Below are 55102 nucleotides of genomic sequence, written 5' to 3'. Positions count from 1 at the left end.
GCGATCAGCTCCCGCTGCACCTCGTTGACGCCGCCGCCGAACGTCAGCACCACCGCGCCCTTGACCGCCCGGTCCGTCCGCTCGATCAGCTCGGCCGTCTCCGGATCGGCCGGGTCGCCGTGGCGGGCCAGCACGTCGCCGAGCAGCCGACCGGCCTCCTGCATGCGCTCCGAGCCGTAGACCTTGGTGGCCGACGCGTCGGGGGCGCCCAGCCAGCCCAGGTCCATGTTGGCCGCGACCTGCCAGTTCAGCAGCTCGTTGGTGCGGAACCAGGCGCGCACCCGGCCGAGCGCGCGCCGTACGTCGGGCTCGTCCGCCAGCCCCGCGCGGCGGGCCCAGGTCAGGAAGCGGTCGTAGGTCTGGCCGAGGTTCCCGGCGGGGCCGAGCGTGACGCGCTCGTGGTTGAGCTGGTTGACGATCAGGTCCCAGCCCTTGTCCACCTCGCCCACCACCAGGTCCACGGGCACCCGCACGTCCGTGTAGTAGGTGGAGTTGGTGTGGTGGCGGCCGTCCATCGTGACGATCGGCGTCCAGGAGAAGCCCGGGTCGTCCGTCGGGACGATCATCATGGTGATGCCCTTGTGCTTCCTGGCCTCCGGGTTCGTGCGGGCGGCGAGCCAGACGTACTGGGCGTGGTGCGCGCCGCTGGTGAAGATCTTCTGCCCGTTGACGACGTAGTGGTCGCCGTCGAGCACCGCGGTCGTGCGCAGCGCGGCCAGGTCGGTGCCCGCCTCCGGCTCGCTGTAGCCGATGGCGAAATGGCACTCGCCGGCCAGGATGCTCGGCAGGAACCGCTCCTTCTGCTCCTCCGTGCCGTACTGCATGAGCGTCGGGCCGACCGTCTGAAGGGTGATGATCGGGTACGGGATTCCGGCGCGGGCGATCTCGTTGGCGAAGATCTGCTGTTCGAGCGGGCCGTGGCCGCCTCCGCCGTACTCCTTCGGCCAGCCGAGACCCAGCTTGCCGTCACGGCCGAGGCGGCGGCAGTGCTCCAGGTACGCCTCGCCGAACGGGTCCTCGGCCAGCTTCGCCCGGTCCTCGGGGGTGAGGCAGCCGGCGAAGTACTCGCGCAGCTCGTCGCGGAGGCGGCGCTGCTCGGGGGTCAGGTCGATGTGCATCAGGCGAGCCCTCCGATCAGGTCGAGCTGGGCGTCGGCGCCGCCGAGCAGGTGCGCCAGGTGCTTGGCCTGGGCGAAGTAGCGGTGCAGCGGGTAGGTGACGTCCAGGCCGAGGCCGCCGTGCAGGTGCTGGCAGGTGTAGAGCGCCCGCGCCGCCTCGTCTGCGTGCAGCGCGGCCACGGCCAGGTCCTCCTCGGCGGGCAGCCCGGCGTCCAGCCGCCAGGCGCCCGACCACATGGCCACGTCCAGTGCCCGGCCGGTGATGTAGACGTCGGCGATCTGCATGGTGACGGCCTGGAACTCGGCGAGCGCGCGGCCGAACTGCTTCCTGGTCCTGATGTGGGCGGTGGTCAGCTCCAGCGCGCCGGCCAGCACGCCGCTCGCCTGCGCCGTGACCGCCGCGGTGAACAGCCGCCGCAGGTCGCCGGCCGCCTCCGGGCCGCCGACCCGCTCGGCGGGGCAGCGCTCCAGCGTGATCGTGGCGGCGGGCTCGCCGGTGGAGGTGAACTCGGGGGCGGCGGGCGGCGCGTGGACCAGGAACAGGCCCTGGTCGGCGGTGACCAGCACGTCGCCGCCGGGATGGGTGACCCCGGACTTGCGGCCCGTCAGGAACCAGCCCGCGGCCAGGTCGGCGGGCGCCCGCTCGGCGATGGTCACGGGCGGCGCGGTCAGCGGGCGGCCGGGCTCCCGGATCGCCACCGAGGCGGGGGTCTCGCCGGACAGGCGGCGCTGCTGCCCGGGGCTGCCGTGCCGGCTCGCGGCCAGCGTGCTGACCAGCGTCTCGCGTAACGGGCCCGGCGCGGCCCTGGCGCCCAGCTCGCGCAGCACGACCGCCATCTCGACCGGCCCCAGCCCGGCGCCGCCCGCGTGCTCGGGCACGCAGATCGCCGTCAGGCCCGCCTCGCGCAGCGCGTCCCACAGCCGGGCCGCGTCCTGCCCGTCCTCCCTGGCCAGCAGCTCCGCGGTGAGGGTACGCAGGTCCCGCTGGGTCTCGTCGAGGTTGAAGTCCATGCACCACCACCAAGCGCTCGGTCGGTAGAATGGCAAACTAGAACAGATTCTAATATCTGTCCAGAGGGCGCCCATTTCGACAAGTCCAGATATAGCCGTGTAACGCCAAAGACATGCATCTATACGGCTTGTTAGTGACTGGCGAGTAACAAGCCGGGTTATCGAGAAATCAGATAACGTGTTCTCATGCGCACTCCGCAGGCGGACGTCGCCACGCCCCCCGCCGACCCCGAGGGGCCGACGGAGCACCACCCCGCGCCCGGCGGCAACAGCGCCCGCTCACGCAGCCAGCACCAGCGCCGCAAGCGCATCGTCCAGGCCGCCGCGGCCCTCGCCTCGCGCGGCGGCGTCGAGGCGATGCAGATGCGCACGGTCGCCGAGCGGGCCGGCGTCGCCCTCGGCACCCTCTATCGCTACTTCCCGTCCAAGATGGACCTGGTCGTGGCCGTGGTCGGCGAGGAGATCGACCTCCTCGAAAGCAGCATCCAGCGCCGCCCGCCGAGCTCCCCCACCCCGTCCGGCCGCGCCGTCGACGTGCTGATGCGCGCCACCCGCGGCCTCATGCGCGAGCCCGAGCTGGCCGACGCCCTCATCAGGTCGCTGATCCTGGCCGAGGTCGAGACCCCGTTCGGCGACCGCATGACCGGCCTGCTGCTGCGCGTCTCGGCCGGCGGCCTCGACCCGGCGCGGGCGTCGGAGGAGCAGCTCGCCCTGGCCGGCTCCCTGTCGAGCATCTGGGTCCAGGAGCTGCTGGAGATGCTGCGCGGCCGGCGCACCTACGACCAGATCCAGCGCCGCATCGAGATCGCCTCCGACCGCCTGCTGAACGACCTCTGACCTGCCCTTTCGCGTAGAAGAGGCGATCTGTCGGTGGCGTCGTCTATACAGGGGGTATGAGCGACAAGCCGTCCAACGAGGACTTCCTCCGGCAGGCTGACCCGATGCGCCGGGAGCTGCTCGCGCACTGCTATCGCATGATGGGGTCGGTGCACGACGCGGAGGATCTCGTCCAGGAGACCTATCTGCGTGCCTGGCGGGCCTACGACGGGTTCGAGGGGCGCTCGTCCCTGCGCACGTGGCTCTATCGCATCGCCACCACCCAGTGCCTGACCGCGCTCGACAGCCGGGGCCGCCGCCCGATGCCGACGGGCCTGGGCGCGCCCGCCACCGAGCCGAGCGCGCCGCTGGTGCAGCGGGGCGAGGTGCCGTGGCTGGAGCCGGTGCCCGACGGGATGGTGGGCGCGGGCGGCGACGACCCGGCCGCGATCGTCACCTCGCGCGAGAGCATCCGGCTCGCGCTCGTCGCGGCCCTGCAGCACCTGCCGCCGCGCCAGCGCGCGGTGCTGATCCTGCGCGACGTGCTCAAGTGGCGCGCGGCCGAGGTCGCCGAGGCGCTCGAGACCACGACCACCGCCGTCAACAGCATCCTGCAGCGGGCCCGCACCCAGCTCGCACAGGTCGCGCCCAGCCTCGACGACCGCCCGCAGCCGCTGACGCCCGAGCAGAGCGAGCTGCTCGACCGCTACGTGGCCGCGTTCGAGAGCTACGACATCAAGACCATCGTCGACATGTTCACCAAGGAGGCGATCTGGGAGATGCCGCCCTTCGAGGGGTGGTATCAGGGGCCCGACGCGATCGTCGAGCTCGTCGAGACCCAGTGCCCGGCCCAGGCGCCGGGCGATCTGCGGCTGGTGCCGGTGCGGGCCAACGGCCAGCCGGCGTTCGCCCTGTACTTCCGGGAGGCCGACGGCTACCGGCGCTTCTCGCTGCTGGTGATCGACTTCGACGGCCCGCTGATCAGCCATGTGGCGATGTTCTTCGACCTGGCGCTGTTCGAGCTGTTCGAGCTGCCGGAGAGCCTGCCCGCCGGGACTTTCGCGGCCAACTAGAACCGGTTACAGTCGCCACCAGAGCATCGTTCTGGAGGTGGCTGTGGGCACACCCGTGATCGTCGAGGCCGTACGCACGCCGATCGGCAAGCGCGGCGGCTGGCTGGCCGGCCACAAACCGCAGCAGGTGCTGGCCACGGCGCTGAACGGCCTGCTTGCCCGCTCCGGCCTCGATCCCGCCGCGGTCGAGCAGGTGTTCGCCGGCTGCGTGACGCAGGCCGGTGAGCAGGGCGGTCACGTCGGGCGGCACGCCTGGCTCTACGCCGGGCTGCCCTACCAGGCGGGCGTCACGACCGTCGACGCGCAGTGCGGCTCCTCGCAGCAGGCCGTGCACCTGGCGGCGGCGATGGTGCGCGCCGGGGTGATCGACGTGGGCGTGGGCTGCGGGGTTGAGGTGATGAGCCGGGCGCCGCTCGGCAGCAACGTGTTACCGGCCCAGCCCCGGCCCGACGACTGGAGCATCGACCTGCCCGACCAGTTCACCGCGGCCGAGCGGATCGCCCGGCGGCGCGGGCTCACGCGCGAGCGGCTCGACTGGTTCGGCGCGCGGTCGCAGCGGCTCGCGGCGCGGGCCTGGGCGGGCGGCCGGTTCGCCCGGGAGATCGTGCCCGTCGGCGAGGTCAGCCGCGACCAGGGGCTGCGCGAGACCACCGTCGAGGGCCTGGCCGCGCTCAAGCCGGTCCAGGGCGAGGGCACGCTGCACACCGCCGGGACCTCCTCGCAGATCTCCGACGGGGCCGCCGCCGTGCTGGTGATGAGCGAGGAGGCCGCGGCCAGGCACGGGCTGCGCCCGAGGGCGCGGATCCTGGCCCAGGCGCTCGTCGGCGCGGAACCGTACTTCCATCTGGACGGGCCCGTGGACGCGACGGCGAAGGCGCTCGCGGCGGCCGGCATGGCGGTGGGCGACATCGACAGGTTCGAGGTGAACGAGGCGTTCGCGTCGGTGGTGCTGTCGTGGGCGAGCGTGCACCAGCCGGACTTCGACCGCGTCAACGTCAACGGCGGCGCGATCGCGCTCGGCCACCCGGTCGGCGCGACCGGCGCGCGGCTGATCACCACGGCGCTGCACGAGCTGGAGCGCTCGGACTCGGCGACGGCCCTGGTCACGATGTGCGCGGGCGGCGCGCTGGCCACGGCCACGATCCTTGAGCGGATCACGTGACGGGACGGATCCCGAAAAATCATTCCCATCCACCCGCCCCCGCACCCACACTCGACGAAGACCACGCACGCACGACGGGGGCCATTCCAATGACACGAACGCGGCGCAGGCCGTTCACCGAACAGCGCACCCAGGACCTCGGCGGCGGGGTATGGAGCGTGCCCGTGCCGATCCCCGGCAACCCGCTCGGCTACACGCTCGTGTACGCCGTCGAGTCGCCCAACGGCCCCCTGCTCGTCGACGCGGGCTGGAACCACCCCGACGCCTGGGCGGCGCTGCGTGACGGGCTGGCCGCCGCCGGCATGGCCGTGGCCGACGTCAGCGGCGTGGTCGTCACCCACTTCCACCCCGACCACGCCGGGCTCGCCGGGCAGGTCAGGCAGGAGTCGGGCGCCTGGATCGCGATGCACGAGGCCGACGCGGCGCTGGTCGCGATGATGCACGGGCTGGCCCGCGACGAGCACCGGGACTTCCAGGCCGAGATGCTGCGGCGGGCCGGCGCGGACCCGGAGGCGGTCGCGGCGGCGTCCGGCGGCAGGGGCGAGCCGCCCGCACGGCCGGACCGGGAGCTGCGCGACGGCGACCTGATCGACCTGCCCGGCCGGAAGCTGCGGGCCGTGCACACGCCGGGCCACACCCCTGGCCACGTCTGCCTGCACCTGGAGGACGCAGACCGGCTGTTCACCGGCGATCACGTCCTGCCCGGCATCACCCCGCACATCGGGATCTACCCCTTCGACCGGGACGACGTCGACCCGCTGGGCGACTTCCTGGACTCGCTGCACCGGGTGGGCGAGCTCGGCCCGCTCGACGCCCTGCCCGCCCACGAGTGGACTTTTCCGGATGTGGCGGCACGGGCGGCCCAGATCCGCGATCATCACGAGGAGAAGCTCGAACGACTCCACGCCCAGCTCCGCGACCGGTCCGAGCCGCCGACCATCTGGGAGACCGCCGCCATGATGACCTGGAACCGGCCCTGGTCCGACCTGCCGCCGATGCTGCGCGGCCTGGCCGCCGGCGAGGCCGCCGCCCACCTGCGCACGCTGGAGGCCCGCGGCGCGATCCGCCGCGTTCCCGGCGACGGCGCCGTACGGTTCCAAGCCCTAGACTCCTAGACATCCGATGTCCAGGGGGAAGATCGTGGCGGTCACCGACGCGGCCATCGACCGGATCAAGCAGATGATCCTCTCCGGCGAGCTGGCCCCCGGCGACCGGCTGCCCAAGGAGGCCGACCTGGCCGAGCGCCTCGGCCTGTCACGCAACTCGCTGCGCGAGGCCGTCCGGGCGCTGGCCCTGATCAACGTCCTGGACGTGCGGCAGGGCGACGGCACCTACGTGACCAGCCTGGAGCCCCGGCTGCTGCTCGACACCCTGTCGTTCGTGCTCGACCTGCACCGCGACGACACCGTCATCCAGTTCTTCGAGGTGCGCCGCATCCTCGAACCCGCCGCCACCGCGCTGGCCGCCGAGCTGATGACCGACGAGGAGGTCGGCGAGCTGCGCGCCGTCCTGGAGGCGCTGCCCGCAGATCCGACCATTGAGGAGCTCGTCGCCAACGACCTGGAGTTCCACCACCGCATCGCGCGCGGGTCGGGCAACAGCGTGCTGTGCTCGTTCGTCGAGAGCCTGTCCGGGCCCACCACCAGGGCCCGGATCTGGCGCGGCCTCACCCAGGAAGGCGCCCTGGACCGGACGCGCGAGCAGCACGCGGCCATCTACGAGGCCATCGCCGCCCGCCAGGCCGACGTGGCCCGGTCCTGGGCCACGGTCCACATAGCGGGCGTCGAATCCTGGCTGCGCAAGGCCCTGCCCGAGGGGCATGGCCTGGCGGCCGGGCTCCGGGCTAGTGGGCGGCCCGGCCCTTGAGGCTCAGGCCGGTCGGGAAGCTCGGCACCTTGCCGACCTCGTTCGACGCGATGACCTCCTCGACGCCCGGCATCGGGATCATCTGCCAGCGGCCCCACTCGGAGAAGCGAGTGTCGACCCTCTTCAGCCACGCGCCCTTGGGCGAGTAGTTGGTCGTCACGAAGCGCTGGATCACCCCGGAGGAGTTGGTCCAGAGCTGCCACTTGATCTTCGACTTGGCCTTGGCCTTCGACTTGACCCCGTCCACGTCCACGGCGTAGTGGTCGCGTGCCACCTTGTTCAGCTCGGCGTAGGTCACGTCACCCTGGAAGTGGTAGCCGCCCGAGACGGCCTTGCCCTTCGCGCCCTTCAGCGTGACCTGGAGGCTCGCCGGGTCGAACACGTCGATCGTCTGCTGCGTGGTCCAGAACTCGGGCGCGACCTGGCCCTTCGGGTAGCGGTAGGCGACCCAGTTCTTGTCCTTGGGCAGCGGGACGTCGGAGGTCGTGTAGAGGGCGTCGCCGCCGGCCACGGCCTCCGTCTCGTCCTCGGGGTCGGTGGCGTTCACGTCGCGCACGGTCAGGTACGCGGCCACGGGCCCGCGGGTGCCGAACTGGATGCCGCCCTGCCGCCGGGTCGGCGGATCGGCGTCACGCAGGCGCGCGACCTCGGTGAAGTCGACGCCCCGTTCGGCGCGGAACTGCTTCTTCATCGCCTGCACCGGGTCGGGCGCGGCGGCACTCTGCGCGGAGGCGGCAGTGGGGGCCAGCGTGAAACTCGCGGCGGCCACCAGAACGATCCATCGTCTCATCGGGGGGTTCATCCTTATCGGGAAGTGCGGAACGGGCCGAGATCGAAGCCGGGCTCGTCATAGGGCTGGTCCAAGAGCTCGCGCCAGGACATGACCTCGTCGGCCGGCGGCAGGGGTATGGTCATCCGCTGCCCCCACCCGGAGTAGCGGGTGTCGGCGCCGCCGCCGAGCCGGTTGCTCATCAGGCGGGTGACCAGGCCCCGCTTGTCGGTCCAGAGCCGCCAGGAGATCTTCCGCTCGGCGAGCCCGCCGGCGACGTCCCCGCCGGACTGGGCGGCGTAGTGCTCCGGGGCCGCCTTGACGAGGTCGCCGTACGTCACGGCCCCCTGATAGAGGTGACCGCCCGGCACGCTCTTGACCTTGGCGCCCTTGAGGATCGCCTTCAGGATCGCCGGATCGAGCGGGTTGATCGTCTGGCTGCTGAGGACCAGGCCGGGCACCGGGGTGACCTTGGTGCCCTTGTCGGGTTCGAACACGACCCACTTCTTGCCCGGGGGCAGATCCGGCGAGGAGAGATGGAGCTGACCAGGCGTCATGATCAGCTCTACCTCGGTCCCCGGCTCCTCGCCCTTCTTCTGAACGGCGGAGAACGTCATGTACGAGGCGACGGGCCCGCTCGCACCGAACTGGATCCCGCCCTTGGCGCGGACCCGGGTCACCGATGCGTCGCCCGTCATGCGGGACACCTCGGTGAAGGTGACGCCGTGTTCGGCGCGGAACTGCCTCTTCAGGGCCTGTACGGGGTCCGGCGGCGCGGGCTGCGCGGCGGCGGCGTCCGGTGCCAGCGCGACCAGTGCGGCGACCGCCAGGACGATCCAGCGTCTCATTGCACGTCTTCATCCTCATGGGGGGGAAATGCGGATAGATCATCCTTGCAGAGCCATAACCGGGTAGGAGCCATTTGTGGCCGACAAACTTCACAAATACCGGAGCAAACGCGACGCCAGTCGCACCCCCGAACCCGTCCCCCAGGACGCGCCACGCCCCCAGGACGGTGACGCGTTCGTCATCCAGGAGCACCACGCCCGTTCCCTGCACTGGGATCTGCGCCTGGAACGCGACGGCGTGCTCGTCTCGTGGGCCGTCCCCAAGGGCCTCCCGCCCGACCCCGGCACAAACCATCTGGCCGTCCACACCGAGGACCACCCGATGGAGTACCTCACCTTCCACGGCGAGATCCCCAAGGGCGAGTACGGCGGCGGCACGATGACGATCTGGGACCGGGGCACGTACGAGACGGAGAAGTGGTCGGAGCGGGAGGTCAAGATCGTCCTGCACGGGGAGCGGGCGGAGGGCAGGTTCGTGCTGTTCCGGACGGACGGCAAGAACTGGATGATCCACCGCATGGACCCGCCCGTGACCGACCCGTTCCCCGACGTGGCGCCGATGCTGCCGGTCCGGCGCAAGGCGCCGCCGCGCGACGCCGCCGCGTACGCCTTCGAGTTCGCCTGGGGCGGGCGGCGGCTGCTCGTCCCGATCCAGGGCGGGCGCACGGACGCGGCCAGGGAGCACCCGTGGCTGCGCCCGCTCGCGGAGTCGTTCGGCAGCCGCACGGCGGTGCTGGACGGCGAGCTGACCACGCTCGCGGGCGCGGAGGTGCTGGTCTTCTACGACCTGCTGTACGACGACGGGCACGCGCTGGTGGATCGCCCGTACCGGGAGCGGCGGGCGGCGCTGGAGGCGCTCGGCCTGTCGGGCGCCCGCTGGCAGACCGCCCCCTCCTGGCCGGGTGAGGCGGCCCCGGTCCGGCAGGCGGCCCGCGAGCAGGGGCTGCCGGGCGTCGTCGGCAAGCGCCTGGACTCCCCCTACGAGCCCGGCGAGTCGGCGGCCTGGGTCTTCGTCCCCTCCTGACGCCGGACCAGGACGGCGAAGGCGAGGGCGACCAGCAGCGCGCTCACCCACAGCGGCGAGCGGAACCCGTGGCCGGCGCCGATGGCCAGGCCGCCCAGCCAGGGGCCGAGCGCCGCGCCGACGTTGAACGCCGCCGTGGCGAACGCGCCGCCCAGCCTCGGCGCGCCCGCCGCCGCGTACAGGACCTGGGAGATCAGCGTCGAGCCGACGGCGAAGGCGAGCGTGCCCTGAGTGAGCACGAGCACCACCGCCGCCACCGGGCTCCCGGCGGCCAGCGCGAACACCACCCACCCGGCCAGCAGGCACGCGCCGCCGGCCGTCAGCAGCCGCGCGGGCCGCGTGTCGGCCAGACGACCGGCGGCGGTCACGCCCGCGAACGACCCGGCCCCGAACAGCGCCAGCGCGACCGGCACCCAGGCCGCCCCCAGCCCGGCGACCTCGGTGACCACCGGCGCCAGGTACGTGTAGGCGCAGAAGGTCGCCCCGTTGACCAGCGCGCCGAGCAGCAGCGTCACCCGCAGCCGCCCGTCACGCAGCACCCGCAGCTCCTCGCGCGCCCCCGAGGAGGCCGAGTCCGCGCGGGTCGCGGGCACGGCCCGCAAGATCGCCACGAAGGCGGGGACCGACACCAGGGCCACCGCCCAGAACGCCGAGCGCCACCCCCACACCTGGCCGAGCAGCGCCCCGGCGGGCACCCCCGCGACGCAGGCGACGGTGACGCCGCCGAGCAGGACGGCGGTGGCCCGGCCCTTGGCGTCCGGCGCGACCATGCCGGTCGCCGCCGACAGCGCCACGGCCAGGAACCCGGCGTTGGCCAGCGCCCCGGCCACCCGGGTGAGCAGCAGCACGTCGAAGCTCGTGGTGACCGCGCCGAGCACGTGCACGAGCGTGAAGATCGCGAGGAACGCCAGCAGCGCCCGCCGCCGGGGCCAGCGCAGGCTGAGGATCGCCATCAGCGGCGCGCCGACGATCATGCCGACGGCGAAGGCCGTGGTCAGCTGACCGGCGGCGGGAATGGAGACGCCCAGCTCCTGGGCGATGCCCGGCACCAGACCGGACAGCATGAACTCGGACGTGCCCATGGCGAACACGGCAAGGCCAAGCAGGTATACGACGAAAGGCATGAAGAGGCTCCGCACCCAGAGGAAGATCGGCAGGACATGCGGCAGCGGTGATCCGGAGCTCTCACTCGTGACAGGAACGGCGAAAGGCCACCGGACGACCGGTGGCTAGTGTCTTGACGCCTCTGGGCTGGACATGCCGGGCAACCTAGCAGGGCCGCCCCGGTGGGGCCAACCGGTTTTTCGGATGGGCGATACTCGCCAGATGCTGATTTCCGAGATATCGCCCGACAGAGCCCTCTTCGACGTGCAGCGTGCCGCCTATGCCGTCGAGGCGGAGCTCATCGGCGACGACCGCATCCCGCCCCTGCGCGAAAGCCTGGACGACCTGCTGGCCCAGCCGCTGCGCTGGCTCGGCGCGCTGGACGGGGAGCGGCTGCTGGGGGCGATCGCCTGGACGGAGAGCGACGAGGAGGTGGACGTGGACCGGCTCGTGGTCGATCCGGCGGCGCACCGGCGCGGCATCGGCCGAGCCCTGGTCACCGAGGTCATCGCCAGGGCGGGTGAGCGGCGGATCGTGGTGTCGACCGGGCGGGACAACGTACCGGCCCGGACTCTGTACGAGAAGCTGGGATTCGTCCTGAAGAGTGAGTTCGAGCCGATCCCCGGGCTGTGGGTCGTCGGCTACGCGCGCTGAAGGTCCGCCCACAGGGCGTCCGGCACCGGGCGCCGCCACAGGGCGGCGTTGGCGCGCACCTCCTCCGGCGAGCGCGCGCCCAGCACCACGGCGGCGACCGCAGGGTGGCGCAGCGGAAAAGCCATCGCCGCCTGCGGCAGCGTCACCCCGTGCGCCTCGCACACGCGGGCCAGCCGGGTGGCGCGGGCGACCAGCCCGGCCGGGGCGGGCCGGTAGTCGTAGGCGCCCGACGGGGTGTGGGTCGCCAGCAGGCCGCTGTTGAAGACGCCCGCCGCCAGCACCCGGGTGCCGCGCGCCGCGCACTCCTCCAGCAGCGGCAGCCCCGACCGGTCGAGCAGCGTGTAGCGGCCGGCCAGCATCACCACGTCCACGTCCGTCTCCCGGACGAACCGCAGCGGCGCCCGCCACTGGTTCATGCCGACGCCGACGGCCTTGACCACGCCCTGCGCGCGCAGCTCGGCCAGCGCCGGGTACGCCTCGTCGAGCGCCTGCTCCAGGTGGTCGTCCGGGTCGTGGATGAACGCCAGATCCACGTACGGGCGTCCGAGCCTGGACAGGGAGTCGTCCAGGGAGCGCAGCACGCCGTCACGCGAGAAGTCCCACCGCCGCTCGAAGGCGGCGGGGACGTCGAAGCCCTCGTCGTCGACGCCGCCGCGGCCGGACGGGACGAGCAGGCGGCCGACCTTGGTCGACAGCACGTAGCCGGTGCGGCCCGCCAGCGCGGCGCCGAGGCGGCGCTCCGACAGGCCGAGCCCGTAGTGCGGCGCGGTGTCGAACAGGCGCACGCCGCTGTCCCACGCGGCCTCGACCGTGGCCCGCGCCTGCTCGTCACCCACCGCCTCGTACAGGTTGCCGATGGGCGCGGCGCCGAACCCGAACCGCGGCAGCTCGATCACCTGAGCTCCTGGACCGGCCCGCCGGGCCGGAGCCGCAGCCCCTGCATGCCGCCGTCGACCGCGAGCGCCGTCCCGGTGGTGGCGCCGGCGTCCGGGCCGGCCAGGTACGCGATCGCCGCCGCGACCTCCTCCGCGCTGACCAGGCGGCCCATCGGCTGCCTGGCGCGCAGCGCCGCCCGTTCCGCCTCGGGGTCGTCGGCGGCGTCGAGCAGCCGGGCGACCCACGGCGTGTCGGCGGTGCCCGGATTGACGCAGTTGACCCGGATGCCCTCGCGGACGTGGTCGGCCGCCATGGCGAGGGTCAGCGACTGCACCGCGCCCTTGGTCGCGCTGTAGAGGGCGCGGCCGGGCAGCCCGGCGGTGGCCGCCACGGAGCACGTGTTGACGATCGAGGCGTGCGCCGACCGGCGCAGGTACGGCAGCGCCGCGCGGGCCACCCGGACCATGCCGAACACGTTGACGTCGAACACCCGCCGCCACTCGGCGTCGTCGTTGTCCTCGACCGTGCCCTGCGCGCCGATGCCCGCGTTGTTGACCAGGATGTCGATGCCGCCCAGGCGCTCGGCCGCCTCCGCGACGGCCCGGCGTACCTGCTCGTCGTCGGTCACGTCGGCCTTGACGCCGACGAACGGCTCGCCGGGCGCGTCCAGGTCGAGGCAGGCGACGCGCATGCCGCGCCCGGCTAACAGGGTGGCGGTGGCCAGGCCGATGCCTGAGCCGCCTCCGGTGACGACGGCTTTGAGCGTCATGCGTCCCTCCAGACCGCGCCGCCCGGGTAGGTGTGGGCGGCGACCGACTCGGCGTGCATCGCGGCGCTGAACCCGGGCGCCGCAGGGGCCCGGTAGCGGCCGTTCTCGATCACCACCGGGTCGGTGAAGTGCTCGTGCAGGTGGTCCACGTACTCGATCACCCGCCCGTCCAGGGTGCCGCTGACAGCCACGTAGTCGAACATGGCCAGGTGCTGCACCAGCTCGCACAGCCCGACGCCGCCCGCGTGCGGGCACACCGGCACGCCGAACCTGGCCGCGAGCAGCAGGATCGCGAGGTTCTCCGGCAGCCCGCCGACCCGGGCGGCGTCGATCTGCAGGTAGGAGATCGCGCCGGCCTGGAGGAGCTGCTTGAAGATGATCCGGTTCTGGACGTGCTCGCCGGTGGCGATCGGCACGGGGCTGACGCCCTCGGCGATCGCCGCGTGGCCAAGCACGTCGTCGGGGCTGGTCGGCTCCTCCACCCAGTGCGGGGCGTACGGCTTGAGCGCGGTCACCCAGGCAATGGCCGTCCCGACGTCCCAGCGCTGGTTGGCGTCGATCGCGATGGGGAAGTCCGGGCCGCACACCTCGCGGGCCGCCTTGAGCCGGCGCACATCGTCGGCCAGGTCGGCGCCGACCTTGAGCTTGATCTGGCCGAAGCCCTGGTCGAGGGCCTCCCGGCAGAGGCGGCGCAGCTTGTCGTCGGGGTAGCCGAGCCAGCCGGGCGAGGTGGTGTAGGCGGGGTAGCCGTCGGCCCGGAGGCGGGCGATCCGCTTGGCCTTCCCCTTTTCCGCCTTTTTCAGGATTTCGAGTGCTTGGCCGGGTGTCAGGGCGTCGCTGAGATAGCGGAAGTCGATCAGCGCGACGATCTCCTCGGGCGGCATCTCCGACAGCAGCAGCCACACCGGCTTGCCCGCCCGCCGGGCCTTCAGGTCCCACAGCGCGTTGACCACGGCGGAGATCGCCATGTGCATGACGCCCTTCTCCGGCCCCAGCCAGCGAAGCTGCGAGTCGTAGACCATCTCCCTGTAGAGCGCGCCCAGGTCCTCGGCGTCCCGGCCGATCACGTACGGCCTGAGCGCGCCGATCGCCGCCGTCTGCACGTCGTTGCCGCGCCCGATCGTGAAGGCGAACCCGTGCCCCTCGAACCCGTCGTCCGTCCGCAGCACCACGTAGGCGGCCGAGTAATCAGGGTCGGGGTTCATCGCGTCGGAGCCGTCCAGCTCCCGCGAGGTGGGGAAGCGCACGTCGTGCGTCTCCATCCCGACGATCCGGTACGAGCCTCCCGCGCCCATGCCACCCCGCACCCATCGGATGTCTGTACCGCCATGCTGATCCCGTCCTCGGGCGCTGTCAAGGACCGGACCCTGGGCTTCCGGCAGACATCGGATCACCCCCTCCCCGCGCCGCACCCGCTCCTTGACGGTCGTACAGTGCCGTAATAGAACACGTTTCAGTACGGCTTCCTGTACCAAGCGCTTGATAAGAGGGTGAACCGGGTGCACATCGACCTTGTCGACCAGGACCGCTACGCCACCGCAGGACCGCCCCACGAGCAGTTCGCCTGGCTGCGCGCCCACGACCCCGTGCACTGGCACGAGGACGAACCGGGCTTCTGGGCCGTCACCCGCCACGAGGACGTCGTGCACGTGTCGCGGCACTCCGACCTGTTCTCCTCGTCGCGGCGGCTGGCCCTGTTCAACGAGATGCCCGAGGAACAGCGGGCACTGCAACGCCTGATGATGCTCAACCAGGACCCGCCCGACCACACCCGGCGCCGCTCGCTCGTCAACCGCGGCTTCACCCCCCGGACCATCGGCGCCCTCGAACAACACATCCGCGACATCTGCGACGACCTGCTCGACAAGTGCGGCACCGAAGCCGACTTCGTCACCGAAGTCGCCGCCCCTCTCCCGCTCTACGTCATCTGCGAGCTCCTCGGCGCCCCCGTCACCGACCGCGACAAGCTCTTCAGCTGGTCCAACCGCATGATCGGCGCCCAGGACCCCGACTACGCCGACACCCCTGAGGAAGGCGCCGCCGCCGCGGCCGAGGTCTACGCCTACGCCAACCAGCTCGCCGCCCAGCGCCGCGCCAACCCCAGGGACGACATCGTCACCAAGCTCATCCAGCCGGACGACAGCGGCGAGACCCTCGACGAGAACGAGTTCGACCTGTTCGTCCTGCTCCTCGTCGTCGCCGGCAACGAGACCACCCGCAACGCGGCCTCCGGCGGCATGCTCGCCCTCTTCGACCACCCCGACCAGTGGAACCGCCTCGTCGCCGACCCCACGCTCGCCCGCACCGCCGCCGACGAGATCGTCCGCTGGGTCTCCCCCGTCAACCTCTTCCGCCGCACCTCCACCGCCGACCAGATGCTCGGCGACCGGCAGATCAAGGAAGACGACAAGGTCGTGGTCTTCTACTCCTCCGCCAACCGCGACACCGCCGTCTTCCCCGACGCCGAGACGTTCGACATCGGCCGCGACCCCAACCCGCACATCGGCTTCGGCGGCGGCGGCGCCCACTTCTGCCTCGGCAACCACCTCGCCAAGCTGGAGCTCCGCATCCTCTTCGAGCAGCTCGCCCGCCGCTACCCCCGCCTCACCCAGACCGGCGAGGCCCGCCGCCTGCGCTCGAACTTCATCAACGGCATCAAGGAACTCCCGGTCAAACTCGCCTAGCCGGCCGGAACACGGCCGCCGCCCGGAGGGGCGGGCCCGAGCCCGCTCCTCCTCAGGGCGCCCTCAACCGATCAAGGGTCCGGCCTCAGTCCCGCCTCGCGGGCAGGCTCGGCCGCTCGTCCGTCCAGCCCGACCCGGCCTCAGTCACGCCGCGCCGGCAGGCTCGGGCGCTCGTCCGTCCAGCCGATCGCCTGGAACGAGGTGGAGTAGCGCAACTCCACCTGCCGCCCGTCGGCGAGATCGGTGGTGTGCCTCCGCACCTCGGCGAGGAGCAGCCCGCTGCCCGGATCGACCACGAGCTGAACCCGGGCGAACACGCCCGGCTCGATCTCCTCCCGGTAGCCGAGCGCCTGCCCGCGCCGCCCCTGCGGGTCCGTCACCTCCCCCTCGGCCCGGATACCGGGCAGGGACGCCAGGATCCGGTACGCGGACGCGCGCACCTCGGGCGACGCCGGCAGCCGGCTGATGATCTCCACACAGTCGCGCAGGAGGATGTGCGCCCTCGCCTCCTTCACGTCCACCCCGGATCCGGCCAGGTCCAGCCGGCCGATGCCCTCTTCCAGGTAGCTCCGGAGCTTCCCGGGGTCGCTCGGCAGCGCCCGTACCTGCTTCCAGGTCAGCGGCCCCCCGATCAGGTGACCGGCCGTGCCCTTCCACTTGCCGTACAGCCGTTCGGCGGACCGCTCCCCCGCCGCCGTCCTCAGCGGCCGGGACGGGACGGAGAACAGGTTGTCCGTCCTCATGTCCTCGGGATAACGCCAGCTCGCGGGCGCCCCGGCGGCCCGCCACGCCTGCTCGTCCCGCGCGGTCGCTGGCTTGACCCCGAGATCCTGCCGGATGCGCCAGCTCTGCAGCTCCGGCCGTACCGCCAGCCACGTCTCCAGGGACCGGCTGCCCTCCAGCATGTAACCGCGCGTGGGATCGGGCAGCATCCACCGCGAGACGGTCGTGGTGCGCCAGTAGTCACCGCTCGCCGGGGCCCGCTCCGTGGCGACGGCCGCGGCCAGCAGGATCTGCTGAGCGGTCGACCCGCCGGCCGGAGCCGACAGCGACGCGCTCGGCTGCGGCACTCCCGGCTGGGACTCGCCCGGCTGGGGCACGACGGAGATCGTTCCGCCGGACAGCATCGCGGGGACCACGACCCCCGCCGCCACGGCGGCCGCGGCCACGCCGAGCAGCGCGCGACCGGGAGCGCGCAGACGCCTCCGCCGTTGTTCGGGCACGCGCTCCAGCGACACGACCTCGGCCAGCAGCGCGTCCGCCCCCGGAGTGGACACCCGGCCGGCCAGCTCCTCGTCCAGCACGCGCGCCCGGCCCTTGAAGATCTCGTCGTTGTTCACCCTGACTCCTTCTCGATGAGCGTCCGCGACACGAACCCGGCGGCCGACGGGCGGGTCTTCTCCAGGGCCTTGGCGAAGCGCTTGCGGGCCCGGTGCAGGCGGATCCGGACGGCGTTGCGGGAGCAGCCCAGCACCGTGGCGATCTCGCCGGGGTCGAGCTCCTCCCAGAGCGCCAGGGCCAGCAGCTCCCGATCACCGTCGGCCAGCATGCCCATCGCCTCGGCCACGCCGTCCTGCCCACCGGACGGGTGTACGGGCGGGGCGTAGAGGCGTTCGAGCTCGGCGGTCAACTCGGCGTGCCGGGTCAGCCTGCGCCGCTCGCTGCGGCGATGATTGGCCAGAACCCGGCGGGCCACGCCGTACAGCCACAGCCTGCCCGCCTCGCCGTCGGGCAACTCGCTCATCCGCCGCCAGGCGACCACATAGGTCTCGGCCACGACATCGGCGGCGTCCTCCGGCGAGGCGCACCGCCGCACGGCATACCCGAGGATCTGCTCATATGTTCGCCGGTACACCGCCTCGAACCGGGACCGGTCGTCTCGTTCACTCACGCGTCATCCTCGTCAGGCCTTCCGAACGCTGCTGGCTTCCACCCCCTACGTGTCCGCGCCGACCACCAGAATTTCACCCACCCCCGCCCCTCCCGCCTCACCCCACCCGACCACCCCCACAACCCAGGTGATCCCCGAGCCAAGGGCCTGCAGCCGAACCCGCCCCACCGCACCGGCCGACCAACCCCGGGGGCGTACGGAGACGGACTCTGGAACGACGGGGCCCGGGAAAGGCGGGCCCTGAGAGCGGGCCTGGAGGGTGAGACCCGGTGACTGCGGCCCCGAAGGCCGCAGCCGGGCACCGAGCCTGCCGACCGGCCCTGAGGGCGGGACCCTACCGACCCTCTGGGGCCCTGCCCACCAGCCCTGGACACGGGGCCCTGGGGAGGGCGCCCGCACCGCCCTGGAACGGGGGCCTGAGCACCGGCCCCTTGGGGGCGGCCCAGCGGGCCGCCGGGTTGGGGCGGGCTTGGAGCGCCGGCCCTAGGGGGCACCGCCCCGGGGCGCAGATCGGAGGGCGCGGACCCGAGACGCGGACCCAGGGCGCGAGCCCCGGCGAGCGGGAGCCCCGAAGTGCCAGCCCCAAGGGCGGGGCCTGAGGGCCGCACCCGCGCACTGGACCCCGGGAGTGCCGGGGCCTGAGGAGCGGCGGGCGGCGGCGCCTGCGCGACAGAGGGGCCGGAGGGGCCGGAAAGCGGGCGTTCGGGGAGGGAAAGCGGTGCGGCCATCGCGGGGAGACCTTCGGACAGCAGCGGTAGGACGAAGGAAGGAGGGGGCGATGGCCGCAGTCACATTGTGACGCCTGGGGGTGGCCCCGCGAAGCCGTTCAGCCATATTGACCTGCGAATATTCCCTGTGGCAGTGGTGAACGGGCGGCATTGGCGGGGTTTGCCCCGGCGCAACCGGCGTCACTCCCGACGGGGGGTGTAGTAGCGGCGGCGTTGGTGGGGCAGGGCGGGGCGGCGGCGGAGGGCGCGGATGCGGGACAGGATGCGGATCGTCTCGTCGGGGGTGGGCCGCCAGCCTCGTTCGATGAGGGCGTTGGCGACGTTCTCCAGCAGGTCGGCGCTGTGGGCGGGGATGACGTCGCGGCCGACGACGATGATGCGCCAGCCGTGGTGGCGGAGCTCGTCGCGCCGGGTCTCGTCGTGGCGCCGGTCGGCCGGGGTGGTGTGGTGGGCACGGCCGTCGTACTCGACGGCGAGCCGGTGCGGCTCCCAGCCGAGGTCGAGGTAGGCGTTGCGGCCTTCGGGGAGGGGGACGCGGATCTGGGTGGCGGGTCTGGGGAGGCCGCCGTCGACGAGGATGACCCGCAGCCAGCTCTCCCTGGGTGAGGCGGCGCCCCAGTCGGTGAGGGAGAGCAGGTCGTGGACGCGGTCGGACGGGGAGCGCCGCCACACGGCGTCGAGGTCGACCCCGGCGCGCAGGAACCGGTCCAGCAGGGCGACGGCGTCGAGCCTGGGCAGGTGGGCGGCGCAGTCGAGGGCGGTGCGCTCCGGGGTGGTGACGCGGACGCCGTCGTGCTCGGTGATGTCGCGGGCGGGCAGGCGGGTCACGTGGGTGACGCAGCCGGGGATGGCCACGTGGGCAGGGGCGATGACCTCGACGGGCCAGGCGGCCTCGGGGGTGGCGGTGCTCAGCGGGTGCAGGCCCCAGATGTGCGCGGCCGTCTGGCGGCACGCCACGGCCCGGGGGACGGCACGGGTGACGCGGCGGGCGCGGTCGAGCAGGGATCCGGCGTCCGTGCGAGGGACGGTGCCGTGGTCCGTAGGGAAGGGAGAGGGGCGGGGGCCGGGGGCGTTCACGGGCACCATGATGGGCCGGACCAGGACGCCCCCCGAGGCCAGAACGCGGTTCTGTGGATAACCCCGGGAGGCAACCTCCAGGCCCAGGCCGTCAGCTCACCCAGAGGGGCTGCCAGGCCGGGATCTCGTGATAGCGGCGCAGTTCGGCGAGCCCCGACAGGTTGCCCGCCCAGGCGGCGTACGGTGGCCGGTCGAAGCCGCTCTGCACCATCGTCAGCCGGGTCCGCCCCTCGCTGCCCTCCAGCTCCCAGGAGCTGATCCCCACGGGCCCCCAGTCGACGGTGAGGCGCTGCTCCGGCTCCAGCTCCAGGACCTTGGCCGGGTGCGGGTCGTTGTCGAATCCGCCCATGGCGTAGCGCCCGCCGACGTGCGGCTCGATCTCGATCGGGTAGCCGAACCAGCGCGTGACGGCCTCGCTGTCGATCAGCGACTCGAACACCGCCGACGGCGCGGCGTCGATCGTCACGGTGGCGCGCAGGTCGTCGGAGGTGAAGTCGACCTTGGGCGTGAGCTCGCGGCCCTCGAAGTGCTCGGCCAGGTTGGCCAGCGCGAGGCACCAGTAGGTCTGGAGCACGCCCCGGATGCTGCTCTCCGTCATGGCCTCGCGGTAGTCGAAGTGGGTCTGCGAGACGGTGACGATCGTGCTGTCGGGCGTCTCCTCCTCGACGGACAGCTCGGCTGTGGTCTCGACGCCGTCGAGGGTCCAGGCGACGCGTACGGTGTCGTCGTCGGCGTGGAGCAGGCGCTGGTGGGGCGCGTCGCCCTCGGGCGTGTGGCGCCCCCAGAAGGCGTAGCGCTCGGGCAGTGAGACCTCGGCGTGCTCGGCCAGCCACACACGCAGCAGCGCCGGATCGGTCAGGGCGTTGCGGACCTCCTTGACCGGGGCCTGGACTCGGGCACGGAGGATCATCGGCTCACTCATCGTCGTCTTCCTTGGGATAGCAGGCCACGGCGAGCTTGAAGGCGTCGCCTTCGGCTCCGCCGTAGCGGGTGAAAAGGTCTCGCAGGGTGTTCTGGAGGTCGTTGAGGAATTCCTGCCGGTTCTCTGGACGTACGCGGATCTCGCCCGACAGGCCGATCGACGGGAGCTCCGGCGCGGACCTGTCGAGGGCGGCGATGTCGGCCTGGACCTCCTCCATCAGGTCGAGGAGGTAGCCGAGGCTCAGCTCGTCGCGGGCCTTGGCCAGGCCGATGCGGCCGACCAGGCGCGGCGACAGCCAGTAGGAGCGGGCGCCGGCCTGGTAGATGCCTTCGTTGATGCCCCGGACCTTGCGCTCCGACACCAGGTCGACCAGCCCGGCGTCGACGAGGCGTTTGACGTGGTAGTAGACCCGCTGAGGCGTCTGGCCGAGCCGGGCGGCCACCTCGGTGCAGGTGCGCGGCTCGGCGAGTTGCCGCAGCACTTCCACGCGCTGCGGCTTGAGCAGGGCCTCGGCCTGCTCGATCGCTTCCAGGTACAGGACGTCTCTCATTGCAAAAATCACTCTTTACGTAAAAAACTTGCTTGTCAATAGGGCGCGCGGAAGCGCGGGGTGGTTCCGGGAGGGCACTACGGCCAGGAACTCTCCTGGTCCGGGTCGCCGCCGTCGGTCAGCAGCCGCAGGTCGGACTCGACCATCATGGCCACGAGCTCGTCGAACGAGACCGTCGGCTCCCAGCCGAGCTGCACCCGGGCCTTCTTCGGGTCGGCGCAGAGCAGGTCCACCTCGGCGGGGCGGTGCAGTGAGCTGTCAGTGACGACGTAGCGCTCCCAGTCGAGCCCGGCCGCCGCGAACGCCGCCTCGGCCAGCTCGCGCACCGACTTCATGTGGCCGGTGCCGATGACGTAGTCCTCGGGCGTGCCGGCCTGCAGCATCAGGTGCATGGCCCGGACGTAGTCGCCGGCGAAGCCCCAGTCGCGCCGGGCCTCCAGGTTGCCCAGGCGCAGCTCGGCGGCGAGGCCGAGCTTGATCCGCGCCACGCCGAGCGAGACCTTGCGGGTGACGAACTCGGCGCCCCGGCGCGGCGACTCGTGGTTGAACAGGATGCCGGAGACGGCGAACATGCCGTAGGACTCGCGGTAGTTCTGCGTGAGGAAGTGGCCGTACGTCTTGGCCACGCCGTAGGGCGAGCGCGGGTGGAAGGCGGTGGCCTCGTTCTGCGGCGTCTCGGCGACCTGGCCGAACATCTCGGAGGACGAAGCCTGATAAAAGCGGATCTGTCCGGAGTCCCGCGACCCTCGCGACACGCCCGAGCACACCCGGATCGCCTCCAGCATGCGCAGCACGCCCATCCCGGTGACCTCGGCGGTCAGCTCGGCCTGCTCCCAGGACATCGGCACGAACGAGATCGCGCCCAGGTTGTAGACCTCGTCGGGCTGAACGCGTTCCACCGCCGAGATGAGCGAACCCTGGTCGAGCAGGTCGCCGCGCACCACCTGGACGTCGGCCAGCAGCTTGCGGATCCGCGACAGCCGCGGGTTGGCCTGGCCGCGGGCCAGCCCCCACACCTCGTATCCCTGGCCGAGCAGGTGCTCCGCCAAGTAGGAACCGTCCTGGCCGGTGATGCCGGTGATCAGAGCGCGCCTGGCCAACGGGTCCTCCAACTGTGCCGCCGCATCCATTGGGATGGAATGTACTGCCATGCCCATGACCGCTCACCTAGAACACGTTCCACCGAACCACGCTCGGTCACGGCAACGTCGCAGTTCGCACGGCCTGTCGAAGCCGTTGTGAACAATTCCAGATGACCTACCGAATGGTAGCCTTCTCGGACTAAGGTCATCTTTCACGGTACACGCCCTTCCACGGGGCCTACCGGGCAGGAGAAAGGGGTGTCCGTGAGCGACTCGCTGCGGATCGCGCTGCTGTCCTACCGCAGCAAGCCCACCTGTGGTGGCCAAGGCGTGTACCTCCGCCACCTGACACGCGAGCTGGTCGCGCTCGGCCACCACGTCGAGGTGTTCTCCGGACCGCCCTACCCCGAGCTCGACGAGGGCGTCATCCTGCGCGAGGTGCCCAGCCTCGACCTCTACCGCGACGAGGACCCGTTCCGCACGCCCAAGCTCGCCGAGTACCGCGACTGGATCGACGTGCTGGAGGTCGGCACCATGTGGACGGCCGGCTTCCCCGAGCCGCTGACGTTCACGCTGCGCGCCCACCGCGAGCTGAAGAAGCGCGTCGGCGACTTCGACGTCGTCCAGGACAACCAGACGCTCGGCTACGGCCTGCTCGGCATCCAGAAGCTGTTCCCGGTGGTCGGCACCATCCACCACCCGATCAGCGTCGACCGGCGCATCGAGCTGGAGGCGGCCAAGGGCGCCAAGAAGCTGACCATGCGCCGTTGGTACGGGTTCGTGAAGATGCAGGCCAAGGTCGCGCCCCGGCTGAACCCGATCCTGACCGTCAGCGAGTCGTCGCTGGCCGACATCCACCGTGACTTCAACGTGCCGCAGGCCAACATGCGCCTGATCCCGCTCGGCGTCGACACCCGCTACTTCCACCCGCGCCCGGACAAGCCCCGGCGCAAGGGCTCGATCGTGGCCGTGGCCAGCGCCGACTCCCCGATGAAGGGCGTCTCGACGCTGCTGCGGGCGGTCGCCAAGCTCGCCACCGAGCGCGACGTCAACCTGACCGTCGTCAGCAAGCCGACCCCCGGCGGGCCGACCGAGCAGCTCGTGAAGGAGCTGTCGCTGGAGGACCGGGTCCGGTTCCTGCACGGCATCTCCGACGACGAGCTGGGCGAGCTGATCGCCACCTCGGAGATCTCGGTCGTGCCGTCGCTGTACGAGGGCTTCTCGCTGCCGGCCGTCGAGCACATGGCGTGCGCCACGCCGCTGGTCGCCAGCCGCACCGGGGCGCTGCCCGAGGTGGTCGGCGACGCCGCCGTGCAGGTGACGCCGGGCGACCCGGAGGAGCTGGCCGCCGTGCTGCGCCGCCTGCACGACTCGCCCGAGGAGCGCGAGCGCGTCGGCAAGGCCGGCTACGACCGGGTCATGGAGCGCTACACCTGGACCGTCGTCGCGAAGAAGACCGTCGAGGCCTACCGCGAGGCCATCGCGGCCCGTCGTACCCGCTGACCTGCAAGGGAGATTCGCCCAGTGCTCACCGTGGACTTCGACCGCCTGCCCGTCGGGCCCGGCGTGCGCGTGCTCGACCTCGGCTGCGGCGGCGGCAGGCACGCCTTCGAGGTGTTGCGCCGCGGCGCCGACGTGGTCGCGTTCGACATGGACCAGGCCGAGCTCGACAGCGTGGCGGCCATGTTCGTGGCCATGGACAAGGCGGGCGAGGTGCCGCTGGGGGCCTCCGGCGAGACCGTCCAGGGCACCGCGCTGGACATGCCGTTCGAGGACGGCGGGTTCGACCGGGTCATCGCGGCCGAGGTGCTGGAGCACATCCCCGACGACATGGCGGCCATGCGGGAGATCTTCCGGGTGCTCAAGCCGGGCGGCACCGCCGCGATCACCGTGCCGAGCTTCCTGCCCGAGCGCATCTGCTGGGCGCTGGACGAGGACTACCACACGGCCCCCGGCGGGCACGTGCGCATCTACACGCTGGCGGAGCTGTCGGCCAAGCTGAAGGCCACCGGGTTCGTCATCGGCCCGCACCACCACGCCCACGGCCTGCACGCGCCCTACTGGTGGATCAAGTGCGCGGTCGGCGTCAACAACGACGACCACCCGCTCGCCAAGGCGTACCACGAGCTGCTGGTGTGGGACATCATGAAGCGCCCGGCCGCCACCCGCATCGCCGAGGCCCTGCTCAACCCGGTCATCGGCAAGAGCGTCGTGCTCTACGTCAGGAAGCCCGAGGCGTGATCCCGCGCGAGCAGGTCGTCCGCACGGCCGAGAGCATCGCGGCGATCCAGCAGGACGACGGCGGCGTGCCGTGGCCGGAGGGGCACGTCGACGCGTGGAACCACGTCGAGTGCCTGATGGCCATGACGGTGGCCGGGCTCGCCGGGCCGGTCGCGCGCGGCTACGACTGGCTGGCGCGCCACCAGCGCGAGGACGGCTCGTGGCCGATGAAGGTCACCGGCGGCGCGGCCGTCGAGCACGGCGGCGAGTCCAACCACGCCGCGTACGTCGCGGTCGGGCTCTGGCACCACCTGCTCGTGAACGGCGACGAGGACTTCGCGCGGGAGCGCTGGCCGATGGTCAAGGCCGCGCTCGACTACGTGGCCGGGCTGCAGACCGGGCGCGGCGAGATCGTGTGGGAGCGCGACGCGCACGGCAGGGCGGCCGACTACGCGCTGCTGACCGGCTGCTCCTCGATCCACCAGGGCCTGCGCTGCGGGGTGCGGCTCGGCGACCGGCTGGGCGACCCGCAGCCGCACTGGGAGCTGGCCGCCGACCGGCTGGCGCACGTGCTGGCCGCCCATCCGGAGGCGTTCGCCGACAAGAGCCGCTTCTCGATGGACTGGTACTACCCGGTGCTCGGCGGCGCGGTGCGCGGCGCGCAGGCGATGGAGCTGCTGGAGCGGGAGTGGGGCACGTTCGTGGTGCCGGGGCTCGGCATCCGCTGCGTGTCGGACCAGCCGTGGGTGACCGGGGCGGAGACGTGCGAGCTGGTGCTGGCGCTGGACGCGGCCGGCGACCGTGACCGGGCCGCGACGCTGTTCGCCGACATGCAGCACCTGCGGCACGAGGACGGCTCGTACTGGACGGGCTGGCAGTTCGCCAACCGCAAGCACTTCCCGCACGAGCGGTCCGGCTACACGGCCGCCGCCGTCGTGCTCGCCGCCGACGCCCTGTCGGGCCTCACGGGCGGCTCGGGCCTCTTCCGCGACGTCGCCGCCACCTCGCCCGCGCCCGTGCGCGCCGACGTCTGCGGCTGCACCCCCGCCCGCGCCTGACTTTCCCGTACGAGCCGCGTTCCGAGGCCGCAAGGGGTTTTGCCGATCCTTTGCCCGGACAAGCCGAGCGGTTGCGGGCAATGGCGTATTGCGGTTACTAGGTTCGTGGGTGGCCGTACGAGGCGTCTTCGGGGGAAGCGTGGGCGACACGGGCACAACAACGTTCTTGGAGCAGGTCGGGACCGAGCCGACGCCGGCGCAGGTGCGCGGGTGGCGGAGGTATCTGATGAAGGATGCCTGCGAATCCGATCTGAGCAGGCGGAGGTTCCGGCTGACGCGGGGACCTTCCCGGACGGTCATCGAGAATGCCGAAAAGTCATATGTCTTCGGCTTCAATGCCGTTATTTCGGAGGAAATCGAGAGGATCGAGGATCTGCCGCACGACCAGCGGGCCTTCGCCTACGAAGGCGCCGGGGCCGCGTGCGCGGTGCTCGATCTGATCACACTGACCCGGGGCCGGCGCCTTCGCGAGCTACTGGCCGGCCCCGCCGCACATCACCCGTTCGCCGCCCACCTGGGCGCGGGCCGCGGCTACGCGCTGCTGCGGCTGCGCCCGGTCCGCGCCGGACGCCGGGCGCACCCGCTGCTGCGCTGGCTGGCCGTCGACGGGTTCGGGTTCGGGTGGAGCATGGCCAGGGCGGACCGGATGGTGGGCGAGCGCGCCATGCCCGACCTGCTCTCCCGGGCCCACTGCGCGCTCTTCGACCAGGGGCTCGGCAGGCTGCTGTGGTATCACGACTGCGCCTCGCCCGACGACGTGGCCGCGAGGGTGGCCTCGTACCCGGCGATCCGGCGGGCGGCGCTGTGGAGCGGCGTCGGCTTCGCGGCGGCCTACACGGGCGGCGCGGAGGCCGACGAGCTGTGGTGGCTCACCGACCACGCGGGCGCCGACGGCTTCCGCCCGCACCTGGCGCAGGGCTGCGCGTTCGCGGTGGCCGCCAGGGCGCAGGCGGGCCCGCTGCCCGACCACGTGGCGCAGGCGGTGCCGATCCTCACCGGCGGCGAGCCCGAGGAGGCCGCCGCGTGGGCCGACACCGCGCTGATGATCCTGGGCCACGACCCGCACACCCACGAGGACTACCAGGCCTGGCAGGCGCACACGCGCCGCCTCTGGGCGCGCCGCCACCAGGTCTAGATTCCGTCGGCCACCCGCTCCAGGACCCGCAGCGAGCCCTCGGCGCGCACCTCGGTGAACGCGCCGGACTCCAGCGCGCGCCGGTAGACGCGGTAGGGCGCCTGCCCGCCGTCGGCCGGGTCGGGGTAGACGTCGTGGAAGACCAGGGCGCCGCCGATCACCACGTGCGGCGCCCAGCCCTCGTAGTCGCGGGTCACCGGCTCCTCGGAATGGCCGCCGTCGATGAACAGCATGCCCAGCGGCGTGGCCCAGAGCGCGGCCACCCGCTCGGACCCGCCGACGATCGCGATCACCTCGTCCTCCAGCCCGGCGGCGGCGATCGTGGCGCGGAAGGTGGGCAGCGAGTCCATCTTGCCGAAGCGCAGGTCGACGAGCGTGGGGTCGTGGTGGGCCCAGCCGGGCTGGATCTCCTCCGAGCCCCGGTGGTGGTCGACGGTGATGACCACGGACCCGGTCTGCCGGGCCGCCGCGCCGAGGTAGATGGCCGACTTGCCGCAGTAGGTGCCGATCTCGCAGATCGGCCCGCGCGGGCCGTAGACGCAGGCCGTCTCGAACAGCGCCAGGCCCTCCTGCGACGGCATGAATCCCTTGGCGTGCTCGGCTGCGTAACGCAGCGCGGGGGGCATCGTCATAGCCCTGCACCCTAGTCGAACCGAACAACATTCCGTCGCCCTCTTGCCCGGCATAATGCAACCTGTTCTACTGGCAGCGTGAATCAGCGCGCTCGCATCGCGATGCCGGACGACGAGGTCACCGCGTTGCTGGAGGGGGCCAGGAAGCTGCAACTGGCGACCATCAACCCCGACGGCACCCCGCACCTGGTGACCATGTTCCACGGGCTCGACGGCAAGGGCCGGATCACCTTCTGGACGTACGCCAAGTCGCAGAAGGCCCGCAACCTGGCGCGCGACCGCCGGGTGAGCTGCCTGATCGAGGCCGGCGAGGACTACGCCGAGCTGCGCGGGGTCCTGATCTACGGCGAGGCCGTGCGACTGGACGACCCGATGGAGGTCGGCATGGCCGTCGCCCGCAGGACGACCCCGGGCGTGGCGGACGACCTCCTGCGCCCCTATGTCGAGCAGACCGGCCGGAAACGGTTCGCGTACGCCGTGGAGCCCGGCAAAGTGGTCTCATGGGATCACCGGAGGCTCACATGAAGATCAACGTCGACTACCTGGTCTGCGAGGCCAACGCCGTGTGCATGGGGCTCGCGCCAGAGGTGTTCGAGGTGGACGACAACGACGAACTCCACGTCCTGCTGCCCGAACCGCCCCCCGAGATGCTGGACCGCGTGCGTCACGCGGTGCGGTCCTGTCCCAAAGCCGCACTTTCCCTAGAGGAATAGCCCGACAGGAGGAATCCCCCATGCGCGCCGCGCTTCTGCACGCCGTAGGCGATGACAAGCTCGAGATCCGCGACGACGTGACCCTGGCCCCGGTGGGCCCGGCGGACGTCCGGGTGCGGATCCGGGCGACGGGCGTCTGCCATTCGGACCTGTCGGCCATGTCAGGCGTGCTGCCGCAGCCCGTGCCGCTCGTCCCCGGCCACGAGGGCGCGGGCGAGGTGGTGGAGGTCGGCGCCCACGTCACCTCGGTCGCCCCGGGCGACCACGTGGTGATCAGCTGGCGCCCCGCCTGCCAGGAGTGCGACCTGTGCCTGGGCGGCCAGCCGTTCCTCTGCCCGAAGTACATGATCGAGTCGTTCACCAAGGGCAACTTCCGGTTCGGCGGCGACACCACGGCCTTCGGCATGGCCGGCTGCGGCACCTGGGCCGAGGAGATCGTGGTGCCCTGGCAGGGCGCCATCAAGATCGACCCGGAGGTGCCGTGGGAGGCGGCGGCGCTGATCGGCTGCGGCATCACGACCGGCGTCGGGGCCGTGGTCAACACCGCCAAGGTGCGGCCCGGCTCCACGGTCGTGGTGATCGGCTGCGGCGGCGTCGGCCTGTCGGTCATCCAGGGCGCGCGGGTGTCCGGCGCCAGGACGATCCTGGCCGTCGACCCGCTGGAGTCCAAGCACGAGCTGGCCAGGAAGGTCGGCGCGACCCACGCGGTCACCCCCGAGGGCGTCCCCGGCGCGCTGGCCGAGCTCACCGGCGGCCAGGGCTTCGACTACGGCTTCGAGGTCGTCGGCAAGGCCGCCACGATCCAGAGCGCCTGGCAGCTCACCCGGCAGGGCGGCGACGTCGTCGTGGTGGGCGCGGGCGCCACGGACGACATGGTGTCGATCTCCGCCTTCAGCCTGCTGTTCGAGGGCAAGAACCTGCTGTCCAGCCTGTACGGCGAGGCCGACGTGCGGCACGACTTCCCCTACTTCGCCAAGCTCTACAAGGCCGGGCAGCTCGACCTGGAGTCGCTGATCAGCTCGCGGATCCGGCTGGCCGACCTCAACGACGCCGTGGCCGCGCTGCGGGGCGGCGAGGTGCTGCGCCAGATCGTGGTGATGGACTGACGGCTCAGCGGTGCGCCCACAGGTCGCGCAGCAGCGCGACCTCGGCGCCGTGGTGGATGACCTCCCGGTTGATGTGGAGCACCAGGGTGGCCAGCGGCCGGTCGGCGTACGGGCCCTCCGAGGGGCCGACGGGCCGCGCCAGGTCGCCCGGCCCGAGCGAGCGCACGCCGCTCGACCAGCGCTCGTACGCCTCGTCGAGCTGCTCCAGGGCGCCCGCCGCCGTCGTCGCGTACGGGAACGTGCCGTAGTCGACGGCGGGGCCGCCGAACTGGGCGGCCGTGCGGGCGCCGAGGACGCCCACGACGACGTGGGCCAGCCGCCAGGCGATCGTGGTGACCGGCGCGGGCTCCGGCGGCGGGTAGGCCCAGTCGATGACGCCGTCACGGATGCTCCAGGAGCCGGGGACCGGCTCCCAGAGATACTCCTCGTCGCTCAGGCCGTCGAGGCGGGGACGGAGCTGCCTGGTCCAGTGCCAGGAGAGCTGCTCGTGCAGCTCGGCGGTCCAGTCGAGATCCATCCCCCAGTCCTACCCGAGCTAGCGCCAGTAGACGACCGCCAGCGTGGGCGGCTTGACGCCCTGCTCCTTGTTCTCGAAGGCGGCGAACGCCCGCCAGTTCGTGGCCTCGCTCTCGTCGGCGCCGCGCAGCTGGATGCCGTGGTTGGGGGCGCCCTTGGCCCACGCCTGCGCGATGCCGGTCACGCCCCACGTCAGGAACCCGGGGCCGCCGGCGCAGGGCTCGGTCCAGGTGCGGCCGAGCCCGGCGCGCACGGTGGAGGAGCCCTCCTTGACCGTGGGGGGCTTGTTGTCCCAGTTGAGGTTGTTCTCGTCCCACGGGCCGGTGACGCGCTCGGCGGTGAGGCCGGAGCCGACGCGCAGGCCGCAGGCGTTGGTCTCGACGTTCCACATGCCGAGGCCCGCCCACAGCACCCGCTTGCCGGTGAACGCGCTGGTGTCGAACTTGACCAGGCTGCGCATCACGTCGCCGCCCTGGCCGTTCTCCCACGGCATGGTGCCCGCGATGATCATCGCGTCGCCGGGGTGCGAGGCCCAGGAGGTGGCCACGTCGGTGTCGACCTCCACGCCGGGCAGCGTGATCGTCGGGTCGACGGTCACCGGGTAGACCCGCTTCGGGTCCGACAGGAACTCCGCGTCCGGCGTCAGCACCAGGACCTTGGCGCCGTTCTCGGTCCGCACGGCGGCCTCGACCGGGGCGATGGCGTCGCCGCGCGGCTTGCCGCGCCCACTGGCGTCCCACATCACCGGCTTGGCGCCGGCCGCGACGACCTCGCCGGCGTCGCTCCTGAGCTCCAGCCGCCCGTCGGCGGCCTCGCCCAGCTCCACCCCTTCGGTCCGTACGGGGATCCGCAGCTCGATCGGCCCGGACGGCTTCGTACGGAGGACCACGTCGTGCCGGAAGCCCGTCGGCAGGACGGTCACCACCAGGTTGGCGCCCGGCCCGGCGGCGTCGGCGAACGTGGCGACGTTGCCCGCGACCTTGGGCGCGGGCAGCGCCTGCGGCCACTGGAGGGAGAACTTCCGCCCCTGCTCGTCGACCATCGTGGCCAGCGGGCCCTCGCCGCCGGCGGACACGGTGACGTCGGCCTTGGCGGCCTTCGGCTTGAGCACGCCGCCCTCGGCGACGAGCGTGGTGTCGATCGGCACCCACCGGTCGCCCTGCTTCACGTTGGACGGGCCGGAGGTGATGGTGGCGGTGAGGGTGCCGTCGGGGTTGGCGACGGTGGTGCTGTTCTCGTCGGTCAGGCTCGGCACGGGCACGGCCTGGCCGGTCTTGGCCGCCTGCGCGGAGGCGGCCTCCACGGCGGTGGGCGGCTCGGCCGCGTGGGCGGCGGGAACCCCCGAGAGAGCGGTTACGGCGGCGACCCCGAGCGCCAGTTTGCCGACAGTGCTCTTCATGACGGTGCGCAAATGGTTTCCTCACGTCAAGTGCCTGGCGACGTGCGACCGCGGAGGGGCGTAGTACGGTGTCACGCCCCTCCGTCCCCTGATCGCACGGCGTCACAGAAGTATCACGACCGCATATCAGGGTGAAATAGGAAATAGAGAATGCGACCTAGATCACAAAGCGCTGAGTTACCGATTTAAGCGCACCGTCATAAAAAGGTTGGTGTTTAAAGCACTTTTTCCGAAATATCCATAAAAAGCACGGGCCGCGCCCCCGTACTGGACGCGGCCCGTGCGGGGAGAGGTCGTCAGCCCGACGAGAACGCCGCGTCGAACGCCGTCGCCGGCGGCGTGATCGCGTTGAGGTCGCGGATGTAGGCCAGCGCCTCCCGGGCGCCGTCCAGCCGGTCCATGCCCGCGTCCTCCCACTCGATCGAGATCGGGCCCGCGTAACCGATCGAGTTGAGCGCCCGGAAACAGTCCTCCCACGGCACGTCACCCCGGCCCGTCGAGACGAAGTCCCAGCCCCGGCGCATGTCCGCCCACGGCATGTGCGACGACAGCCGGCCCCGGCGGCCGTCGCCCACGCGCATCCGCGTGTCCTTGCAGTCGACGTGATAGATCCGGTCGGCGAAGTCCAGGATGAACGCCACCGGATCGAGGTCCTGCCACACCATGTGCGACGGGTCCCAGTTGAGGCCGAAGGCGGGCCGGTGGCCGATCGCCTCCAGTGTGCGGACAGTCGTGTAGTAGTCGTAGGCGATCTCGCTCGGGTGGATCTCGTGCGCGAACCGCACCCCCACCTCGTCGAACACGTCCAGGATCGGGTTCCAGCGGTCGGCGAAGTCCTGGTAGCCCGCGTCCACCATCGACGCCGGCACCGGCGGGAACATCGCCACCGTGTGCCAGATCGACGAGCCGGTGAAGCCCACCACCGTGTCGACCCCCAGCAGCGCGGCGGCCCGCGCGGTGTTCTTCAGCTCCTCGGCCGCCGCCTGGCGCACCGACTCCGGATCGCCCGACCCCCAGATCCGGGCCGGCAGGATCGCCTTGTGCCGCTCGTCGATCGGATGGTCGCAGACGGCCTGGCCCACCAGGTGGTTGGAGATCGTCCACACCTTGAGGCCGTGCTTGTCGAGCTGGGCGCGCTTCTGCTCCACGTACGACGGGTCGGCGACCGCCTGCGCCACGTCGAAGTGGTCACCCGAGCAGGCGATCTCCAGGCCGTCGTAGCCCCACTCGGCGGCCAGCCTGCACACCTCCTCGAACGGCAGGTCGGCCCACTGACCGGTGAACAGCGTGATGGGTCTCATGAGTCCTCCACAGCGGTGAAACGGCTCCCGTCGGCCGCGCTCCGCTCGACCGCCGCGAGCACGCGCTGCACCCGCAGCCCGTCGGCGAACGACGGCGAAGGGTCGCGCCCCTCGGCGATCGCCTCCAGGAAGTCCTTGATCTCGTGCGTGAACGTGTGCTCGTAGCCGAGCCCGTGACCCGGCGGCCACCAGGCTCCGACGTACGGATGGTCGGGCTCGGTCACGAGGATGCGCTCGAAGCCCCGGCCGCCCTCGCTGAACCACAGCTCGTTCATCGACTCGAAGTCGAAGGCGAGGCTGCCGAGCGAGCCGTTGATCTCGATGCGCAACGCGTTCTTGCGGCCCGTGGCGAACCGGGTGGCCTCGTACGAGCCCACCGCCCCGCCCGACAGCCGCGCGGTGAACAGGGCGGCGTCGTCCACCGTGACCGTCCCCCGGCCGGAGCCGCCCCCGGCCGACAGCCCCGACGACGACTCCGGCAGCGGCCGTTCCTTGACGAAGGTCTCCATCAGCGCGGACACCCCGACGATGTGCTGCCCGCTGATGAACTGCGTGGCGTCGATGATGTGCGCGCCGATGTCGCCGAGCGCGCCCGAGCCCGCCTTGTCCTTGCGCAGCCGCCACACCAGCGGGAAGTCCGGGTCGACGATCCAGTCCTGCAGATACTGGGCCCGCACGTGCCGGATCTCCCCCAGCCTGCCCTGCTCCACGAGCTGCCTGGCCAGCGCCACCGCCGGGACCCGCCGGTAGTTGAAGGCCACCATGCTGCGCCCCGTCGCCGAGGCGGCGGCCTGCACCATGGCCTCCGCCTCGGCCACCGTGTTGGCCAGCGGCTTCTCGCAGATGACGTGCTTGCCCGCGCGCAGGGCGGCGATCGCGATCTCGGCATGCGTGTCGCCGGGCGTGCAGATGTCGACCACGTCGACGTCCGCACGCGCGATCACCTCACGCCAGTCGGTCACCGCCTCCGCCCAGCCCAGCTGCTCGGCGGCCGCCTCGGTCGCCTCCTTCGACCGGCCGGCGATCACCCGCATCCGCGGCACGGCCGGCACGTCGAAGAAGGCGGCGACGCTGCGCCAGGCCTGGGAGTGGACGCGGCCCATGAAGGCGTAACCGATCATGCCGACGCCGACGGTTCTTGCTGACATGCAACCCCCGATCAGGATTCGAAGCCGAGGTCCAGATACTTCTCGACGTTCTCCTTGGTAATGGTCTCGGACGCGAGCGTGATGGACTGCGGAACCTGGTTCTCCACGAGGTCACTCATGCCCTTGCCTTGGGCGATCAGGCGCGCCAGTTTGATGGCCGAGGAGGCCATCGTGGGGCTGTAGGTGACCGTGGCCTGCAGCACCGACGTGCCCGACTGGATCTCCCGCATGGCGTTGGCCGACCCCGCGCCGCCCACCATGACGAACTCGTTCCGTCCCGCTTCCTTGATCGCCGCCAGCACGCCGACCCCCTGGTCGTCGTCGTGGTTCCACATCGCGTCGATCTTCTTGTGCGCCTGGAGCAGGCCTGTCGCCACCTGGTTGCCCGTCTCCACGGTGAACTTGGCGTCCTGCTTGGCCGTCACGCTGAACCCGTACGTCTTCAGCGCGTCCTCGAAGCCCTTGCTGCGGTCCTGGGTGAGCGGGAGCGTGGCGATGCCCTGGATCTCCACGATGACCGGGTTCGACACGCCCTTGTCCTTGAGCGCCTTGCCGATGTGGTGACCGGCGGCCACGCCCATGCCGTAGTTGTCGCCGCCGATCCACGTCCGGTAGGCGAGCTTGTCCGGGAAGACGCGGTCGAGGTTGATCACGGGGATGCCGGCCTCGGTCGCGCGCAGCGCGATCTGGTTGAGCTGCTGGCCGTCGTTGGGCAGGATGACCAGCGCGTTCACCTTGGCGGCGATGAGCGACTCGACGGCGGAGATCTGCTGGTTGATGTCGTTGGTCGGCTCGACCGGCTTGAACTCGATGTCGGGATACTGCTTGGCGGTGGCTTCGGCGTTCTTGGCGATGGCGGCGATCCAGCCGTGGTCGGCGGCGGGCGCCGAGAAGCCGATGACGACCTTGTCGCCGGGCTCGTCGTTGCCGCTGGCCGCCGGGGCCGGCTGCGGCGCGGCCGTGGTGGGCGAGGCCGACGGCTCGTTGCTGGTGCAGCCCGCCGCTAAGAGCGCGGCGCCGCCGAGACCGCCGACGAGGAATCCCCTGCGCGCGACGTTGTTGCTCATGGTGCTCTCTCCTTCAGGTTTCGCCGCTGGAGAAGGACGGCGACGACGATGATCAGGCCCTTGGCGATCAGCTGGTCGCTGGTGTTGAGGCCGTTGAGGATGAACAGGTTCGTGATGAGCGTGAAGATGAGCAGGCCCAGGATGGAGCCGATGATCGTGCCGCGGCCGCCGGTGAGCAGGGTGCCGCCGATGATGACGGCGGCGATGGCGTCGAGCTCGTACAGGTCGCCGTGGGTGGACGAGCCTGTGGTCGTGCGCGCCATGATCAGGATGGCGGCGATGCCGCAGCACAGCCCGGACAGGGCGTAGAGGAGCATCGTGTGCCGCCGGACGTCGATGCCGGCGAGCCTGGCGGCCTCCGGGTTGCCGCCGACGGCGTAGGTGCGGCGGCCGAAGGTGGTGCGGTTGAGCAGGATCCAGCCGAGCACCACGACCAGCGCGAAGATGTAGACGAGCAGCGGGATGCCGAGGATGCGGGTGGTCGACAGGGCGGCGATCGCACCCTCGCCGTCGATGAGCTGGGTCTTGCGGTCCGACATGCGCTGGGCCAGGCCGCGTGCCGCCACCAGCATGGCCAGCGTGGCGATGAACGGCACGAGCCGCCCGTAGGCGATGAGCAGGCCGTTGACCAGCCCGGTGCCGGTGCCGACGAGGATGGCGCAGACGGCCATGACGACGGGCCCGAACTCCTGGGTGGCCACGGTGGTGGCCCAGACGGACGCCAGGGCCATGATCGCACCGACGGACAGGTCGATGCCGCCGCCGATGATGACGAAGGTGGCGCCGACGGTGATCACGCCGATGGTGGCGGCGAGCGAGAGGATGCTGACGAGGTTGGAGGCGGTGGCGAAGTTCTCCGGCCGGGTGACGAGGCCGACGACGACGAGCAGGCCGAGGGCCACGAGCAGGCCCAGGTGGCGGGCTCCGGTGAGGGAGTTCAGGGTGGCGCGGGCCGGTGGTGGCGCGGCTCCGCCGGTCTCGGGGACCGCCGCGGGCGGTCTTCGGGCGTCGCTCATCAGGCCGCTCTCCCATTCATGATCATGTCGAGCACGCGGTGCTCGTCGAGTTCTCCGGCGGCGGCCTCGTGGATGACCGCGCCTTCGCGCACCACCAGCACGCGGTCGGCCAGGCCGAGCACCTCGGGCACCTCGCTGGACACCAGCAGGACGCCGATGCCCTGGTCGGCCAGGTCGCGGATGACCGCGTACAGCTCCGCCCTGGCGCCCACGTCCACGCCTCTGGTCGGTTCGTCGAGCAGGAGCAGGCGGCGGCTGCCGAGCAGCCAGCGGGCGAGCACCGCCTTCTGCTGGTTGCCGCCGGACAGGGTCTTGACCGGCCGTTCGGGGTCGGGCGGCCGGATGTCGAGCGCTTTGACCAGGCGTTCGGCTTCGGCGCGCTCGCGGGCCCGGTTCATCCAGCCGAACCTGGCGAAGCCCGGCAGGCTGCCCAGCGTGATGTTGGCGGTGACGCTCTGGTCGAGGAGGAGGGCCTGGGCCTTGCGTTCCTCGGGGGCCAGGCCCATGCCCCGGCGGACGCTGGTGACGACGCCGCCGCGGCGTAACCGCTTCCCGGCGAGCACGACGCTGCCAGAGGCGGGACGCGCGCCGTACACCGCTTCGAGGATCTCCGAGCGGCCGGAGCCGACCAGGCCGGCCAGTCCGACGATCTCGCCGGCGCGGACGCTGAAGCTGACGTCGTGGAAGGCGCCGGGCGAGGTCAGGCCCTCGACCTCCAGCACCTGGTCGCCGGGAGGCCGGGCGGCGCGGGGCGGGAAGACGTACTCGACGTTCCTGCCGGTCATCAGCGAGACGATGCGGGAGGTGGGGGTGTCGCGGGCGGGCAGGCCGACGGCGACGGTGCGGCCGTCCTTCAGCACGGTCACGCGGTCGCCGATCTCGCGGATCTCCTCCAGCCGGTGGGAGATGTAGACGACGGCCACGCCCTGGCCGGTGAGCTCGCGGATGATGCGGAAGAGGTTGGCGACCTCGTCGTGGGCGAGCGCGGCCGACGGCTCGTCCATGATGATCAGGCGGGCGTCGTGGGAGAGCGCCCGCGCCATCGAGACGACCTGCTTGGCCGCGGGTGAGAGCCTGCCGACCTCGGTGGAGGGGCGGATCTCGCCGTGGCCGAGGCGTTCGAGCACCTGGCGGGCGGCGCGGTGGCCGGCGCCGGTGTTGACGAAGCCGAGGCGGGCGTGCTCGTGGCCGAGGAAGATGTTGTCGGCGACGCTGAGCCCGTCGACCAGGTCGAGCTCCTGGTAGATGGTGGCGAAGCCGAGCCGGATGGCGTCCATCGGGCCTGACGGGCGCACCTGCGCGCCGTTGAACTCCACGGTGCCCTCGTCCGGCTGGTGGACGCCGGCCAGGACCTTGATCAGTGTCGACTTGCCGGCGCCGTTCTGGCCGAGCAGGCAGTGCACCTCGCCCGCCCGCACGTCCAGGTCGACCCCGTCCAGCGCGCGCACGCCGGGGAACTGCTTGACGATCCCCCTCATGACGAGCATCGGGCTCCCTTTCACACGGTTTCAGGCGTTGACGATGCGGTTGATGTTGTCCGGTGACAGGTAGTGCTCGATCGCGAGAATCCCGGCGCCCAGTGCGGCGGCGTTGATCCCCATGCGGCTCGGCACGATCGACAGGTGGTGGGTGGCCAGCGGCAGGGAGCGGCGGTAGACGGTCTCCCTGATGCCGGCGAGCAGGTGTTCGTGGACCCGCGAGAGGGCGCCGCCGATGACGATGACCTCGGGGTTGAAGAAGTTGACCAGGCTGGCCAGCACCTCGCCGATGAGCCGGCCGGCCTCTCTGACGAGCCGCAGCGCCTGGGTGTTGCCGGCCTGGACGAGCGCGACGACGTCGGCTCCCGACTCGGCGGCGACGCCCAGCTCGGTGAGGCGGCGGGCGACGGCGGCGCCGCCGGCCACGGCTTCCAGGCAGGCGCTGTTGCCGCAGCGACAGCCCGCCTCCTCGTGGCCGTTGACGCGGATGTGGCCGATGTCGCCGGCCGAGCCCTGCGCTCCCCTGTGGAGGGTGCCCTCGGCGACGATGCCGCAGCCGATGCCGGTGCCGACCTTGACGAACAGCAGGTGGCGGATGTCGCCGAAGGCGTTGCGGTGCTCGCCCAGGGCCATGACGTTGACGTCGTTGTCGACGAGGACGGCGGTGCCGCCGAAGTATTCAGGGATCGGGTACTCGTTCCAGCCGGGCATGATCGGCGGGTTGTTCGGCCGCCCGGTGGCGAACTCGACCGGGCCCGGCACGCCCATGCCGATGGCCCGCAGCGCCGCCCTGGGCCGCCCGGCCTCGGCGAGGAGCCGGTCGAGGCGGCCGTCGACGTGCGCGAGCACGGTCTCGGGGCCCTCCTCGATCAGCAGGGAGTCCTCGCACTCGGCGAGCACGTCGCCGGACATGTCCATGAGGGCGATGCGGCAGTGGGTGGCGCCGAGGTCGACGCCGGCGAAGGCGTGCTCCTCGGTGTGCAGGCGGAGCTGGCGGGGCGGGCGTCCGCCGGTCGACTCGCCGCTCTCGGTCTCCTCGACCAGGCCGCGCTCGATCAGCGCGTCGACGCGCTGGGAGATCGTGGATCGGGCCAGCCCGGTGAGCCGGGCGAGGTCGGAACGGGTCGTCGCGGAGCCTGCGCTGATCAGCGTCAGGACGTCGCCGGGCGAGCCCGGGGCGGGGGTCATGCCGCGACAATAAGATCACTCATCCGGCAAATCAAGAGTGCGAGCCGCCCAAACTCGCCGTACTTCTGTCGATGATCGAACAAAGCCCGATTTTTCGGCATAAAACAGGGCACCGACCCGTACGGATCGGCGCCCCCGAACGTGAACCCTCTGGAGCCCTGCCAGAGCCCTGCTAGAGCATCGCCTTCATCGAGTCGCCCGCCGTGAGCACGTACGGCTGCTCGGCCATGACGGACGCCCAGTTGTCCGCCAGCGCCTCCGGCGTGAGGTCGTCGCTCTTCCAGCCGGGCCCCTCGGCCACGAACACCCGCGCCACGCGCCCGCCGCCGACGCTGAAGACCTCGCCGCTCGCCTCGCACGAGTCGTGCACCAGGTAGGCGACGAGCGCGCTGACCCGCTCGGGCGTGAACTTCGCCTCGAACTCGGCGGGCAGCAGCGCCTCGGTCATGCGCGTCCAGGCGATCGGGGCGATGGCATTGGCCTTGATGCCGCTGCGCGCGCCCTCGATGCCGAGCGTCTTGGTGAGCCCGACCAGGCCCATCTTGGCGGTGGAGTAGTTGGCCTGGCCGAAGTTGCCGAACAGGCCGGCCGGGCTGGAGGTGTTGACGATCCGTCCGTAGCCGGCCTCCTTCATGAACGGGTAGGCCGCCTGGCTGACTAGGTAGGAGCCGCGTACGTGCACGGCGAGGACGCTGTCGAAGTCCTCGACGGTCATCTTGCCGAACGACTTGTCACGCAGGATGCCGGCGTTGTTGACGACGATGTCGATCTTCCCGAACGCGTCGACGGCGGCCTGCGCGATGGCCCTGGCGCCTTCGGGGGTGGCGACGTTGTCGGTGCTCGCGACGGCCTGGCCGCCGTTCTTGGTGATCAGCTCGACCACGTCGGCGGCCGGGCCGGTGGAGGCGCCGGTGCCGTCGAGCGCGCCGCCGAGGTCGTTGACGACGACCTTGGCGCCCCGCTCGGCCAGCAGGAGCGCGTGGGAGCGGCCGAGGCCGTGCCCGGCCCCCGTGACGATCGCGACCCTGTCATCGAACCGAAGCATCGAACCTCCAGCCAGGAGAACAACATTCTGGTAGGAGCACCATAACCCGAGCCGGGGCGTTCAGCCGAGCAGCTTGGCGACGGCCCGCAGCCCGTCGAGCACCTCGGCGGCGCTGGGCGCGCTGTCGGGGTCGCTCAGGCACTGCACCATCACGCCGGTCATCAGCGCGACCTGGACCGTGCCGAGCGTGCGCGCGGACCGCTCCGGCACCGCGTCCTCCGGCACGCTCTCCAGGATCGCCGCCATCCCGGCCCGCCCCTGCCGGGTGCCCTCGGCGAGCGCCGGGCGCAGCTCGGGCTGGCGCTGGGCCTGCATGAACAGCTCGACCGAGGCCAGCCACAGGTCCGGATGGGCACTGAAGTCGGCGAGCAGGCTCTCCCACATGCGCGCGTAGTGCTCGGCCGCCTCACCGCCGGACTCGGGCACGAGCGCCCGGCCCATGGCGTCGCCCCACTCGTCGAGGATCTCGAACAGCGCCTTGTTCAGCAGCGCCTCGCGCGACCCGTAGTGATAGCCGATGGCGGCCATGCTGACGCCGGCGGCGGAGGCGATGTCGCGCACGCTGGTGCGGTCGTAGCCCTTCTCGCGCAGGCACCGCTTGGCCCCGTCGAGCAGATCTTCCCGGTTTCCCATGCCGGGCAGCATAGCAAGCGTGTCATGCGAGCGCCTTAGGCGAACGACTTGCGCGATCGCCCAAATCCCCGTACCGTCGTCTGCAGATCACCACGAGACGGGAGAAACACCCAGATGACCCCCTCCTACGGACGGCTCGCGGGCGTGCTGGCCGCCGGCCTGCTCGCCACGGCGACCCCCGCCCTGCCCGCCGCCGCCGCGACCGCTCCCGTGGTGGTCGGCACGGCCACCGGCGAGGTGCGCGGATCGGCCGCCGCCGGCGTCCGCTCCTTCCAGGGCATCCCGTACGCCGCCCCGCCCGTCGGCGACCTGCGCTGGACCTCGCCCCGGCCGGCCGCGCCGTGGACCGGCGTGCGCGACGCCACCCGCCCCGGCCCGGCCTGCGCCCAGCCCACCGGCTACCCGATCGGCGTGCCCAGCGAGAACGAGGACTGCCTCTACCTCAACGTCACCACCCCGGCGAAGGCGAAGGGCAAGCTGCCCGTAGTGGTGTGGATCCACGGCGGCAGCCTCATGTACGGCACGGGCGACATGTACGGCCCGGCGCGGCTCGCCTCGGCGGGGGCGGTGGTCGTGTCGATGAACTACCGGCTCGGCGTCATGGGCTTCCTCAGCTCCCCCGCGCTCGGCGGATCGGGCGGCTTCGGCCTGGAGGACCAGCAGGCGGCGCTGCGCTGGGTCCGGGCGAACATCGGCGCGTTCGGCGGCGACCCCGGCAAGGTGACGATCATGGGCCAGTCGGGCGGCGGCTACGCCGTCTGCGGCCACCTGGCCTCGCCCGCGTCCAAGGGCCTGTTCCACCGGGCGATCGTGCAGAGCGCCCCCTGCGCGACGGGCGGATCGCGGACCCGCGCCGCCGCCGAGGCCGAGAGCGCCAAGGTGATCGAGAAGGTGGGGTGCGAGGAGGCCGGCGACGTCGCGGCCTGCCTGCGCGCGGTGCCGGCTGCCGACCTGCTCGCCGCCTACGGCGCCTTCGCCGAGCCGCGCCCGGTCGCGGGCACCGCGCTGCTGCCCCGCACCCCCGCGCGGGCTCTGCGCGATGGCCGGTTCAACCGGGTCCCGGTGCTGGTCGGCGTCAACCACGACGAGGAGCGCGGCATGGTCGCCGGCGCGGAGCTGGCCCCCGGCGGCCGGCCCATGCGCGCCGGGGAGTACGCGCCCGCGATCCGCGCGCAGTTCGGCGCCGACGCCGCCGCCGTGCTGAAGCGCTACCCGCTGCGGGCCCACGGCTCGGCCGGGGCGGCGCTGGCCGCCGTGCGCACCGACCACGCCTGGGCGGCGCCCACGCTCGACACCGCCCGGCTACTGTCACGCTGGACGCCCACCCGGATGTACGAGTTCGCCGAGAAGGACACGCCCTGGTTCGCCGGCTACCCCGCGACGAGCTTCCCGGTGCGCGCCCAGCACATGGCGGAGCTGCCGTACCTGTTCGACCTGAAGCTGTTCGAGAAGCTGCCGCCCCGGCAGGCGCGGCTGGCCGAGCGGATGATCGGCGCCTGGGTGCGGTTCGCGGCCACCGGCGACCCGGGCTGGGCGCGGTTCGCCGAGCGCGACCGGCACGTGCGCTCGCTCACCGCCGGGACGTGGAAGCGCGCCGCGTTCGAGCGCGACCACGCGTACGCGTTCTGGACCGGGCTCAGCCGCTGACCCAGCGGTCCGGCTCGCCGGGCTCCCGGCGGGCCCGGCCGCGCGCCTCCAGCCACACCAGGTGGGCCAGCGTCTCGTTGTTGGCCGCCCGGCGCATGAACGCCGGGATCGACTCCCACGGCCGCGACCACGTCAGCCGGGTCGCCGCCTCCCAGCAGCTCACGCCGTCCGACGCGGCGAGCACGCCCTCGATCTCGGCCAGCCGCTCCTCGTGGTGGGCCATCACGTGGTCGACCCGCCCGGCCAGCTCCAGGAAGCGGTACTCGTGCGCGGGCAGCACCTCCTCCACGTCCAGGGCGCGCACGGCGGCCAGCGCGCCGAGGTAGTCGGCCAGCGGGTTCGGCCCCGACTGCGGGTGCACCGCGACGATCGGCGTGATCCTGGCCAGCACGTGGTCGCCGGAGAACAGCAGCTTCCTGGACGGCGAGGTGAAGCAGAGGTGGCCCGGCGAGTGCCCCGGCGTCCACAGCGCGCGCAGGTCCCAGCCGGGCAGGCCGAGCCGGTCGCCGTCCTCGATGAGCCGGTCGGGCTTGGCCGTCGACACCAGGTGCCTGATCATCATCGACGCCCCGGCCAGCTCGTCCAGCGTGGCCGGGGGCACGCCGCAGCGCGCCAGCAGCGCCCGCTCCCGGGCGACCAGCGACTCGATGGCGGCCTCGTCGTAGCGCTCGTGGACCAGCTCGGCGTCCGCCGGATGCAGCCCGATCCACGCCCCGGACGCCTCCCGGACGCGTCCCGCCAGGCCGTAGTGGTCGGGATGGATGTGGGTGACGAGCACCGCCTTGACGTCGGTGATCGCGTAACCGGCCACGGCGAGCCCGGCTACCAGCGCGTCGTACGCCTCGTCGGTGTTCCATCCGGCGTCGACGAGGGCCACGCCGTCGTCGCATTCGAGCACGTACACCAGGACGTAGCGCAGCGGGTTGATCGGGATGGGCACCGGCACCGACCACAGGCCCGGCCGCACCCGCTCCACCTCTGGGATCGTCCCGCCCGTCCATGCCGCACGCTGCTCCTCGCTGGAAGGAGTCACCACGAACTTCGCCATGCCCGAGATTCTGCCCGGCGTTCCGGAAGCATGTTCTACTGGGGGCATGAAACGTGAAATCGCCGATGACGGGCGCTTCGTCAGGCAGCCGAACCGTTTCACCGACCGCCTCGGCCCGCCCGAGCCCGGCCGCTACCGGCTCTACGCCTCCTACGCCTGCCCGTGGGCGCAGCGGGTGCTGATCGTGCGCCGGCTCCTGGGCCTCGAGGACCTGCTGGACGTGACGATCGTGGACCCGATCCGCGACGAGAAGGGCTGGCGGGTCCCCGGCGGCATCTACCTGTCGGAGCTCTACCTGGCCACCGACCCGGACTTCCGGGGCCGCTACACGGTGCCGTGCGTCTGGGACGCCAAGGAGGGGCGAATCGTCACCAACGACTTCCCGCGGATCACCCTCGACCTGGAGACCACCTGGAGCCGCACGCCCGACCTCTATCCCGAGGCGCTGCGCCCCGAGATCGACGCCATGAACGAGCGCGTCTACCACGGTCTCAACAACGCCGTCTACGAGGCCGGGTTCGCCACCGCCCAGGAGGCGTACGAGGAGGCCGTGGGCCGCGTCTTCGCCACGCTGGACTTCCTGGAGGAGCGGCTGACGGGCAGGGAGTTCCTGTTCGACGCGCTGACCGAGAGCGACGTGCGCCTCTACACGACGCTGGCCAGGTTCGACAGCGTCTACTACGGCCACTTCAAGTGCTCGGTGCGCCGCCTGACCGACTATCCGGCGCTGTGGTCGTACGCCAGGAGGCTGTACGCGATCCCGGCGTTCGGCGAGACCACCGACTTCGACCACATCAAGCGGCACTACTACGTCACCCAGACGAACATCAACCCGAGCCGGATCGTACCTGTGGGGCCGGAGCTGGACTGGTCCGCGGCATCCTGACGAACAGCAGCGCCGAGGCCATGATCAGGCAGGCGGCCACCGACCAGGCGGCCACCGTGCCCGCCCCGGTGGCCAGCGCGCCGAACCCCAGGTTGGACGCCGCGGCGCCGCCTTGCAGGGCGAGCGAGCTCGTCGAGGTGACGGTGTTGCGCCGCCCGGCGTCGACGGCCTTGTGCGTCATCTCCAGGCAGAGCAGGCCCGCGACGGCGAGCCCGGCGAACAGCACGACGTAGGCGGTCGCGGCGGTGATCAGCCCGGCCGCCCCGCCGAGGCCCGCGGTCGCGGCCAGCGCCCCGACGGAGGCCGAGGTCAGCACGGTCCCCGCCACGGCCCCGGCCACCGGCGACGGCCCTCCCGCACCGGTGACGCGGCCCGCCAGCCGGGCCGCCCGGGGCGCGATCGCGCTCCCGAAGGCGCTCCCGGCGAACCCGAGCGCCGCCACGATCGCGTACGCGGTGCTGCCCTCCTCGGCGGTCCCGGCGAGCTCGGCCAGCCGTCCGGGGGTGAGCAGCTCGACGGCGGTCAGCGCGACGCCCGACCCGGCGGCGACCAGCATGAGCCGGCGCAGCACCGGCGCCCCGGCCACCAGGCGCACGCCCTCGCCGACGGTCGCGGGCACGCCGCGCAGCAGCCCGCGCGCCGTCACGGCGGAGGCGTGCTCGCGGGCGGGCTCGGGCAGCGCGAGCAGCGCCACCACCAGCAGGACCGCGGCGGCGACGGCGCCGCCGGCGGCCGGGACGGCGAGCGGGGGCAGCGGTCCGGGCGGCACGAGGAGGGGGACGAACCCGCCCGCGAGCACGCCCACGCAGAGCGCCACGGACTCCATCGCGCCGCCCCTGGCCAGCCCGCGCCCCAGGTCGGCGTCCGGCCCCTCCAGCTCGTGCAGCGTGTCGACGTACCAGGCGGTGGCGGGACCGCTGGACAGCGCCCGGCCCACGCCCTTGAGCACCGCCATCGCCAGGAACATCCACACCGTGGTGGAGACCGCCATCAGCGCGAGCGCGGCGAGCGTGAACGCGGCGGAGGCGGCCAGCACGACGCGGCGGCCCGCGACGTCGGCCAGCCCGCCCGTGGGCAGCTCCAGCGCGATGGTGACGACCGAGAACACGGTCGTCACGAGCCCGACCTGGGCGAGGCTGAGGCCCCGCTCGGTCATGAGCAGCACCATGACGGGCAGCATGAGCCCCAAGGGCAGCCACGTCAGGAAGTTGACCAGCATGTAGCGCCGCAGCGCCGAGCGGGGGGTCACGTCTCGTCCTCCTCCTCCGGACGGCGCGGGAAGCCGCCCACCCACACGTGCACCTGCTCGGCGTCGGGCGCGCCGGCATAGCGGGCCCCGAGCTCCTCCAGCAGCTCGTCCACCCGCTCGTGGAGCTCGCGCAGGGCCGAGGCGGGCAGCCGGACCAGGCTGTCGCTCAGCCCGGCCGCGCGCACCCACGCGTCGGCCCACTCGCCCTCGTCGAACGCTCGGACCCGCTGCTCCAGCACCGCCACCTGGCGCAGCCGCATGATCTTGACGGCCTCGCGGCCCTCGGGGCTGGCCGACATCTCCAGGTTGTCCCAGGAGGTGTAGCGGTGGCGGGAGCGCCAGCGCCGCTCGCGGCCGTCGCGCCGGTCGGGGTCCTCCTCGATGAAGCCGTACTTGGCGAGCTCGCGCAGGTGGTAGCTGGTCGAGCCGGAGCTCTCCCCCACCACCCGGCCCAGCTCGCTGGCGGTGGCCGGCCCGTCGGCGCGCAGCAGGCCCAGCAGCCGCACCCGCAGCGGGTGCGCCACGACCTTGAGCACCTGCGGATCGCTGATCTTGAACTCGTCCTCCATGTCCTGACGATAAACCGCAAAGACAATTTTGCAAAGAGCTTTTTGCGGTACGGCCCGCCTTCTAGACTGAGGCGCATGCTTGACGACATCACGGTGGACGAGGCGGTCCTGGCGCTGCGCCCCGACTTCGCCGTCCTGGCCATGACGGCCCACGGCCTGCGCAACGGCCCCACCGACGACCTGACCCGCGGCTGGCTGGCCGAGGCATCCGCGCACGAGGTCCAGCCGGCCAAGATCGACGCCTGGAAGGACGCCTACCGCGCCTTCGGCGCCAAGCCGCAGCGCACCCGGCCCTCGGTCGACGCGCTCACCCGCAGGCTCCCGCTGCCGGAGATCAACCAGGTCGTCGACGCGTACAACTCGATCAGCGTGAAGCACGCGCTGCCCATCGGCGGCGAGGACCTCGACCGCTATTCCGGTCCGCCCCGGCTCGTCAGGGCGACCGGCGACGAGGCGTCGGAGGAGGCGCTGGGGCAGCCCGAGCCCGGCGAGGTGATCTGGCGCGACGACCTGGGCGTCACCTGCCGCAGGTGGAACTGGCGCCAGGTGGTCCGCACCCGGCTCACCGAGGAGACCACCAACGCGATCTTCCTGCTGGAGCGGCTGGAGCCGATGTCGCTGGAGGAGCTGAAGGAGGCGGGCGAGGAGCTGGCCGATCTGCTCACCCGGCTGTCCCCCGACGTCCGGATCGCCTCCAGGCTCGTCGTAGGCGGGAACTAAACCTCCGTTCCCGCTGTTGATACCAAACGGTAATGTTGACGGCACCACCTGGATTGACTGGGGGCGCGTGACCTCTCGGGACACTCCTGAGAGGATCAGGCGAGGCGGCAGCGGCTCGCGGGCGCGCGCCGTCGGTCCGGGCGAGTAGCCTTGGACAGGTTCTCTAACATCAACGCCGATCTGCGGAAGAGGGCGATTTGCGCCGTGTCGTCTGAGTCGTCGCGGACAAACCCGCTGGCAAGCTTTGGTCAGAATGAGTGGCTTGTCGACGAGCTGTACCAGAAGTATCTCCAAGATCCCGAGTCTGTCGACAAGGCTTGGTGGAACTTCTTCGCTGACTACAACCCTGATTACGGACCGGGCCGTACCCCGGTCAGGGAGGCGGCGAACGGCACTGCAACCGCGCCCGCTTCCGCTCCGGTCAAGGCGCCGCCACCGGCGCCCGCCGCGAAGCCCGCCGAGAAGCCCAAGCAGCCCGTCACCCAGGTGCCCAAGGGCGCCGAAGAGGTGAAGCTGCGCGGGGCGGCGGCCCGCACGGCCGCCAACATGGACACCTCGCTGACGGTCCCCACCGCGACGAGCGTCCGGGCCATCCCGGCCAAGCTGCTCATCGACAACCGCATCGTGATCAACAATCACCTCAAGCGGGGTCGCGGCGGCAAGGTCTCCTTCACGCACCTGATCGGCTTCGCGATCGTCAAGGCGCTGAAGAGCATGCCGGAGATGAACTACTCCTACGCCGAGGTCGACGGCAAGCCGACGCTGGTCAAGCCCGAGCACGTGGGCTTCGGCCTGGCCATCGACGTCCAGAAGAGCAACGGCGAGCGCCAGCTCCTCGTGCCGTCCATCAAGGCCGCCGAGGACATGGACTTCCGGCAGTTCTGGATGGCCTACGAGGAGGTCGTCCGCAAGGCCCGCGCCGGCAAGCTCGGCGTCGACGACTTCACCGGCACCACGATCTCGCTGACCAACCCCGGCACGATCGGCACGGTCCACTCCGTCCCGCGCCTGATGCCCGGACAGGGCACGATCATCGGCGTCGGCGCGATGGAATACCCGGCCGAATACCAGGGCGCGTCCCCCGACACGCTCTCGCGCCTGGCCGTCTCCAAGGTCATGACGCTCACCAGCACCTACGACCACCGGATCATCCAGGGCGCCCAGTCGGGCGACTTCCTGCGCACGATCCACCGGCTGCTGCTGGGCGAGGACGGCTTCTACGACGAGATCTTCGAAGACCTCCGGATCCCGTACGAGCCGGTCCGCTGGGTGCGCGACATCTCGGCCTCCCACGACGAGGACGTGGCCAAGTCGGCGAGGGTGATAGAGCTCATCCACGCCTACCGGGTGCGCGGCCACCTCATGGCCGAGACCGACCCGCTGGAGTACAAGCAGCGCAAGCACCCCGACCTCGACATCCAGTCGCACGGCCTCACGCTGTGGGACCTGGAGCGCGAGTTCGCCACCGGCGGCTTCGGCGGCCGGCCGCTGATGAAGCTGCGCGAGATCCTGGGCGTGCTGCGTGACTCCTACTGCCGCACCGTCGGCATCGAGTACATGCACATCCAGAACCCCGAGGAGCGGGCCTGGATCCAGGCGCGGGTGGAGAAGCCCTACGCCTCCCCCGAGCGTGACGAGCAGCTCAACATCCTGAGCAGGCTCAACACCGCCGAGGCGTTCGAGACGTTCCTGCAGACGAAGTTCGTCGGCCAGAAGCGGTTCTCGCTGGAGGGCGGCGAGTCGCTCATACCGCTGCTCGACTCCGTCATCAGCGACGCCGCCGACGAGGGCCTCGACGAGGTCGTCATCGGCATGGCCCACCGCGGCCGCCTCAACGTGCTCGCCAACATCGTGGGCAAGTCCTACGCGCAGATCTTCGGCGAGTTCGAGGGCAACATCGACCCGCGCACCGCGCACGGCTCCGGCGACGTGAAGTACCACCTCGGGGCGACCGGCACGTTCACCGCGCCCAGCGGCAAGACGATCACCGCCTCGGTGGTCGCCAACCCGTCGCACCTGGAGGCGGTCGACCCGGTCCTGGAGGGCGTCGTCCGCGCCAAGCAGGACCTGCTGGAGCGCGGCGAGGAGGGCTTCACCGTCCTGCCCGTGCTCGTCCACGGCGACGCGGCCTTCGCCGGCCAGGGCGTCGTGGCCGAGACGCTCAACCTGTCGCAGCTGCGCGGCTACCGCACCGGCGGCACCGTGCACGTGGTGGTCAACAACCAGGTGGGCTTCACCACCTCGCCGGCCTCCTCCCGGTCCTCCGTCTACGCGACGGACGTGGCCCGGATGATCCAGGCGCCGATCTTCCACGTCAACGGCGACGACCCCGAGGCCGTGGTGCGCGTGGGCGAGCTCGCCTACGAATACCGCCAGGCGTTCCGCAAGGACGTCGTGATCGACCTCATCTGCTACCGCCGCCGCGGCCACAACGAGGGCGACAACCCGGCCTTCACCCAGCCGCTGATGTACGACCTGATCGACGCCAAGCGCTCCACGCGCAAGCTCTACACCGAGGCGCTGATCGGCCGGGGCGACATCACGGTCGAGGAGGCCGAGTCGGCGCTGCGCGACTACCAGGCCAAGCTGGAGCAGGCGTTCACCGAGACCCGCGAGGCGGCCAAGAAGCCGCTGGAGGCGGGCGCGATGCGGGTGCCGCCGACCGAGGTCGTCAAGTGGTCGCACGCCGACACGCCGACCGCGATCAGCGACGAGACGCTCAAGCGCATCGTCGACACCCAGCTCAACCTGCCGGAGGGCTTCACCGTCCACCCGCGCCTGGCTCCGGTGCTCCAGCGCCGCGGCCAGATGGTCGAGCAGGACGCGATCGACTGGAGCATGGGCGAGACGCTGGCCTTCGGGTCGCTGCTCATCGACGGGCACCCGGTCCGCCTGGTGGGCCAGGACTCCCGCCGCGGCACCTTCACCCAGCGCCACGCGGTGCTGGTCGACCGGGTGACCGGCGCGGAGCACACCCCGCTCAAGTCGTTCAACGAGGGCACCACGAAGTTCTACATCTACGACTCGCTGCTCAGCGAGTTCGCGGCGCTGGGCTTCGAGTACGGCTACAGCGTCGTGCGTCCCGACGCCCTCGTGGCGTGGGAGGCGCAGTTCGGCGACTTCGTCAACGGCGCCCAGACGATCATCGACGAGTTCATCTCGTCGGGCGAGCAGAAGTGGGGCCAGCGCTCCGGTGTCGTGCTGCTGCTGCCGCACGGCTACGAGGGCCAGGGTCCCGACCACTCCTCCGCCCGCATCGAGCGGTTCCTCCAGGTCTGCGCGCTCGACAACATGACGGTCGCGCAGCCCACCACCCCGGCCAACTACTTCCACCTGCTGCGCTGGCAGGTCGAGTCGGGGCGGCACAAGCCGCTGGTCGTCTTCACGCCCAAGGTGCTGCTGCGGCACAAGCGGGCCACGTCCAAGGCGTCGGACTTCACCTCCGGCACCTTCCAGCCGGTGATCGGCGACACCACGGTCGACCCGGCCAAGGTGACGAAGGTCGTGATGTCGTTCGGCAAGATCTACTACGACCTGCTCGCGGCCCGGGAGAGCGCCGGCCGTGACGACGTCGCGCTGGTCCGGATCGAGCGGCTCTACCCCTACCCGGCCGAGGAGCTCGACGCCGAGCTGGCCCGCTACGGGGCCCAGGCCGAGCTGGTGTGGGCGCAGGACGAGCCGGTCAACATGGGCGCCTGGCCCTACCTGTCGCTCAAGCTGGCCGAGGACCCGCAGCTGCTGGGCGGCCGCCCGCTGCGGCGCGTCTCGCGTACCCCCAACAGCTCGCCCGCGGTCGGCTCGCACGCCGCCCACGACGCCGAGCTTGAGGAGATCGTGAAGCAGGTCTTCGGCTGACCGTCGCCGACCGCCTGAGTGAGCCCCCGCCCCGGCGGGGGCTCACTGCTCGATAGGGTCGGAGCGCGGGCGTGCGGACGCCCGGATTCCGGCCGCGGATCTCGCTTCGCGGCTGACGAGTTGACTGAACGGGAGCACCATGTATTTCACTGATCGGGGGATCGAGGAGCTGGTCGAGCGGCGGGGTGAGGAAGAGGTCAGCCTGCTGTGGCTGGGCGAGCGGCTGCGCGAGTTCGTCGACCTCAACCCGGAGTTCGAGACCCCGGTCGAGCGGCTGGCGACGTGGCTCGCCCGGCTGGACGACGAGGACTGACCCTGCTCCACAACGCGATACATCTTGAGTTTTCGACAGACGCGACATATCGTGTCTGTCGGTAGGAGTGTGTCGCCAGAGAGGCGGGATCATGCAGCAGTGGACGATTGAGGGCCCCGAACAGCTCACGTTCGGGGCGGTGGACTCGCTCGACGTGCGCATCGTGGCGGGCAGGCTGGCCGTGCTGGCGAGCGACGGGCCGCCGACCCTGGAGGTGGCGGAGTTCGACTCGGCCTCCCCGCTGATCGTCACGTACGACGAGGACACCCGCGAGCTGAGCGTCGCCTACAAGGACCTGACGTGGGACGGGCTGCTCGGCTGGCTGCGGCGCGACCGCCGCCGCACGGTCGCGACGCTCGCCGTGCCGCGCCACTGCCGGGTCAGCGCCGGGGTGGTCACGGCGTCCGCCGTGGTGGCCGGGTTCGAGCGGACGACGCTGGTCAAGAGCGTGTCCGGGGAGATCGTGCTCGACGGTGTGAGCGGCGAGGTGAGCGCCACGACCGCCTCCGGGGCCGTGGAGAGCCGGGCGATGGAGGGAGACCTGTCGTTCAAGAGCGTCTCCGGCGAGCTGACCGTGGCCGGCGGCACGCCGCGCAGGCTGCGCGCCAACACCGTCTCCGGCCGCATCACCGCCGACCTGCGACTGCGCCCGACCGGGCACGTCACGCTCAGCACCGTCTCGGGCGCCATCCTGGTCAGGCTGCCCGAGACCGCGCAGGCCGACGTCAGCATGAGGTCCACCTCCGGACGACTGGTCAGCGCGTTCGACGAGCTGGCCGGCACGAACGGGCCCGGCATGAAGACGATGTCCGGGCGGCTGGGCGGCGGCATGGCGTCCCTGAGCGCGACGACCGTGTCCGGCGAGGTCACGTTGCTCAAGGGGGAGAAGCGATGAGTCCCGTCTTCGGTCATGGCCGGCTCCGGCTCTACCTGCTCAAGCTGCTGGAGGAGAGCCCGCGTCACGGCTACGAGGTGATCCGGCTGCTGCAGGACCGCTTCCTCGGCGTCTACTCGCCCTCCCCCGGCACCATCTACCCGCGCCTGGCCCGGCTGGAGGAGGAGGGCCTGGTCACCCACGAGGTGGTCGACGGCAAGAAGGTCTTCTCCATCACCGACAAGGGCCGCGAGGAGCTCAACGACCGCCTCGACGAGCTCGACGACCTGGAGGAGGAGATCGCCGCCTCGGTGCGCGACATCGCCCGCGAGGTCAAGGAGGACGTACGCGACACCGTCAGGTCGCTCCGCGAGGAGCTGACCAGGATGGCCAAGGACGTCCGGGTCGACGCGCGGGTCGACGTCCGCCGCCAGCAGGCCGAGTTCAGGCGCCTGCGGGAGGAGCAGGCCCGGCAGTGGCGCGAGCACGCCCAGCACTGGCAGGACGAGAGCGGCCGCCTCACCGGCGAGTGGCGGCGCATCTGGAGCGAGGTGTGGAGCACGCTCGGCGGCGCGCCCCCGTCGCGGGCCAAGCTCGACAACGAGCTCGGCGAGCTGCTCGCCGACTTCGTCGGCGGCGTGCGTGAGGAGGCCTCGCAGGCCAGCCTCACGCGCGAGAAGATCGACGAGCTGCGCACGGCGCTCGACGAGGCCGCCACCCGCGTCCGCGACACCCTCCGGTCATGATCCGGTACGGCCTGCGCCCACCGCTGCAGCGCCTGTCAGCCAGTAAAGACGATCTTGCCGAACACATCGCCCTCGTCCATGGCGGCGAACCCCTCGCGGGCCCGCGTCATGGGCAGCGTCCGGTCGATCACCGGCCGGACGCCGGTCTGCTCCAGGAAGACGGCCAGCCGCTGGAGCTGGTCGCGGGTGCCCATCGTGGAGCCGACCACCGAGAGCTGCAGGAAGAAGACCCGGTTCAGGTCGGCGGGCGGCACGGCCCCGCTGGTCGCGCCGGAGACCACGATCCGGCCGCCCGGCCTGAGCGACTTGAGCGAATGGTCCCAGGTGGCCTGCCCGACGGTCTCCATCACCGCGTCGACCCGCTCGGGCAGCCTGGCGCCCGGCTCGAAGACCTGGTCGGCGCCGAGCTCCCGAGCCCGCTCCCGCTTGTCCCCGGACCGGCTCGTAGCCCAGACGCGATAGCCGCCCGCCCGGCCGAGCGCGATCAGCGCGGTCGCCACGCCGCCGCCCGCGCCCTGCACGAGCACGGTCGCGCCCGGCTCCAGCCCGGCCTTGTCGAACAGCATCCGGTAGGCGGTCAGCCAGGCCGTCGGCAGGCACGCGGCCTCCTCGAAGCTGAGCGCGGCGGGCTTGGGCACGAGGTTGCGGCGCGGCACGGCCACCCGCTCGGCGAACGTGCCGTCGTGGGTCTCTGACAGCAGCGACCGCTTCGGGTCCAGCGTCTCGTCCGCGCCGGAGCCGATCACGGCGTGCACGATCACCTCGTTGCCGTCCTCGTCGACGCCGGCCGCGTCGCAGCCGAGCACGATCGGCAGCCGGTCCTGCCGGATGCCGACGCCCTTGAGCGTCCACAGGTCGTGATGGTTGAGCGCGGCCGCCCGCACCGAGACGGTCGTCCACCCGTCGGGCGCCTTCGGCTCCGGGTGGTCGCCGAGCGTCAGCCCGGCGAGAGGATTGTCGGGGTCGGTCTGTGTGGCGGTAACGGCGAACATGGCCGCACCCTACTTCAGAGTGATCCTGATCCCGTCGAGCGCCGCCTTCACGAACCCCGGGTCGCCCGCCGCCGCGATCCGCACCCCGCCCCGGCACACGCTGCTGACCGGACGGCCACGCCCCCGCACCCCGCGCGGCAACCGGTCCACCTCCGCGCACGAGGGAATCAGCACCACCATGTCGCTGATCCCGCCGCCGAACCACAGCTGCGGCCCCACCGGCTCACCTCGCACCCGCTCCCCCGGCTCCGCCATCCGCACCCGATCCGTGCCCGACAGCGTCAGATAGCCGCCGTTCACCTCCCCGCGCACGTCCCCGGCCACCGCGACCCGCTGCGCGTAGTCGAGCCCGCCGGGCCTGTCGTACATCGCCATGCGCCACCGCCCGAACCTGAACAGCAGCACCTGCCCGTACGCGCCGCTGCCCGCCTGGCGCGGCCAGAGCGTCACATGCGGGGCGAACGACCGGATCGGCTCCGCGCCCCTGGTCACCTCGGCCTCGCCGTTGTAGGGAGCGACGAGCTCCTGGTAGTCGCCGTCGACCCACACGCCCTGGAACGGCCGCACCCCCAGCCGGTCGAGCCCCAGCCGGGCCGGATAGCGCACCTCGGCCCGCACCCCGTGCGGGAACACCACCTCGATCGTCTCGCGCCCGTCCCGCTCCCGTGCCGGCGGGTGCAGCACGTTCGGCGCGCTCTCCACCCGCTTCAGCGACCGGATCGGCGCCGTCTCGCGGACCGGCTCCGGCATCGGGTCACGGCTGGCCAGCAGGCTGACCACCGGCACCACCAGCAGCGCCAGCACCACCACGAACCCGACCCAGCGGCGGCGGCCGCGCTCGCCCGCCTCGATGACATCGAACTGATCGGCCACGACGGACCTCGCCGGGGGGTGGGCGCCTCTTGTTGTCCTCCAGTTCAGTTGAGCGGCGACCGCCAGCGCAACCCCTCGAACCTGGCGAAATCCTTGTCACAGGTCACGAATTCACAACCGTGTGCGGCGTCGGGCGGCATCTCGAACGGGGCAAGCCTGACCACCGATGTGCCGCCGCTCTGTCGGTAAAGGATTTGCTACACTCTCCATCGTGGAGGAGTGGGAGATCCGCGTCACCGACGAGATCCTGACCTGGATCAACGCCCTGGACGAGCGGTCCCGGGCGCAAGTCGTCGATGCGATCGACCGACTGGCCGAAGCCGGTCCGAGCCTGGGCCGCCCGCTGGTCGACACCCTGGAGGGCTCCCGGGTTCACAACCTGAAGGAACTGCGCCCTGGTTCGGCAGGCCGCTCCGAGATCCGGGTCTTGTTCGTGTTCGACCCGTGGCGGTCGGCCATCCTGCTGATCGGCGGGGACAAGTCCGGTGACTGGTCGGGCTGGTATCGCCGGGCCATACCCCGAGCCGAAGAGCTGTATGCGAAGTACTTGGCCGAACGCGAGGCGGAGGAGAAGGACCGATGACGAGTTTCCCCAAGTGGAGCGACGTCCGCGCCGATATCGTGGCCGCCTCCGGCGGCGAGGAGGCCGTGGCCGAGGCCCGGCGGCGCAATCAGGCCTACATCGACGGCTACCGGCTGGCCGAACGGCGCAAGAGCCTGGGACTGTCGCAGACCGACGTCGCCGACCTGATGGGAGTGACCAAGAGCCGGGTCTCCCAGATCGAACGCGGCGAGGTGTCCACCGTGGAGGTCATCGCCCGTTACGTACAGGCCCTGGGCGGGAGCCTTCAGATCTCGGCCGTGTTCGGCGACGACCTGTACATCCTGCGCGGCACAGACACCCACGCCGCATAATGCTCTTGAAATCCTGGTGAGCGGAAACGCGGCCGGCTCGTCACCTGTGGGGAGGACTGCCGGACCTCTTCAGTTGAGCGGCGACCGCCAGCGCAACCCCTCGAACCTGGCGAAATCCTTGTCACAGGTCACGAATTCACAACCGTGCTCGATGGCCAGCGCGGCTAGGTAGGCATCAGGCACCAGCTTCCCCGCCGCCCCGGCCTGCCGGCACAGGCGGGTGAAGATCTCCCAGTGCCGCGGCCCCGCCTCGATCAGCGAGGCGTGCGGCTGGTTGCGATAGGTCTCCGCGAACGCCAGCGCCCGATCGAGGGGGTCAGGATTGACGAAGATCCGGTCATTGGTGACGATGCGGACGAACGCGTTGACGACGAAATCGCTCACCGCATAGCTCGACTCGCCGTCGATCACCGCGTGCACGAACGCCTGGTAGCGCTCGCGCTCCTTCGTCTCGGCCCGGAAGGCGTTGACGAGGACGTTGACGTCAAGAAGCAGCATCATGCGCCCTCTCCCAGTCGTCCAGGTCGAGCGCGAGGTGCTCGAGCTTCTCGCCCGCGTCCAGCCTGACCTGCATCCAAGGGTGCAGGCCCGGCTCCCGGTCGGAGACGATCAGCTCCACGGCGGGCCGTCCGGCCGCCTCCGCGGAGCGGTTGAGCAGTTGTCGCAAGGCATCTTCCATCACCGAGTTGAGACTGCGCCCGTTGCGGGCTGCGTACGCCTTCGCCTCGTTGAGGAGC

General features: G+C 71.7%; 56 protein-coding genes (2 of these 56 running past the window's edge). 24 read left to right on the top strand and 32 right to left on the bottom strand.

The annotated features are described in order from the left end of the window. Together AB0G11_RS31790 and AB0G11_RS31785 are read right to left on the bottom strand one after the other, a co-directional pair. Nucleotides 1-1118 carry the 5' portion of an acyl-CoA dehydrogenase family protein gene (locus AB0G11_RS31790; protein ID WP_357590298.1) on the bottom strand. 37 nt of this gene lie to the left of the window's left edge, so 1118 of the gene's 1155 nt are visible here — the first part of the coding sequence; its start codon is at nt 1116-1118; its stop codon lies beyond the left edge, outside the window. Continuing rightward, nucleotides 1118-2128, bottom strand: a complete 1011-nt coding sequence (locus AB0G11_RS31785) for an acyl-CoA dehydrogenase family protein (RefSeq protein ID WP_357590296.1) — start codon at nt 2126-2128, stop codon at nt 1118-1120. Before AB0G11_RS31785 ends, AB0G11_RS31790 begins: the two co-directional genes overlap by 1 nt. 186 nt (nt 2129-2314) lie before the next feature. Here AB0G11_RS31785 and AB0G11_RS31780 point away from each other — a divergent pair, with 186 nt between their 5' ends. From AB0G11_RS31780 to AB0G11_RS31760, 5 genes are all read left to right on the top strand, one after another. After that, complete coding sequence (locus AB0G11_RS31780) at nt 2315-2965, top strand: TetR family transcriptional regulator (protein WP_357590294.1); 651 nt, start codon at nt 2315-2317, stop codon at nt 2963-2965. A 56-nt stretch (nt 2966-3021) separates the two neighbouring features. After that, nucleotides 3022-4017: a sigma-70 family RNA polymerase sigma factor gene (locus tag AB0G11_RS31775; RefSeq protein WP_357590292.1), complete on the top strand. Its 996-nt coding sequence runs from the start codon at nt 3022-3024 to the stop codon at nt 4015-4017. A 43-nt stretch (nt 4018-4060) separates the two neighbouring features. After that, nucleotides 4061-5179, top strand: coding sequence for a steroid 3-ketoacyl-CoA thiolase (locus AB0G11_RS31770; RefSeq protein WP_219501200.1), 1119 nt, complete (start codon nt 4061-4063; stop codon nt 5177-5179). A gap of 89 nt (nt 5180-5268) precedes the next feature. Beyond that, on the top strand, nt 5269-6294 hold the full coding sequence (locus tag AB0G11_RS31765; protein WP_219500956.1) for an MBL fold metallo-hydrolase: 1026 nt from the start codon (nt 5269-5271) through the stop codon (nt 6292-6294). A gap of 7 nt (nt 6295-6301) precedes the next feature. After that, entirely contained in the window at nt 6302-7045 is a 744-nt protein-coding gene (locus tag AB0G11_RS31760) for a FadR/GntR family transcriptional regulator (protein ID WP_357590290.1), read from the top strand. Here the strand turns inward: AB0G11_RS31760 and AB0G11_RS31755 are convergent. Together AB0G11_RS31755 and AB0G11_RS31750 are read right to left on the bottom strand one after the other, a co-directional pair. Continuing rightward, nucleotides 7023-7835, bottom strand: coding sequence for a hypothetical protein (locus AB0G11_RS31755; RefSeq protein ID WP_357590289.1), 813 nt, complete (start codon nt 7833-7835; stop codon nt 7023-7025). The genes AB0G11_RS31760 and AB0G11_RS31755 overlap by 23 nt on opposite strands. Before the next feature lie 14 nt (nt 7836-7849). Beyond that, nucleotides 7850-8662, bottom strand: a complete 813-nt coding sequence (locus AB0G11_RS31750; RefSeq protein WP_219500952.1) for a hypothetical protein — start codon at nt 8660-8662, stop codon at nt 7850-7852. Between the two features lie 76 nt (nt 8663-8738). Here AB0G11_RS31750 and AB0G11_RS31745 point away from each other — a divergent pair, with 76 nt between their 5' ends. Beyond that, entirely contained in the window at nt 8739-9686 is a 948-nt protein-coding gene (locus AB0G11_RS31745) for a DNA polymerase ligase N-terminal domain-containing protein (protein ID WP_219500950.1), read from the top strand. Here the strand turns inward: AB0G11_RS31745 and AB0G11_RS31740 are convergent. Further along, nucleotides 9641-10810, bottom strand: coding sequence for a Cmx/CmrA family chloramphenicol efflux MFS transporter (locus AB0G11_RS31740; protein WP_357590287.1), 1170 nt, complete (start codon nt 10808-10810; stop codon nt 9641-9643). The genes AB0G11_RS31745 and AB0G11_RS31740 overlap by 46 nt on opposite strands. Nucleotides 10811-11012: 202 nt before the next feature. Between AB0G11_RS31740 and AB0G11_RS31735 the strand changes: the two genes are divergently transcribed. Beyond that, nucleotides 11013-11444 carry a GNAT family N-acetyltransferase gene (locus AB0G11_RS31735; protein WP_219500947.1) on the top strand — a complete coding sequence of 144 codons (432 nt, stop codon included), beginning with the start codon at nt 11013-11015 and terminating at the stop codon, nt 11442-11444. On the opposite strand, the gene AB0G11_RS31730 is transcribed toward AB0G11_RS31735, so the two are convergent. Genes AB0G11_RS31730 through AB0G11_RS31720 form a run of 3 tightly spaced genes read right to left on the bottom strand, consistent with a single transcriptional unit; the run spans nt 11432 to nt 14384 of the window. Next, nucleotides 11432-12340, bottom strand: coding sequence for an aldo/keto reductase (locus tag AB0G11_RS31730; protein WP_357590285.1), 909 nt, complete (start codon nt 12338-12340; stop codon nt 11432-11434). The two genes, AB0G11_RS31735 and AB0G11_RS31730, sit on opposite strands and share 13 nt — an antisense overlap. Beyond that, nucleotides 12337-13089, bottom strand: a complete 753-nt coding sequence (locus tag AB0G11_RS31725; RefSeq protein ID WP_357590283.1) for an SDR family oxidoreductase — start codon at nt 13087-13089, stop codon at nt 12337-12339. Before AB0G11_RS31725 ends, AB0G11_RS31730 begins: the two co-directional genes overlap by 4 nt. Next, a complete protein-coding gene (locus AB0G11_RS31720) occupies nt 13086-14384 on the bottom strand; it encodes an L-fuconate dehydratase (protein WP_357590281.1) in 1299 nt (432 codons plus the stop codon). The genes AB0G11_RS31725 and AB0G11_RS31720 overlap by 4 nt, the downstream gene beginning before the upstream one ends. A 204-nt stretch (nt 14385-14588) precedes the next feature. On the opposite strand from AB0G11_RS31720, the gene AB0G11_RS31715 reads away from it, so the two are divergent. Beyond that, nucleotides 14589-15773: a cytochrome P450 gene (locus AB0G11_RS31715; RefSeq protein ID WP_357590279.1), complete on the top strand. Its 1185-nt coding sequence runs from the start codon at nt 14589-14591 to the stop codon at nt 15771-15773. A gap of 140 nt (nt 15774-15913) precedes the next feature. Here AB0G11_RS31715 and AB0G11_RS31710 read toward each other — a convergent pair whose 3' ends face one another. The 6 genes from AB0G11_RS31710 to AB0G11_RS31685 form a co-directional block, all read right to left on the bottom strand. After that, nucleotides 15914-17113 carry a CU044_5270 family protein gene (locus tag AB0G11_RS31710; RefSeq protein WP_357590277.1) on the bottom strand — a complete coding sequence of 400 codons (1200 nt, stop codon included), beginning with the start codon at nt 17111-17113 and terminating at the stop codon, nt 15914-15916. After that, nucleotides 17110-17664 (bottom strand): RNA polymerase sigma factor, encoded by a 555-nt coding sequence (locus tag AB0G11_RS31705; RefSeq protein ID WP_219500937.1) that lies wholly within the window; start codon nt 17662-17664, stop codon nt 17110-17112. The genes AB0G11_RS31710 and AB0G11_RS31705 overlap by 4 nt, the downstream gene beginning before the upstream one ends. A gap of 908 nt (nt 17665-18572) precedes the next feature. Continuing rightward, nucleotides 18573-19469, bottom strand: a complete 897-nt coding sequence (locus AB0G11_RS31700) for a hypothetical protein (RefSeq protein ID WP_357590275.1) — start codon at nt 19467-19469, stop codon at nt 18573-18575. A gap of 91 nt (nt 19470-19560) precedes the next feature. Further along, nucleotides 19561-20391 carry an SRPBCC family protein gene (locus AB0G11_RS31695; RefSeq protein WP_357590273.1) on the bottom strand — a complete coding sequence of 277 codons (831 nt, stop codon included), beginning with the start codon at nt 20389-20391 and terminating at the stop codon, nt 19561-19563. Beyond that, the gene (locus AB0G11_RS31690; protein ID WP_357590272.1) at nt 20384-20941 is read right to left on the bottom strand and encodes a helix-turn-helix domain-containing protein; all 558 of its coding nucleotides are present in this window, start codon (nt 20939-20941) and stop codon (nt 20384-20386) included. Before AB0G11_RS31690 ends, AB0G11_RS31695 begins: the two co-directional genes overlap by 8 nt. Before the next feature lie 77 nt (nt 20942-21018). Then, nucleotides 21019-22041, bottom strand: coding sequence for a GDP-mannose 4,6-dehydratase (locus AB0G11_RS31685; RefSeq protein ID WP_246644112.1), 1023 nt, complete (start codon nt 22039-22041; stop codon nt 21019-21021). Nucleotides 22042-22281: 240 nt separating this feature from the next. On the opposite strand from AB0G11_RS31685, the gene AB0G11_RS31680 reads away from it, so the two are divergent. The 4 genes from AB0G11_RS31680 to AB0G11_RS31665 all read left to right on the top strand — a co-directional run bounded on the left by AB0G11_RS31680 (nt 22282) and on the right by AB0G11_RS31665 (nt 26436). Beyond that, a complete protein-coding gene (locus tag AB0G11_RS31680; RefSeq protein ID WP_219500928.1) occupies nt 22282-23526 on the top strand; it encodes a glycosyltransferase family 4 protein in 1245 nt (414 codons plus the stop codon). A 21-nt stretch (nt 23527-23547) separates the two neighbouring features. Beyond that, on the top strand, nt 23548-24264 hold the full coding sequence (locus tag AB0G11_RS31675; RefSeq protein ID WP_219500925.1) for a class I SAM-dependent methyltransferase: 717 nt from the start codon (nt 23548-23550) through the stop codon (nt 24262-24264). Then, the gene (locus tag AB0G11_RS31670; RefSeq protein ID WP_219500923.1) at nt 24261-25301 is read left to right on the top strand and encodes a prenyltransferase; all 1041 of its coding nucleotides are present in this window, start codon (nt 24261-24263) and stop codon (nt 25299-25301) included. The genes AB0G11_RS31675 and AB0G11_RS31670 overlap by 4 nt, the downstream gene beginning before the upstream one ends. A 226-nt stretch (nt 25302-25527) precedes the next feature. After that, the gene (locus tag AB0G11_RS31665; protein ID WP_357590336.1) at nt 25528-26436 is read left to right on the top strand and encodes a DUF1702 family protein; all 909 of its coding nucleotides are present in this window, start codon (nt 25528-25530) and stop codon (nt 26434-26436) included. On the opposite strand, the gene AB0G11_RS31660 is transcribed toward AB0G11_RS31665, so the two are convergent. Continuing rightward, complete coding sequence (locus tag AB0G11_RS31660) at nt 26433-27062, bottom strand: class I SAM-dependent methyltransferase (RefSeq protein ID WP_357590334.1); 630 nt, start codon at nt 27060-27062, stop codon at nt 26433-26435. The genes AB0G11_RS31665 and AB0G11_RS31660 overlap by 4 nt on opposite strands. Before the next feature lie 84 nt (nt 27063-27146). Here AB0G11_RS31660 and AB0G11_RS31655 point away from each other — a divergent pair, with 84 nt between their 5' ends. Genes AB0G11_RS31655 through AB0G11_RS31645 form a run of 3 tightly spaced genes read left to right on the top strand, consistent with a single transcriptional unit; the run spans nt 27147 to nt 28887 of the window. Next, nucleotides 27147-27593: a pyridoxamine 5'-phosphate oxidase family protein gene (locus AB0G11_RS31655; RefSeq protein ID WP_219500919.1), complete on the top strand. Its 447-nt coding sequence runs from the start codon at nt 27147-27149 to the stop codon at nt 27591-27593. Further along, complete coding sequence (locus tag AB0G11_RS31650; protein ID WP_219500917.1) at nt 27590-27781, top strand: ferredoxin; 192 nt, start codon at nt 27590-27592, stop codon at nt 27779-27781. The genes AB0G11_RS31655 and AB0G11_RS31650 overlap by 4 nt, the downstream gene beginning before the upstream one ends. A gap of 20 nt (nt 27782-27801) precedes the next feature. Then, a complete protein-coding gene (locus tag AB0G11_RS31645; protein ID WP_219500916.1) occupies nt 27802-28887 on the top strand; it encodes a zinc-binding dehydrogenase in 1086 nt (361 codons plus the stop codon). A gap of 4 nt (nt 28888-28891) precedes the next feature. On the opposite strand, the gene AB0G11_RS31640 is transcribed toward AB0G11_RS31645, so the two are convergent. The 10 genes from AB0G11_RS31640 to AB0G11_RS31595 all read right to left on the bottom strand — a co-directional run bounded on the left by AB0G11_RS31640 (nt 28892) and on the right by AB0G11_RS31595 (nt 39678). Then, a complete protein-coding gene (locus AB0G11_RS31640) occupies nt 28892-29404 on the bottom strand; it encodes a DinB family protein (RefSeq protein ID WP_219500915.1) in 513 nt (170 codons plus the stop codon). Nucleotides 29405-29422: 18 nt separating this feature from the next. Beyond that, nucleotides 29423-30802 (bottom strand): DNRLRE domain-containing protein, encoded by a 1380-nt coding sequence (locus AB0G11_RS31635; protein ID WP_357590271.1) that lies wholly within the window; start codon nt 30800-30802, stop codon nt 29423-29425. Between the two features lie 296 nt (nt 30803-31098). Beyond that, the gene (locus tag AB0G11_RS31630) at nt 31099-32103 is read right to left on the bottom strand and encodes a sugar phosphate isomerase/epimerase family protein (protein ID WP_357590269.1); all 1005 of its coding nucleotides are present in this window, start codon (nt 32101-32103) and stop codon (nt 31099-31101) included. Then, nucleotides 32100-33251, bottom strand: coding sequence for a Gfo/Idh/MocA family oxidoreductase (locus AB0G11_RS31625; protein ID WP_219500913.1), 1152 nt, complete (start codon nt 33249-33251; stop codon nt 32100-32102). The genes AB0G11_RS31630 and AB0G11_RS31625 overlap by 4 nt, the downstream gene beginning before the upstream one ends. Nucleotides 33252-33262: 11 nt before the next feature. Next, nucleotides 33263-34318 (bottom strand): ABC transporter substrate-binding protein, encoded by a 1056-nt coding sequence (locus AB0G11_RS31620; RefSeq protein ID WP_219500911.1) that lies wholly within the window; start codon nt 34316-34318, stop codon nt 33263-33265. Continuing rightward, nucleotides 34315-35334 (bottom strand): ABC transporter permease, encoded by a 1020-nt coding sequence (locus AB0G11_RS31615; RefSeq protein ID WP_246644110.1) that lies wholly within the window; start codon nt 35332-35334, stop codon nt 34315-34317. The genes AB0G11_RS31620 and AB0G11_RS31615 overlap by 4 nt, the downstream gene beginning before the upstream one ends. Further along, a complete protein-coding gene (locus AB0G11_RS31610) occupies nt 35334-36821 on the bottom strand; it encodes a sugar ABC transporter ATP-binding protein (protein ID WP_219500910.1) in 1488 nt (495 codons plus the stop codon). Before AB0G11_RS31610 ends, AB0G11_RS31615 begins: the two co-directional genes overlap by 1 nt. A gap of 21 nt (nt 36822-36842) precedes the next feature. Then, nucleotides 36843-38000, bottom strand: coding sequence for an ROK family transcriptional regulator (locus tag AB0G11_RS31605; RefSeq protein WP_219500909.1), 1158 nt, complete (start codon nt 37998-38000; stop codon nt 36843-36845). A gap of 172 nt (nt 38001-38172) precedes the next feature. Further along, nucleotides 38173-39045, bottom strand: a complete 873-nt coding sequence (locus AB0G11_RS31600) for an SDR family oxidoreductase (RefSeq protein WP_357590267.1) — start codon at nt 39043-39045, stop codon at nt 38173-38175. A 60-nt stretch (nt 39046-39105) separates the two neighbouring features. Beyond that, on the bottom strand, nt 39106-39678 hold the full coding sequence (locus tag AB0G11_RS31595) for a TetR/AcrR family transcriptional regulator (protein WP_357590265.1): 573 nt from the start codon (nt 39676-39678) through the stop codon (nt 39106-39108). A gap of 114 nt (nt 39679-39792) precedes the next feature. On the opposite strand from AB0G11_RS31595, the gene AB0G11_RS31590 reads away from it, so the two are divergent. Further along, a complete protein-coding gene (locus tag AB0G11_RS31590) occupies nt 39793-41325 on the top strand; it encodes a carboxylesterase family protein (RefSeq protein WP_357590263.1) in 1533 nt (510 codons plus the stop codon). On the opposite strand, the gene AB0G11_RS31585 is transcribed toward AB0G11_RS31590, so the two are convergent. Next, nucleotides 41315-42373, bottom strand: a complete 1059-nt coding sequence (locus AB0G11_RS31585) for an MBL fold metallo-hydrolase (protein WP_219500903.1) — start codon at nt 42371-42373, stop codon at nt 41315-41317. The two genes, AB0G11_RS31590 and AB0G11_RS31585, sit on opposite strands and share 11 nt — an antisense overlap. A 46-nt stretch (nt 42374-42419) precedes the next feature. On the opposite strand from AB0G11_RS31585, the gene AB0G11_RS31580 reads away from it, so the two are divergent. Then, nucleotides 42420-43259, top strand: a complete 840-nt coding sequence (locus AB0G11_RS31580; RefSeq protein WP_219500901.1) for a glutathione S-transferase C-terminal domain-containing protein — start codon at nt 42420-42422, stop codon at nt 43257-43259. Here AB0G11_RS31580 and AB0G11_RS31575 read toward each other — a convergent pair. Continuing rightward, a complete protein-coding gene (locus AB0G11_RS31575) occupies nt 43201-44508 on the bottom strand; it encodes an MFS transporter (RefSeq protein ID WP_357590261.1) in 1308 nt (435 codons plus the stop codon). The genes AB0G11_RS31580 and AB0G11_RS31575 overlap by 59 nt on opposite strands. Then, a complete protein-coding gene (locus AB0G11_RS31570) occupies nt 44505-45077 on the bottom strand; it encodes a helix-turn-helix domain-containing protein (protein ID WP_219500897.1) in 573 nt (190 codons plus the stop codon). Before AB0G11_RS31570 ends, AB0G11_RS31575 begins: the two co-directional genes overlap by 4 nt. A gap of 75 nt (nt 45078-45152) precedes the next feature. On the opposite strand from AB0G11_RS31570, the gene AB0G11_RS31565 reads away from it, so the two are divergent. From AB0G11_RS31565 to AB0G11_RS31545, 5 genes are all read left to right on the top strand, one after another. Then, the gene (locus AB0G11_RS31565; protein WP_357590259.1) at nt 45153-45797 is read left to right on the top strand and encodes a phenylalanine--tRNA ligase beta subunit-related protein; all 645 of its coding nucleotides are present in this window, start codon (nt 45153-45155) and stop codon (nt 45795-45797) included. A 204-nt stretch (nt 45798-46001) separates the two neighbouring features. Further along, nucleotides 46002-49652 carry a multifunctional oxoglutarate decarboxylase/oxoglutarate dehydrogenase thiamine pyrophosphate-binding subunit/dihydrolipoyllysine-residue succinyltransferase subunit gene (locus AB0G11_RS31560; protein ID WP_219500893.1) on the top strand — a complete coding sequence of 1217 codons (3651 nt, stop codon included), beginning with the start codon at nt 46002-46004 and terminating at the stop codon, nt 49650-49652. Between the two features lie 139 nt (nt 49653-49791). Then, complete coding sequence (locus tag AB0G11_RS31555; protein ID WP_193318541.1) at nt 49792-49965, top strand: DUF6104 family protein; 174 nt, start codon at nt 49792-49794, stop codon at nt 49963-49965. 91 nt (nt 49966-50056) lie between these two features. After that, nucleotides 50057-50860 (top strand): DUF4097 family beta strand repeat-containing protein, encoded by an 804-nt coding sequence (locus AB0G11_RS31550; protein WP_357590257.1) that lies wholly within the window; start codon nt 50057-50059, stop codon nt 50858-50860. Next, entirely contained in the window at nt 50857-51585 is a 729-nt protein-coding gene (locus tag AB0G11_RS31545) for a PadR family transcriptional regulator (protein ID WP_219500889.1), read from the top strand. The genes AB0G11_RS31550 and AB0G11_RS31545 overlap by 4 nt, the downstream gene beginning before the upstream one ends. Before the next feature lie 35 nt (nt 51586-51620). On the opposite strand, the gene AB0G11_RS31540 is transcribed toward AB0G11_RS31545, so the two are convergent. After that, on the bottom strand, nt 51621-52577 hold the full coding sequence (locus AB0G11_RS31540) for a zinc-binding dehydrogenase (protein ID WP_357590255.1): 957 nt from the start codon (nt 52575-52577) through the stop codon (nt 51621-51623). 9 nt (nt 52578-52586) lie between these two features. After that, nucleotides 52587-53450 carry a hypothetical protein gene (locus tag AB0G11_RS31535; RefSeq protein ID WP_357590253.1) on the bottom strand — a complete coding sequence of 288 codons (864 nt, stop codon included), beginning with the start codon at nt 53448-53450 and terminating at the stop codon, nt 52587-52589. Nucleotides 53451-53715: 265 nt separating this feature from the next. On the opposite strand from AB0G11_RS31535, the gene AB0G11_RS31530 reads away from it, so the two are divergent. Both AB0G11_RS31530 and AB0G11_RS31525 read left to right on the top strand, forming a co-directional pair. After that, the gene (locus AB0G11_RS31530) at nt 53716-54033 is read left to right on the top strand and encodes a type II toxin-antitoxin system RelE/ParE family toxin (protein ID WP_357590333.1); all 318 of its coding nucleotides are present in this window, start codon (nt 53716-53718) and stop codon (nt 54031-54033) included. Further along, nucleotides 54030-54365 carry a helix-turn-helix transcriptional regulator gene (locus AB0G11_RS31525; protein WP_357590251.1) on the top strand — a complete coding sequence of 112 codons (336 nt, stop codon included), beginning with the start codon at nt 54030-54032 and terminating at the stop codon, nt 54363-54365. Before AB0G11_RS31530 ends, AB0G11_RS31525 begins: the two co-directional genes overlap by 4 nt. A 69-nt stretch (nt 54366-54434) precedes the next feature. Here AB0G11_RS31525 and AB0G11_RS31520 read toward each other — a convergent pair whose 3' ends face one another. Next, entirely contained in the window at nt 54435-54863 is a 429-nt protein-coding gene (locus tag AB0G11_RS31520; protein ID WP_357590249.1) for a type II toxin-antitoxin system VapC family toxin, read from the bottom strand. Further along, nucleotides 54850-55102 carry the 3' portion of a hypothetical protein gene (locus AB0G11_RS31515; protein ID WP_357590247.1) on the bottom strand. It continues 17 nt past the right edge of the window, so 253 of the gene's 270 nt are visible here — the last part of the coding sequence; the start codon falls outside the window, past its right edge; the stop codon is at nt 54850-54852. Before AB0G11_RS31515 ends, AB0G11_RS31520 begins: the two co-directional genes overlap by 14 nt.

The organism is Nonomuraea sp. NPDC023979 (assembly GCF_040639085.1).
GTDB classification, from domain to species: domain Bacteria; phylum Actinomycetota; class Actinomycetes; order Streptosporangiales; family Streptosporangiaceae; genus Nonomuraea; species Nonomuraea ceibae.
Note: the sequence above shows the minus strand (reverse complement) of the source record. Positions and strands in the feature narration are given on the sequence as shown.

Excerpts from the sequence above, each read along its gene's own strand:
- AB0G11_RS31785 (WP_357590296.1), bottom strand. The coding sequence starts at position 2,128 with ATGGACTTCAACCTCGACGAGACCCAGCGGGACCTGCGTACCCTCACC.
- AB0G11_RS31780 (WP_357590294.1), top strand. The coding sequence starts at position 2,315 with ATGCGCACTCCGCAGGCGGACGTCGCCACGCCCCCCGCCGACCCCGAG.
- AB0G11_RS31775 (WP_357590292.1), top strand. The coding sequence starts at position 3,022 with ATGAGCGACAAGCCGTCCAACGAGGACTTCCTCCGGCAGGCTGACCCG.
- AB0G11_RS31765 (WP_219500956.1), top strand. The coding sequence starts at position 5,269 with ATGACACGAACGCGGCGCAGGCCGTTCACCGAACAGCGCACCCAGGAC.
- AB0G11_RS31760 (WP_357590290.1), top strand. The coding sequence starts at position 6,302 with ATGTCCAGGGGGAAGATCGTGGCGGTCACCGACGCGGCCATCGACCGG.
- AB0G11_RS31755 (WP_357590289.1), bottom strand. The coding sequence starts at position 7,835 with ATGAGACGATGGATCGTTCTGGTGGCCGCCGCGAGTTTCACGCTGGCC.
- AB0G11_RS31750 (WP_219500952.1), bottom strand. The coding sequence starts at position 8,662 with ATGAGACGCTGGATCGTCCTGGCGGTCGCCGCACTGGTCGCGCTGGCA.
- AB0G11_RS31740 (WP_357590287.1), bottom strand. The coding sequence starts at position 10,810 with ATGCCTTTCGTCGTATACCTGCTTGGCCTTGCCGTGTTCGCCATGGGC.
- AB0G11_RS31735 (WP_219500947.1), top strand. The coding sequence starts at position 11,013 with ATGCTGATTTCCGAGATATCGCCCGACAGAGCCCTCTTCGACGTGCAG.
- AB0G11_RS31725 (WP_357590283.1), bottom strand. The coding sequence starts at position 13,089 with ATGACGCTCAAAGCCGTCGTCACCGGAGGCGGCTCAGGCATCGGCCTG.
- AB0G11_RS31720 (WP_357590281.1), bottom strand. The coding sequence starts at position 14,384 with ATGGGCGCGGGAGGCTCGTACCGGATCGTCGGGATGGAGACGCACGAC.
- AB0G11_RS31695 (WP_357590273.1), bottom strand. The coding sequence starts at position 20,391 with ATGAGTGAGCCGATGATCCTCCGTGCCCGAGTCCAGGCCCCGGTCAAG.
- AB0G11_RS31690 (WP_357590272.1), bottom strand. The coding sequence starts at position 20,941 with ATGAGAGACGTCCTGTACCTGGAAGCGATCGAGCAGGCCGAGGCCCTG.
- AB0G11_RS31665 (WP_357590336.1), top strand. The coding sequence starts at position 25,528 with ATGAAGGATGCCTGCGAATCCGATCTGAGCAGGCGGAGGTTCCGGCTG.
- AB0G11_RS31660 (WP_357590334.1), bottom strand. The coding sequence starts at position 27,062 with ATGCCCCCCGCGCTGCGTTACGCAGCCGAGCACGCCAAGGGATTCATG.
- AB0G11_RS31650 (WP_219500917.1), top strand. The coding sequence starts at position 27,590 with ATGAAGATCAACGTCGACTACCTGGTCTGCGAGGCCAACGCCGTGTGC.
- AB0G11_RS31645 (WP_219500916.1), top strand. The coding sequence starts at position 27,802 with ATGCGCGCCGCGCTTCTGCACGCCGTAGGCGATGACAAGCTCGAGATC.
- AB0G11_RS31640 (WP_219500915.1), bottom strand. The coding sequence starts at position 29,404 with ATGGATCTCGACTGGACCGCCGAGCTGCACGAGCAGCTCTCCTGGCAC.
- AB0G11_RS31635 (WP_357590271.1), bottom strand. The coding sequence starts at position 30,802 with ATGAAGAGCACTGTCGGCAAACTGGCGCTCGGGGTCGCCGCCGTAACC.
- AB0G11_RS31630 (WP_357590269.1), bottom strand. The coding sequence starts at position 32,103 with ATGAGACCCATCACGCTGTTCACCGGTCAGTGGGCCGACCTGCCGTTC.
- AB0G11_RS31625 (WP_219500913.1), bottom strand. The coding sequence starts at position 33,251 with ATGTCAGCAAGAACCGTCGGCGTCGGCATGATCGGTTACGCCTTCATG.
- AB0G11_RS31620 (WP_219500911.1), bottom strand. The coding sequence starts at position 34,318 with ATGAGCAACAACGTCGCGCGCAGGGGATTCCTCGTCGGCGGTCTCGGC.
- AB0G11_RS31615 (WP_246644110.1), bottom strand. The coding sequence starts at position 35,334 with ATGAGCGACGCCCGAAGACCGCCCGCGGCGGTCCCCGAGACCGGCGGA.
- AB0G11_RS31610 (WP_219500910.1), bottom strand. The coding sequence starts at position 36,821 with ATGCTCGTCATGAGGGGGATCGTCAAGCAGTTCCCCGGCGTGCGCGCG.
- AB0G11_RS31605 (WP_219500909.1), bottom strand. The coding sequence starts at position 38,000 with ATGACCCCCGCCCCGGGCTCGCCCGGCGACGTCCTGACGCTGATCAGC.
- AB0G11_RS31600 (WP_357590267.1), bottom strand. The coding sequence starts at position 39,045 with ATGCTTCGGTTCGATGACAGGGTCGCGATCGTCACGGGGGCCGGGCAC.
- AB0G11_RS31595 (WP_357590265.1), bottom strand. The coding sequence starts at position 39,678 with ATGGGAAACCGGGAAGATCTGCTCGACGGGGCCAAGCGGTGCCTGCGC.
- AB0G11_RS31590 (WP_357590263.1), top strand. The coding sequence starts at position 39,793 with ATGACCCCCTCCTACGGACGGCTCGCGGGCGTGCTGGCCGCCGGCCTG.
- AB0G11_RS31585 (WP_219500903.1), bottom strand. The coding sequence starts at position 42,373 with ATGGCGAAGTTCGTGGTGACTCCTTCCAGCGAGGAGCAGCGTGCGGCA.
- AB0G11_RS31580 (WP_219500901.1), top strand. The coding sequence starts at position 42,420 with ATGAAACGTGAAATCGCCGATGACGGGCGCTTCGTCAGGCAGCCGAAC.
- AB0G11_RS31570 (WP_219500897.1), bottom strand. The coding sequence starts at position 45,077 with ATGGAGGACGAGTTCAAGATCAGCGATCCGCAGGTGCTCAAGGTCGTG.
- AB0G11_RS31565 (WP_357590259.1), top strand. The coding sequence starts at position 45,153 with ATGCTTGACGACATCACGGTGGACGAGGCGGTCCTGGCGCTGCGCCCC.
- AB0G11_RS31555 (WP_193318541.1), top strand. The coding sequence starts at position 49,792 with ATGTATTTCACTGATCGGGGGATCGAGGAGCTGGTCGAGCGGCGGGGT.
- AB0G11_RS31550 (WP_357590257.1), top strand. The coding sequence starts at position 50,057 with ATGCAGCAGTGGACGATTGAGGGCCCCGAACAGCTCACGTTCGGGGCG.
- AB0G11_RS31545 (WP_219500889.1), top strand. The coding sequence starts at position 50,857 with ATGAGTCCCGTCTTCGGTCATGGCCGGCTCCGGCTCTACCTGCTCAAG.
- AB0G11_RS31540 (WP_357590255.1), bottom strand. The coding sequence starts at position 52,577 with ATGTTCGCCGTTACCGCCACACAGACCGACCCCGACAATCCTCTCGCC.
- AB0G11_RS31525 (WP_357590251.1), top strand. The coding sequence starts at position 54,030 with ATGACGAGTTTCCCCAAGTGGAGCGACGTCCGCGCCGATATCGTGGCC.
- AB0G11_RS31520 (WP_357590249.1), bottom strand. The coding sequence starts at position 54,863 with ATGCTGCTTCTTGACGTCAACGTCCTCGTCAACGCCTTCCGGGCCGAG.